We start from the raw sequence: 46,499 nt of genomic DNA on the forward strand, positions 1-46,499 counted from the left end.
CATATATATAGGCTAAGTTGTTAAAATCATCATAATATTAGAAATTCGCTTCGATTTCTGAGATTTCTGAATCTACGTGCATAGGTAGACAATAGTCAATAGGAAAGAAGGCTTTGTCAGTTGTACTGAGTTTTTTCAAATATCAAATATGAGTTCTACATAACATTTTTACTATTGAATTCACATTTAAATGTAATATTTTTTACTCCCATCAATTATTAGGGCTGTAATTCTGTGTTGCAAATTACATTGCAATAATAGTTAATTTTATGTAATATCACTTAATAATGCATATCAAATATATTTGATTTTAACTCAACTACCAAGACTGACCTCGGCTTTTTTTTAGTGAAGTGAAGCAGATACTGTTATATATGTCGTAAGCAGTTTTGCTACTAACGACCAATTTTCTGCTCAAATAAAAACCGACTGTATGTATAGCTTTATCAATCGGTAACTAGCTTTTTTAGGAGAAGGCAGTAAAACTGAAAATTATCTAATAACTTGCCTTATATTATAATTGCAGCAATTAGAATTAGGATTCTTAAATGAGCGAGGAATCTTAATCATTAGCTTATATTCCCTTAAAGAGGTCATCGTTTATTTACAGTACTTTTACTTATGTTTGGTAGACGTAATAACTGTATTGTTTAATATATGTATGGGTTTATGCAGAACCTAGATTGTTTATTAGTATACCTTTTGAGTCAAAATAATCAAGGTATTTGTCCCACTTCTGAAACTGGCTACAAATTTTTATGATTCCTCACGAAAGTGATGCAAAAGAAGAACGTGCGTCGTCAAAAGTATTGCGTAGTTGGCAAGAAAATCTGATTTTAATTGCGATCGCATTATGTTTAGCATTTCTGATCAGAACTTTTATCGCTGAACCTCGCTATATCCCTTCGGATTCGATGCTGCCAACCTTACATACTGGCGATCGCTTGGTAGTTGAAAAAATATCCTACCATTTTCACCCTCCCATAACTGGGGATATTATTGTTTTTCAGCCACCCGCAGAACTACAACGTCGGGGATATCCTAAAGACCAAGCTTTCATCAAGCGGGTTATTGGCCAGCCGGGTGAGGTAATTAGTGTTGATTCTGGCAAAGTCTATCTCAACGGTCAACCCTTAACAGAAGACTACATTGCTGAACCACCAAATCAGCCATATCAAGCAGTGAAAGTCCCAGAAGACGAATTTTTTGTCATGGGAGATAACCGCAATGATAGTAATGACTCTCGCTATTGGGGCTTTTTACCCAGAGAAAACGTCATTGGTCGGGCAACATTTCGTTTTTGGCCTCTTGATCGCATTGGGTTCATTTAATCAATTTTGGATTTTGGATTTTGGATTTTGGATTTTAGATTTTTCTTTCAATCCAAGTTGCACTGTAAGCGCACCAAAGGTTCGACTCAAAATCTAAGAATTAGCAGAGTTAGAAGTTTTAAAATAACTTCTAACTTAAAACTTTAAATAATACATCAGTTGAGCGATCGCATCACCAGGTAACTCCAGGCGTCGTTGGAAATCAGCTAGGTTACGGTAAGGCCCGGAGGATTGCCGATTTTGAACCACTGCTTGCGCTAAAGATAAATCTATAAATGGAATTTGTGCCAATTTTTCGACTGTTGCTGTATTCGGATTGACTAAATGGGTCGGATTTTCTAAAGATTCGTGGTCATAATAAATAAAATTCAGCAGAGGCTTTAATGGCTCCAGACGCGGTGCTGGTATAGCCAAAGCCGCAGCAATATCTTCAATACAGTAAAATTTAACACCAGAATGCGAAAGTTCTACAAGCGATCGTGCTTGGTGAATTGACAAACCTGGTAGGCGTAACCAATCGTCTACAGTAGCTTGATTAGCATCGATGCGAATACCTAATTTGGCTGCTATCTGAATTTCTTCCCCAGATTGTAAGCGATAGTAGGGATCGTTGAGGAGCTTGGCGCGGAGTTTTTGCAACCTGGGGTTCAAAGGTAGCCAGTTATTCATGATTGTCGCTTACCTTAAGAAATCTGGTCTAGTAATTGGCGGCGCTTTTGCTCAAACTCATACTCTGAAATCAGTCCATCCTGACGCAAAGCATCTAATTCTCGCATTGCGTCAGCCATCGCTCCAACCTGATTACTTACCTTTTGTGAGTTCCTTGTCGCTGACTTGCCTAGATTAAAATTACGATCAAAAGCTTCTTCGTCTTGGGCTAAATACCAAACTCCCTCAATGGCACTAGCTACCTTGGGGATAGGTGTCCAAGAAAGTAATACATACAAAACACCCCACAGAGGCTGTCCCAGATAAAATTTATGTAATCCTGAAATTGTCAGCGTGCCAGAAAAAGCTAAAACAGCAGCAACGCTTCTACTTTTGCGCTTAGTTAACATATTTCTAATAAATCTACCAATACCACAGTTCCTACAATCAGACAGTCAACTACCCTGGCTTGCTCTCCAGACTTTCGAAAGTTCCCACACAGTTTAGTATTTGAAGAAATTTGAGTAAGTTTCACATGACTGTGCATTGGGCTTTGATGCTAATTTTAAGTTTTTAACAGCTTTATTACTACTATGTCACAGACCTTACTACCGCCAGCATGGGCTGAAAAGCTTTGTGATCCTTACGCTGTGCTAGGAATTTCTGTAATTGCTGACGATCGCCAGATTTTCAAACGCTATCACACTTTAGCGAAGCTGCTACATCCCGATCGCCATGCCAAAAACTGCAATCCAGACCAAAAATTAGCAACGGCAATATTTAGCCATTTAATCAACCCAGCTTATCAACAACTGAAACATCGACAGAAGCGCTTGATTGCGATCGCTATGCTGCGATCAGATGCAAGAGTTTTGGAGCAGAAGCCTTTGTCTTCTCAAAGTGCCATAGCTCAGGAAATTATGAAAATGTCTACACCCGAAGCAGAATTGTTTTACGAAGAAGCGATCGCCTGTTATGCAGAAGCTCAATACAAATCACTAGATCAGTTTTATCAGGTGACGCAACAAATTACTATACTGAATTTAGTATACTTACGGTTGCATAAACCAGACCTCTTCTTACCGCAAAAAGCTGTTCCCATAATCTCTGAAGTAGAAGTCAACCAAGTTGAATTGACATTAACTGATGTCAAACCAGTTTTAACAAACTACTCTCAACGTCACTACCAGCGAGCTATTGAGTATGTCAGGCTAGGAAAATGGACTATAGCGGTTCAAGAACTGCGCGATGCCATCAAGTTAGAGCCAAATAACAGCGACTATTATGCCTTATTAGGTTTGGTGCATCTCAAACAAAAATTTATGGGGATGGCTAGGGTTTACATCTGTCAAGCATTAAAACTTAACCCGCAAAATTCACTAGCCTTAAAATACGCTCCCGAACTGAAAATTAAACTAGGTGAAAACACCAATCCTAAATCAATGGCTAAAGCTATGAGTATTGCGGCTTTATTAAGTCGGTTTACACAGCGAAAAGGTTCTCAAGTCAAGTGTTGAAATTTCGGTAACAAACCGTACTAAAACCGAAGCTTCGTCACTAGATTACTCACCTAGACTAAAATAATAAATAGAAGTAAAACTATTAAGCTACTGAGTCTGGGCACTCAGTTTAATATAAGCAATATGGGATTCTTCGATTCTGAGATAGTTCAGCAAGAAGCAAAACAACTTTTTGAAGATTATCAAGCGCTAATCAAGCTTGGTAACAACTACGGCAAATTTGACCGCGATGGCAAAAAGCTGTTTATTGAGCAAATGGAAGCCATGATGGATCGTTATCGCATCTTTATGAAGCGCTTCGAGCTATCAGAAGATTTTATGGCACAAATGACTGTAGAACAACTGAAAACGCAATTAGGTCAATTCGGTGTTACCCCGCAACAAATGTTTGACCAAATGCACCTGACTTTAGAACGGATGAAAGCCGAGCTAGAAAAACAGGCTTAGTTAATTTTAGATTTTGGATTAATTGCCAATCCAAAATTCAAAATCCAAAATCTAAAATCTAAAATCCAAAGTTATTGTGACTTGGGGCGAGAAAACTGGGAAGGTGGCTTAAAGTTTTCCACTGGTACATTCTTAAGTGCCTTCTCCATAAAATCTTTCCAGATGGGAGCGACCATACCACCGCCTGTAGCACGGCTAGCTAGTTGTCTGTTGTCGTCTCTTCCCACCCAGACAGCAGTTGTTAGTTGTGGCACAGTGCCCACATACCAGATATCCTTTTCTGAGGAAGTTGTACCCGTCTTCCCAGCGCTTGGACGAGCGATCGCAGCACCTTTACCTGTACCATTAGTAACTACTGTTCGCATCACATCGATAATGGCTGCCGATGCCCAAGGGTCTAAAACTAGCTGGGGTTTAGGGGTATTATCTAATAACACGTTACCACTACTATCGGTGACACGGGCAATTACAGTGGGTGGAGATTGCCAGCCATAATTAGCAAAGGTAGCATAAGCACTAGCCATTTCTAACGGAGTGACACCAATTGCACCAAGAGGCAGAGAGGTAACAGGTTCCATCGGACTCATGATCCCCAAGGTACGGCAAGTGTCAATCACTCGATTCATGCCAACAGCCTTACCAATCTTAATCACGGGAATGTTGCGTGATTGTGCTAAAGCTGTACGGATTGGCATAGGACCGCTAAAACCCCCATCATAATTTCTGGGAAAGTACCGGCCATTTCCATCTTGATAACTAACTGGAGAATCTACCACCGTTGAGTCTGGCCCATATTTACCAGTAGCGAAAGCAGTATAGTAGACAAACGGTTTAAAAGAAGATCCGGGCTGCCGTTGAGATTGAGTTGCACGATTAAATTCACTAATCTTAGGATCTACACCACCCACCAGTGCTTTGATAAAGTGCGTGCGCGGATCAATGGCTACCAAGGCGATTTGATTCTTAGATAATCCCTGCCCAAGAAGTGATTTATGCCACTTAACGACAGTTTCCTCTGCCATACTTTGGAAGTTGGCATCAACTGTAGTTTGCACCCGCATCCCACCTTTGAGTAGTGTCTCACGCCCAAACTTTTTAGCCAACTCCTGTGCTACGGTGTTGGTTATATAAGGTAGGGCACTACCTTGAAAAGATTTGATTCTACCAAGTTTGATTTCCTGCTTGAGGGCATCGTCATACTCAGACTGGTTGATCCAGTTTAATTCCAGCATCCGCCCCAGCACTTCTTTTTGTTTCTGTTTTGCCAGCTTCATGCTCACAAAGGGGCTGAATTCTTCTGGTGCTTGGATCAAACCCGCCATCATTGCTGACTCACCCAAGCTTAAATATTCTGATGACTTATTAAAGTAACTACGGGCTGCCGTTTGTACACCATAATTGTTATGACCCCAATAAACTTGATTGAGGTACATTTCTAAAATTTGGTCTTTGGTGAGAATTTGCTCTAACCTGATTGCCAGCACTGCCTCCGCCAACTTGCGGGTAAAGGCACGCTTTTGAGACAAAAACAGGTTTTTGACCAATTGCATAGTAACAGTAGAGCCACCCTCTTTGACTCCACCTGCTACAGCGTTAACTACGATAGCCCGGCCAACACCAGTGGGGTTAATACCGTGGTGATCGTAGAAGTGACTATCTTCACTTGCTAATACCGCCCGTTTTAAGTTTGGAGAAATTCTATCCAGGGGTACGACTTCCCGGTTGGCTTCCCCGTGGATACTCGTTAAAAGTTTACCCTTAACGTCATAGATGTAAGTTGTTTCTGAGGGAAAGAAGTTACGTAGCTGTCTTACATCTGGCAAATTACGGAAACTAATGGCTAAACCAACCAGTCCTCCGGCTACAATGGAACTTGCCAACATGGTAATTGAGAGCAGAGTACCCCCAGTTACCTGACCAACTCCTTTCAAAAACTCAAAACCTGATGAAGCCCGACGTTGTGGCTGTTTATCTTCAAAAGTCCTAGAAGACGACACGGCGATTTCACTTCCTCACTTATAAATTTAACTGTAATTGATTGGATGAAGCAAGGCGGTTAATTTTTTGCAATTATAGTAGTTTGGCAGATGAGAAAGTGGATAAATTGCAAGTGTTTATAACCAACTTAACTTCTAGTGGGCAAAACATAGCTAACAGTGGATTTTCTAGTATGACGCAAGATTTTGCTTGGCTGCGTCGTGGTGTTGTAGAAGTTTTTCCACAACCAGTAGATGTTAACAGTGAAAGTCTAGAAAAGCTTTTGGCAACTACAAACAAACCTTTGAGGATCAAGTTGGGGATTGACCCGACTGGTACTGATATTCATTTAGGTCATAGCATACCAGTACGAAAACTGCGAGCGTTTCAAGATGCAGGCCATATAGCAGTTCTAATTATTGGCGATTTTACAGCACGCATTGGCGATCCGACTGGTAAATCTGAGGTGCGCCGCCAGCTTACAGAAGCAGATGTCGCCCAAAATGCCCAGACTTATCTTGACCAAGTACGTCCTATCTTGGATTTTGACACACCAGGAAGGTTAGAGGTGCGCTATAACTCCGAATGGCTCTCTAAGCTCAACTTAGAGAAAATTTTGGAGTTACTTTCCACGATGACGGTGGGGCAGATGTTGGCTAAGGAAGGATTTGCCGATCGCTATAGAAAAGAGAATCCGATTTTTATCCATGAGTTCCTATACCCGTTAATGCAAGGTTTCGATTCCGTTGCCGTGGAAGCAGATGTGGAATTAGGAGGGACTGATCAGAAATTTAACATCGCTGTGGGCAGAGATTTACAGCGTCATTTTGGTCAAAAGCCCCAGTTTGGGATGCTGCTGCCAATTTTAATTGGCACGGATGGGGTGCAAAAAATGTCCAAGTCTTTAGGTAATTATATTGGGTTGTCAGAACATCCGGGGCAAAAATATCAGAAGTTGCAAGGGGTTCCAGATAATCTGCTGTCACAATATTTTGAACTGCTGACGGATTTACCTTTGGATAATCTGCCAGAAAATCCCCGCGATCGCCAAACACTCCTCGCATGGGAAGTTGTCAAGCAGTATCACGGCGAAACAGCCGCCCAAGAAGCGAGAGAAGCAGCCCAAAGTGGCGGAAAGGAAGGTGCAGTTCCCGAATTTTCTTTAGCTGAAGTATCACATCCCGCTAAGTTAGCGTATATTCTCAATGTCACTGGCTTATGCAAAAGTACAGGGGAAGGTAAGCGGAAAATCCAAGAAGGTGGAGTGCGCTTAGATGGCGATCGCATTACCGATGTTGATACTACTTTTGCTGATTCTGCCCAGTTACAAGGTAAGGTTTTACAAGTTGGGAAAAATAAGTTTGTGCGCCTAGTACCTTAGATGGGAACTAGAGACTGGGAAGTAGTTAGCAAGAAACCACGTATGAATGCAGAAGAAAAAATTATTGTCGCTTTGGATGTACCAGATGAGCAAGCTGCGATCGCTCTTATAGATCAACTCCCGCAAGTCGGTTTTTGGAAAGTCGGCTTAGAGTTGTTTACCAGCACTGGCCCCAAAATTCTGGAAGTCCTAAAGTCTAAGGAAAAGCGCATTTTCTTAGATTTAAAGTTTGATGATATCCCCAACACCGTTGCTGGTGCTTGCCGGAGTGCAGCTAGATACGGAGTGGATTTGCTGACAATTCATGCTACTGCTGGTAGAGATGCTCTAAAAGCCGCAATTGAAGCAGCACACGAAGGGGCAGCCCAAGCAGGTGTACAACCACCGAAGTTAATTGCTATTACCCTGCTGACGAGCATTTCTGCTAGGCAGTTGGCATTTGATTTAAAAATACCTCTGGAATTGCCAGAATATGCTCTAGAAATGGCCCTGCTGGCTCAAGAATGTGGTTTGGATGGGGTAGTTTGTTCGCCTCAAGAGGTGGCACAGCTACGAGAGACTTGTGGAGATCGCTTTTTGCTAGTTTGTCCCGGCGTTAGACCAACTTGGGCAGATAATGCAGATCAAAAGCGATCGCTCACTCCAGCACAAGCTATGAAAGCTGGTGCAGATTATTTAGTAATTGGCCGTCCCATTACTACTGCTACTGAGCCAGAGTTAGCCTGGAAGAGGATTTCTGAGGAGTTAACCACGGTGGCATGAAGCTAAGAGTCAGTGAGAAACTGGGAGACAGAGTGCAGGGTGTAGGGGAGAAAAATCTTGCCTCTTCACTCAAGAAGAAAAATTATAGTTGGCTTGTAGCTTGTGGCTTTTGGATTTTAGTATCAAATAGCTTTAATTACCCAGCGTTCTCGAAAAGCCTCACCCCTAACTCCTCGGCGCTAGCAGAAAGAGAAAATATCAACGACGGGGCGAAGTCTTTCTGTTCTGAGCAAAATTTAGAAACATTAACTATAAAGCTACTCCAAGATTTACCTAGTTATACTAATCGCGCCAGTCAACGCGCCCGTCGCCTCAGCAGAAGTAGTGATATTTACAGTTATATGTTAGTAGCAGGAAGACCTGAGTTTACTCCTCTGCCCCTTAACCTTGAAGAATATAGTGCAGATGCGTCTAAAAGCTCTGCATCAGGAGTTGAGCAAGTTTTCTTTACTACCTTGGAGCGGCAGTACATAGGAAAGAAAGCGATCGAATTGCAGCAATTTCACTGGCTGTTGTTGACTAAAACTACAACTGGTTGGCATTTAGTGATGATGTTTTCTCAAACTGGTTCCAATTCAGCACAGCAGCCATTATCCCCGCCACGCGATAGTAGTAATGGCACTGTTGCCCAAGCAGTGAATACTTGGTTACGCGATTGCCAAGCTGGAAGTGTCCGACGGATACGTGCCGTGAATGGTGGACAATAATCCTGCCCAGAACTGAAGTTATGAGCTGATAGCCAAAGTCCACTCAAGTGGACTAAATCGATCTGATCATTTATAGGACTTACGCACAAGTTACGGGATAACGAAATAACCTAGACGCGTAGCGGCTTCCCGCAGGCTAACGCAGAGAAGCCAGTGCGTTGGTGGGCTTCGTGACTTCTACCCTTGTGGGGATGAAAACGCAGTACGAGATTTACAAGGTATGGCTACGGTATTACTTGTATGTACACTGTAGCCTTTTAGCAGAGAGAGCAGAGTTTATTGCATACAAACGAAAAGCACTAAGAGTAGTTTTTGCAAGAGGGAGAAAGAGATTTTTATTACCCTTTTCCCTTTTCTCTACTTCTGCAAACAGTCGATTTTGCTCTCCATCTATTTCGGAGCTAGATACTTGTTTCAAACAAAATAAATGTACATCATCCAACTAGCTTGTATCAGTGTAATTGCGCCTATGCCTTTGGGAAGATTTTCAGCAAGTTTAGCCAATAAACAGCGAAAAAAAGCAGACATTATTTAAAAACAAAGGCTGGCTTGAATTTATGCGTTGTAACTCCCGTTTTTTGGCGATAACATAGAAATAAGTTTATTTCGAGCTTCTCAAACCGCCTTTGGCGTGAGTTTTTTTATGGAGATTCAATTAATCAACATCGGCTTTGGTAACATTGTGTCTGCTAACCGAGTAGTTGCAATTGTCAGTCCAGAGTCTGCCCCGATTAAGCGGATTATTACCGATGCGCGGGACAGAGGTCAACTGATTGATGCAACTTACGGTCGTCGGACTAGGGCTGTAATTATCACCGATTCCAGCCACGTAATTCTGTCAGCAATTCAGCCGGAAACGGTAGCGAATCGCTTTGTAATTTCCCGCGATCATCAAACTGTAGATAATTAACACTAGATTATTCCTACTCCTCTTTGTACCGTATCAGCAGTACGATGTGAATTAGATAAGTTTTCTGTCACCCTTGCTACAAATTCCTTAGTCACTAGTGGACTTGGCCAGGAACACAAGACTAATGAATAATATCTATTGATTGATTCACATGTTGAGGGGATAATGCCAGTTTTACCCATACAGAGTAGTGCTACCACAGAAGAATGCTTACATTTAGGCAGATTGATTGTTTTGACTGGCCCTAGTGGGGTTGGTAAAGGCACTTTAATGCGATCGCTCCTACAACGTCATCCAGAACTTTATTTTTCCGTATCCGCAACGACTCGTTCTGCCCGTCCAGGAGAAATCGATGGCAAAAATTATTACTTTGTCAGCCTTAGTAAATTTGAACAATTAGTGGCTGAAGGTGAGTTTTTAGAATGGGCAGAATTTGCTGGTAACTATTACGGCACTCCCCGTGAAGCTGTACTTAACCAAATTCAATCTGGCAAGTTGGTAGTGCTAGAAATTGAGTTAGAAGGTGCAAGACAAATTCGTGCTTCCTTCCCCAGTGCCCTCAGCATTTTTATCTTACCGCCTTCTTTTGATGAACTGGAGAAACGGATACGCTCTCGCGCCCAAGACTCTGAAGAAGCGATCGCCCGTCGTTTACTCCGCGCCCAAGAAGAAATTCAGGCCGCAGATGAATTTGATATTCAAATCGTTAATGACGATTTTGAAACTGCTTTAAATGACATTGAAACGGTTTTGTTTAAATAAGTTTGGAGAGACGCGATTAATCGCGTCTGTACGGGAGTTAGAAGTTATGAATTTTAACTCCCAACTCCTAACTCCTAACTCTTCATTTCTAAATTAACCAAATAAACCTTGAATTAGCCCTAGATTGCTAGTCAAAAAGTAAGCAACTACTGCACCACCAATACCACCAATTAAGAAAGAACTGGCAAAGTTGTTCCAGCTTTCTTTAGAGTTAAAAGCATCTACCGGGGGATTGGGTACGGTAACGCTAGGAAGTGCTTTGGGTGGATTGCTATTAGCATACAAGGATAGACAAGCGGTGAGCAAAACCACCAAGCCGATGGCTCCCAGTAACCCAGCCAAATTAGCGTTAGCTGTATCCCGCAGTGGGCCCAATTTTGCGAAGGGGCCAAATAGCAAGTAACCATGAGCCTGTCCAACTTCTAAACCGCGTCTGGCAGGAGATAGACCTGGGCGATAGGCAGGTAAGTTATTAATGAACCACTTGCTCAAGGGAGAAGAATTAACTGGGGTTTCTAGGTTTCCCAATTGCGGATCGCGGAATGCAGGGAAAACAACTTCCCGATTTCTGGGATCGCTGGGGAGATTCTTTGATGCGTCTACAGCTTGTGCCATATTTTATGTTCGCCTCTAAATTTAAAATGGTGGCATTTTTATATTAATAATAATTGTAGCTAAAGATGTCTTTTGGCTAAGAAGTTTAGAAAAATTAATTTAGCTAATTTTAAAGTGTGAAACTCGCGATCTGTAAACAGGATCACGAGTTTCAAAAAACTCTTTGTGCTGCCTATTTTGGTGATAATTCAGCTTAGTTAAGCAGAATTATCAACTACATAATTTTAGGAAAAACACAATAAATTCAACTGTGCTAAATTCCATTTTCTACCTATGGCAGTGGGTGGAAAAGTAAGTCTGGGAAAAAGCGGTTGAATTCAATCAAGATACCTGCTGTGATTGTCAGCCAGATGGTAGCTGCCACAGGTGCTGTGGAAATAAACTTAATCAAATATGATGATTGATCGCCTTTGTCTGCCATGAATTTATTCTCCAAAACGAATGAATTAGTTAAGCTGATTTAGCGTGGGGAAACAGTGATTTCTGAATCTTTGGCTGCTAATTTTCCAGAGAGAAACTCTTGCAGTGCTGCTACTGGCCAAGTAAAGCCTGATGCAATGATAGGGAGTGCCAAACCAAGATCGATTTGGATTTCTTTGAGTTCAGTATCAGATTCCTTTTTGATTGCTTGCAGATAGGTACGACCTACCCAGCCAATCCAACCAGCAATATATAGAAACAGAATGCTGGGGATCAAAAAGTCACCAGCCCGATCTAGGCGACCATCAACAATTAAGTGGGGATAACCTTCAGGACCGCACAGCGCTTGAGAATAACGCTCAAACCGCTTTTTCCCTGATTGGGGATCGGCGGTGGTATTACGGGCATTAGCTGCTAGCTCTTGAAAAGCGGGATTGTCCTTGCAAGGTGTCAAATTAGCCCCTAAAGCTTGTGCTGGGGAGGCAAAATTGAACCAAAGACAAATCGCTAACATCAAAGCAAACAATCGTCGCATAGAGTTGTTTCCTTTTATTACAAAACAAGAAGTTCTTTGTACAAAACGAAGCGGCTTGTACAGCTGTTTATTTGCATAACTAGGAAGTCATCATACTCTTGGGTGGGAACCGAGTAAAGTTTAAGTAAATAAAAGTTAAAGCTTCTCAACCAAAATGAGTGCTGAGTGCTGAGTATAAGAATTGTTGTTGTAGGGTAGTAAAGAAGCAAGATTTTCTCTCCACTATTCAGGACTCAGCACTCAGCACTCAGAACTCAAGAAATGACAACCGTTTTAGCAATAGAATCCAGTTGTGATGAAACTGCCGTCGCAATTGTTAACAATCGTAAAGTTTGTAGCAGTATTGTCGCCTCGCAAATTCCAGTCCATCAACAGTATGGTGGGGTAGTGCCGGAAGTCGCATCTCGCCAGCACTTGGAAATGATAAATGTTGCGATCGCACAAGCCCTAGAGCAAGCCCAGCTAGACTGGGGACAAATTGACGCAATTGCCGCCACTTGTGCCCCTGGACTCGTAGGAGCGCTCTTGGTGGGGTTAACTGCTGCCAAAACCCTAGCAATGGTACACAACAAGCCATTTTTGGGAGTTCATCACCTCGAAGGTCACATTTATGCAACTTACTTGAGCGAATCAAGTCTAAATCCCCCTTTCTTGAGTTTATTAGTTTCTGGCGGACATACAAGCTTGATTTTCGTCAAAGATTGTGGTAGTTACGAAACACTGGGGCAAACTCGTGATGATGCTGCGGGTGAAGCCTTTGATAAAGTGGCGCGATTATTAAAGCTAGGTTATCCCGGTGGTCCAGTAATTGACAAGTTGGCACAACAAGGAAATTCCCAAGCCTTTCCTCTCCCAGAAGGAAAAGTTTCTTTACCTGGTGGGGGGTTTCATCCTTATGATGCGAGTTTTAGTGGGTTAAAAACGGCTGTATTGCGTTTAGTGCAGCAACTAGAAAAAGATGGTGGACAAGTGCCAGTGGCAGATGTAGCAGCTAGCTTTCAGGAAACCGTAGCGCGATCGCTAACCAAAAGAGCGATCACCTGTGCCCTAGACTATGGTCTAGATACAATTGCCATTGGTGGCGGTGTAGCAGCTAATAGTGGGTTGAGAAAAAACCTCCAAGCTGCCGCCATTAAACATAACCTCCGCGTCCTATTCCCGCCTCTGAAATTCTGTACCGATAACGCCGCTATGATCGGCTGTGCCGCCGCCGATCATCTATCTCATGGTCATACATCGCCTCTTACACTAGGCGTTGAGTCTAGGTTAGCGCTGACCCAAGTGATGAAGTTATATCACCCTCTTGAGTAGTCATTTGTCCTTTGTCCTTTTCTAACCACCAATGACTAATGACTAATGACTAATAACTAATGACTAATAACTATCGACCGAATGCGATCGGCCACTTCATCCGGCTGTTCCAACATAGCCAGGTGTCCGCAATTAGGAATTTCCAGAACATTGTCACCACAGTATTGGAACAGTCTGTGAAAGCTAGCTAAATGGCGTACATACTTGGGTTCCATAACCTTATCCTCAGCACCAGCCAAAAAATAAACTGGCTGCTTCAGTTGGGATACTAGCTCAGGTAAACGATTGATTTCTTCCTCCGTTGTGGAATCTAACAGAGTTCCTAACGCTGCTTCTGGGTCAGCCACAACGAAATCAATCAGCCTTTGACGTGCCCAATGGCGGTCTAAAGGACGCACTACACTGGCTCTAGTAAACAGCAAATCAATCAAAGGCACTTGGGAGAGCCAACGTGGGCGGACTTGCAAAAATTTCTGACCCGCCGAGCGAAACTGCTCAAAAGCTTCTTTCAGGTAAATACCACCGCCAGCATTAATACAGATAACTCCCTTAACGCACTCAGGCATTTGATCTGCTCCCCAAAGCGCGATCGTACCTCCCAAGGAGTGACCAATTAGCCAAGCACTAGTAATATTCAGCTGTTTTAGGAGAATGGCTAAATCCTGAGCATAAGCAACAGGAGTATAAAGAGAATCGATTGGTGAACCAACCGCACTATTCGAGATGGGCATCAGACTTAGAGACGCTTGTGCCCGACTAAAATCGGTTTGTACCGGGGACTGGGATTCACCAAAACCCCGCAAATCATAGGAAAGGCACTGCAAATCATCTGATAGGCGGGAAATCACAGGTTGCCAATATCCACGGCTATTGAGCCAACCGTGGATAAATACTAAAGCGTGGGGGCAGGAAGTGGGAGCCGTTAGCTCGTATGCGTGTGGAACGCCCAAGATTTCGATAGTTGCCATGTTTATATCGTACCCCGAAGGGCGGGTGCGACTAAATACGGAATAGGAAGAGAGACGTGATTAATCTCGTCTTTACAGGAGTTAAGAGTTAGGAATTGTTAATTTTTAATTACGAATTACGAATTACGAATTACGAATTATTTAACTCATAACTCCTCACTTTTCTCATTTCCCCAGCAACCTCTGTCGCACTCCTTCGGCAATTTTGTGACCGAGATATTCAGGAATAAGGCTTTCATTTGGCCCCAATAAGTAGAGAATTAGCCGTGTACGTCCACGCCAAACCAATAAATTGGCATTGACTACCAGCAGGTCTTCCTGCCAGATGGCGTACATCACTTTGTAGAATAATCCTGGTTGATTATCGGCTTCAATCACCAAGGCAGGGAGATGAAAGACCGGATCGACATAGAACTCAGTTTGTACCTGCTCTAAGCCAGTATCAAGATTAAATTCTACAGCCAGCATCTCTTCTACCTCAAACCGACCTCCTAAAGCCTCGCGGATGGCACGACAGACATTTTCTGCGGTTTTCTCGGTCAAGGCTTTACTACCACGAGATACCAACAATTTGATAAAAACTAACATTGGCGGACGAATCTGACCGTATAGGCTCAGACCGTGAATAGTCAACCCATAAGCTGCTAGTACACCAAAAATATCGCTGAGGAGAAAAGACTGGTTACGGTAAGCAAAATGCAAAGCACTTTTACTACCTTCCGGTTTCAGTTCAATCACAGCGCGTCTAGTTTTATACAGACGGTAGGCTAGGCGCAAATTTTGCAGTTGAATCTCACTGCTGACGAATTGCTCATAAAACTGGGGAAACGCTCGGTTAAAGCGCTTTAGAAGTTCCAGTGTTGAAGATTTTAAACCAGAAGCCATTGTTAAGGGTAAGACTCGCTTGCTTTCATCACCTGGGGACTAGGGGCTGGATGTTGGGGACTAGGGAAGAATTTTCCCAAAGACTCAATCTCTTGTATACAATTCACTCCTAAGCTAACCTGCATTTAAGCTCTATACGAGCAATTATCAGGATTTGGTTTTCCATATTAAATTTTGATTCTAAGCAGAGACTTCTGACCATCATAACTTCGGTGTCCAATTCCTTTAGCCAATAAGAGGATGAGTGAATAGGGAGTGATTTTGAATTTTGAATTAGTTTATATCCTTACTTTTGGGGAATTTCTCCTAGCCTTTACAACAAAATGCTAAAGTTGAAAATGATTGGTGTGAAACACGCTCTAAATAGCTGTTACCATTGCAAATCCCGAAAACAACCGAAAAATTTTGAGTGTAAGGGGTAGCAAATGGAGGTAGCTATATTAAACGTGAATCAACACTCCTGAGAGTGGAAACCAATTTAGTTATACTACCCGAACCACGTTGGCATGGGTTTTTGGAAAACTTGGTTTAGTACTCCTGAATCTGTAGCGACAACTAGGACAAACCCTTTTGAAGAACGTGTGGATGCTGCGGGCAACTCCAACTCCAGCAGCATTAGCGAAGCTTCTTCAAAGGAAACTCGCATCGTCTTCAGTACGGAGCGAGATATTGACCTGTATGAGCTAGAAGAACTCTGTGATGCAGTTGGTTGGTCGCGTCGTCCTCTAAGAAAAGTGAAAAAAGCTATTGAGCATAGTTTTCTTGTCGCCTCAATGTGGCAGGTGAGAGGAAACCAAAAGCGGCTCATTGGTTTTGCCCGCGCTACCTCAGATCACGCGTTTAATGCCACTATTTGGGATGTCGTGGTTCACCCAGACTTTCAAAGTCAAGGACTGGGTAAAGCACTGATGAAATACGTTCTCAAAAAACTGAGAAGTGAAGAAATTAGTAATGTCACTCTCTTTGCAGATCCCCATGTTGTAGATTTCTACCGGACTATGGGGTTTATGGCTGATCCAGAAGGCATTAAAGGCATGTTCTGGTATCCTCACTAGCGCTCAATCAAAATAAAACCCGATTTGCATAAGAAAATCTATTATTTTGATGTAGTTTTGAAAGGTTCAGCCGACAAGGGCGCAAGTATATATCTTGTAGAACTAAGTCGGCAAAAAACCTTTATCGGTGTAAAAATCTAATCTATCTTGTTTTTGCTAAAGGAAAAAAGATTAGGCATAAGCCGTATGATGTGATATAGTGACCTTAATGCTTTTGGTAAAGCGCGAGCGCTTTAATGGGAAACTAAAACCAAACTTCCAAAAGTAGATGAGTATAACCGGGATGTAGCGCAGCTTGGTAGCGCGCCTGCTTTGGGAGCAGGATGCCGCAGGTTCAAATCCTGTCATCCCGATTTAAGTGATATTATTTAAAAGTTTACTTGCTAGGCGATGCAATTAAATTGTACATTTTTACGGATAATAGCAATTTGCCTGTTATGGTGTTGGGTTAAATGTTGAAGCCTAACAAGCAAATTTCACCCTGAAGCAGTAAGATATTGCTGATACTGGAATTTGTATCGATTTGAGAAGATATTAAAGCAAACACGATGGAACGATTGATTAAGTAATAGCGTCACCCGATCTTAGAGAAAGCCGATAGAATGGCATTTATCATATCTAAGGTCGAGAGACTAAGAGACTTTTCACCGTTTGAAAAGACATATACTAGGCATCTACAGCATTTCGTGGTGAATAGCAAAGCGAAATCGAGAAGAACACAACTTTAGTACTGTCGATTTGTGAAACCGATTATAGCAACCCTCAATAGCTGGGGAATATTGGATTTTGACCGTTGATGCTTAACACTAAACCTCAACGCGCACAATGAATTTTTCCCAACTGAAATAGATTGCTATATAACTAAAGCTAGTTGGTGCTGTGCAAATCCAACCATTTGTTTAATTTAATTAGATTATTGATGCGAGGAGCAGTCATGAAATCATTTATTCGCTTAGGCGCAACATTGGGTATAGCTGGCAGTGTATTTTTAGCGGGACTTTCAGGAATAGGCAATCTACCGGGAATAGGCAATCTAGAGGCGGTAGCGTTGCCACAAGATCAGATAGTGAAAAAGCTCCAAGAAGTACCTGTATTCACCTTGACTAATCCTAAAGGCGAATTTGTAGTTCTTTCGAGGAAAAACAACGCGTCCAAGCCGATCTCACAAGTAGGATTTTTTATTAGCAAGCAAGATGCTCAAAAATTCCTTGATAATCGGCTCAAAAAAGAAAATCCCCAATTGGCTAGCACTTTACAGGTGAGACCTTTATCCCTGGCAGACTACTATAAAATAGTCCAAGAAAGCAAAAAGAAATCAGACTCTGTAATTTATACTTTAGTCCCGACGCAAGCACAGGTAGCTTCAGCAACAAGTATGCTGAATCAAAATGGTAAAAAAGGGGAGCAATTCAATGGGATTCCCTTATTTGTACCCAAATTTAAGAAAGATAATAGCTATTTGACCATTCCCCTGGCAAAAGGCAACGAGCGATTCATCCCATTTTTCTTTGAAAAAGAGCAAGCAGTGGCTCTATTAGACCAATTCAAAAAAGCCGTACCCAAGGAAGCAGAGAACACTGAAATTCAGGTAGTGGATTTGTACGGTGTTATGGAGGCTCTTAATAGCAGCACCGATCCTAGTATCAATAAAATTGTTCTGTATCCATCACGGGAGTCCATCAATTTTATTCGCTCACTTGCGCCGAATCAATCGCCAGCTGCTGCGCCCGCTCCGAAAAAATAACGGTTATGTACTCCAAGGTTGAGGCATGGGGGAGAAGCATCTGATAGTTTCTGGTTTACAACTTTGGCAGTGGCGAAATACAGCCCTTGAAGCAGCGATCGCCACTGATGTGCCAACAATGGAGGTAGATTGGCTACTCTTAGAAGTTGCTGGGTTAGACCGCTTGGCACTGCGTTTGGAATCCTTTAAAAACTGGCCGCAAATTCAGCTGCAATTACCTCTAGAAAAGTTAGACCAGCTATGGCAGAGGCGATTAAACGATCGCTTACCAGTGCAGTATATTGCCGGAGTGACACCTTGGCGTAACTTTCAAATTGCGGTGTCAAGTGCCGTTTTGATTCCCAGACCAGAGACAGAGAGCTTAATTGATTTAGCTTTAGCAGCAGCAAGCGGTGTATCAGGACATTGGGCAGATTTAGGTACTGGCAGTGGAGCGATCGCCATCGGATTAGCAGATGTCTTGCCAACAGCAACAATTCATGCAGTTGATTACAGTTTAGAAGCTCTAGCGATCGCCAGAACCAACGCTGCTAATTTGGGTTTTGCTGACCGGATTAAATTTTATCAAGGTTCTTGGTGGGAGCCACTAGCATTTCTCAAAGGTCAGTTTAGTGGTATGGTGTCGAATCCTCCTTACATACCCACCAGCACCTTACCTACACTGCAACCAGAAGTAGTTAACCATGAACCACATCTAGCTTTGGATGGTGGCGGTGATGGCTTAGATTGCATTCGCCATTTGATAGAAATTTCTCCCAGTTATTTACAATCTGGCGGTGTATGGTTAATTGAGATGATGGCAGGACAGGCGGATGCAGTGCGAGAACTTTTGCAAAATCAAGGTAGCTATTGTAAGATTCAAATTCACGCTGATTTAGCTGGAATTGAACGCTTTGCCCTTGCCTACAAAAGTTAGGAAATAGGGTATGGGGTATGGAGCATGGGGCATAGCACATAGGGAAAATGCTCCATGCTCTATACCTGTACCCATAAAAATGACACAAGTTTCTTTAACAAATCTAATAGCTGGCGCACAGGCTGGTTTTTTGGTAAGCTTTCCCACTGATACTGTTCCTGCACTTGCAGCGATACCAGAAAAAGCCGGGTTAATTTTTACGGCGAAGCAACGCAGTCAAGACAAACCTTTGATTTTGATGGCTGCTAGTGCTGAAGATTTGTGGCTCTATGTTAAAGGTAGTGAAAACGAGTATAAAGTTTGGCAAGAACTAGTTGAGAAACATTGGCCAGGAGGGCTGACATTAGTTTTGCCAGCAAGTGAACGATTGCCAAAAGTCATGAACCCTGTTGATCCAACGACAATTGGTATTCGAGTCCCGAACAGTGCGATCGCTCGAACTATTTTGGCGCAAACAGGCCCCCTTGCTACCACTAGCGCTAATTTTTCTGGTCAGCCACCTTTGCAAAGGATGGCAGAAATTGAGACTCAGTTTCCCCAGGTTTTGACTCTAACAACAACAGAATGTCAGGGTGAAACAGCAGCAATGGGTATACCTTCCACCGTTGCTAAATGGACAGGCATAAATTGGCAGATTTTACGACAAGGTGCGATAAAGTTAGACATTTCGAGTGATAAATAGATATAGGTAGTTATAATGTTGTTTTCCTGATTTTCACAACAGAGAAATCTGGAACTTTAGTCTGCGCTGTTGTGGTCAATTAACAAGTTAATAATTGCCTAATTATGAATTGGATCAACTGGATATATCTAGGAGCAGGACTCGCACTAGGTATGATTTTCTATCGGTTATTTGTGCTATGGCTACGCCCGCCGCAGGCATCAGCAAATGTTTTATCTAGCTCATCTCTAATAGCGCCATTAGATCAAGAAGAGATGCCACCAATATCACAACAGCTACAGCAAACGCAGCTGGCATACTTTATGGCAAGGGAAATGAGCCAGTTTAAAGCTGGTTTTTTGGCACGAACTACCCATGAATTGCGATCGCCTCTCAATGGTTTGATTGGCTTGCATCAATTAATTTTGTCAGATTTATGTGAAGATCCGGCTGAAGAAAGAGAATTTATTGGTCAAGCTCACGAACGAACGCTGAAGCTACTCAAGCTGATAGATGAAATTCTCACCGTTGCGAGAACGGAACACGGTACTAATAAATTAGATATTCAGCCCCGACCGTTAGCGCAAATTTTGGAAGAGGTTCATAAATTAACTTATATGCTGGCGGCTAATCGCAATTTTCCTTTGCAATTGTTACCCGCCGATCCAGAAATTTATGTTTTAGCAGATTATCTCTGGCTCCGCCAAATATTGATCAGTTTAATAGACACTGCCATTACTCAAATGGAGGAAGGCAGTATTTGTATTTCTAGCAATATCTTACCTACAAATAATTTTGTAACCATTTGGCTGGATGTTCCAACTCATGCTATACCCTCAAGCGAGCCGATTGATTTGCTCAAATCTGATGAGCAGCAGCTCCAAATTGATCAAAAGGCTGCTCTTTCCCCAGGAATGAGGTTATTAATCAATCAGACTTTAGTGGAAGTTATGGGAGGAAAGTTAGAAATCCTGCCTTCGACCATTGCCAAGGAACCACATCAGGAGATTACCAGACTACAAATCTCTATCCCCCTAGTGATTCCTGAAGCTGAACTTCTGTAGCAGCAACAAAAACACGGTTAGCTAGGTTGTGTAGCACCATTGTAGTGGTGGTATTGGTTTGAAAACCCATCTTTTCGTAGAAGCCCTGCTGGTGAGTAGTCATCAGATAAACGCGCTCAACCCACCTCATGCGGGGATGACACAAAACGGTTTCTACTAACTTGCTTCCCAACCCACTACTTTGATAATCTGGATGAATGACAACATCCCAAATTGTGGCGCGATATATGCCATCAGATGTTGCTCTAGCAAAGCCAATGAGTCGATCGCTATCCGAGACAGAAATCACTGGTTCACTATTGGCAACGGCTATACCTAAATCTTCAATACTGCGTCCCTTTGCCCAGAAAGCTGAAACGTTTAACAGTTCTTGGAGTTGGTAAAGGTCAATTTCAGATTTGCGTTCGCTAAATTGAATCTGAGACTCGTTCATTTATGGCATCCACTTTTGGCAATATCTTTGTATATTTAAGTCATATTTTGCTAAAAATTGCTGTACGTGTATATGTATATGCAACGAGAAAAAAAAATTAATGACAAACCCACTTCCACAGAGGATGACTTGGCCCCTGCTGACGTATCCGATAAACTTGTTTTTCTAAACGTTGTTTTTCCGGCTTTGGGAGTCCAAATAAGATATTTCGACTTTGCCAAACTAAAACAGCAGCAGTCATCCCAATACAAAAGGCTAAACCGAAGGTAGACAGTGGATGGTAGAAGAGTCCATATCGCACCGCTACCCAGGTAAAATATTGTTGCCACAGAGAAATTTCTGCACGTAGACCCCACAAGCTAACAGGTGCAATGGTGAGCCACAAACCGCCGACAAACAGCCATCTACCGTATAATGTCAGCTTGTGTAGCCTTTGCACTTGTTGAATAAAGGATGCGTCAGAGTTCTCAAATTCTGGATTAGGGATTAATGGTTCTTCAGGTTGATCCATAGAAGAATAAAATTCCAAAGCATAGGTGAGCAATTTAAAATGCTTTAACCCAATTGTGAAATGCACACAAGTTTAACTATCCTGAGAACTGGTGGATGTATCAATCGGCTCTACGCTTTCTAACACTTGGGATTCATCCCTCTCTCGCCACCAAGTAAGGAGAGTACTAGCGATGAAAATACTTGAATAAGCTCCCATCGTGAACCCAATAATCAAAGCTAGAGCGAAATATCTCAGTGTTTCTCCACCAAATAGAAAGATGGAAGTTAATGTCAACAGCACGGTTAAGGTCGTGTTGATCGATCTTGTCAAAGTTTGGTTAACCGCATCATCGACAATTTCGGCAATTGGGTGTTCAGGATTGATTTTAATGGTTTCCCGAATGCGATCGTAAATCACCACTGTGTCGTTGACTGAGAAACCTGTGATGGTCAGTAAGGCGACGATAAAAAGGCTATCTACTTCGATGCCCGCTACCAAACCCAAAAGTGAAAAAGCCCCAACTGTGATCAAGATATCGTGAAATAGGGCAACGATCGCAAACACAGCATAATCTAACTGGAAGCGGAAGCTCATATAGATAGTAATACCAATGAAGGAAACTATCAGAGCTAAGATCCCAGACCTCAATAGTTCTTTTCCCAAGGTAGGGCCAACGGAGTCAATTTGATTTTTTTGCGGATCAAAAACCCCAATTTCTTCGCTTAAAGCATTTTGCAACTTGGTGCGCTGATCGACAGTCAAATCTTTTGTCCGAATTAGTACACCATTTTCTGCACCATTTTCGGAGATAAGTTGGATGCTGCTATCAGCTAGTCCCTGCGCTTTTGCTACTTCCCGGACAGCGTTGATATCAATTGGTTTGTCGCAATTGCCAGGTTTAGTGCAATCTCGGACAAACTGTAACCTTGTACCACCGATAAAATCTAAACCGGGGCGTAAGGGTGCGTGAATATTGGGTTGTTGCCAAGAAATCACCATTGAGATGATACCAGCAAGAATAATCGCAGTAGAAATAGTCCACCAAAGCGATCGCGATTTGTTAATACTCAGTTTCATGGAGTCACCTCTGCCTTATTCGATGTTGGCAGGTTTGGACAGAAAAGTTCTGTCTTCCGCAAGGAGGGAATTGAAATTGCCAAAAACAGCAATGTCCGACTACAAGTAATTGCGGTAAACATACTCACAGCCACCCCCAAGGCTAAGGTAAGAGCAAAGCCTTTGACTAAACCAGACCCCAGCCAAAACAGGGCAGCACAAGCAATCCATGTAGTGACGTTGCTATCTAAAATACTAGAAAATGCTCGGTAAAAACCAGATTCTACTGAACGATACAGGGATTTACCTGCTCGTAATTCTTCCCGTGTCCGTTCAAAAATTAGGACATTGGCATCAACCGCCATCCCAATACTGAGGATAAAACCAGCAATTCCCGGCAAAGTTAGGGTGACACCCAATAAAGCAAAGGTTGACCAAGTTAAGAGGGAATAGATCACTAGTGACACATCCGCAATCAATCCTGGTAGTCGATAGTAAACCACCATGAATATTAATACCAAAGTCAGACCACCAACTCCAGCATAAATACTACTTTGAATACTATCTTTACCTAATGTTGCCCCTACTGTCCGCCTTTCTGCGATTTCTACTGGTACGGGTAATGCGCCACCACGTAGCTGTACACCCAAGTTATTAGCTTCTTGTGCGGTAAATCTTCCTGTAATTACGGCAGAGCCACCAGTAATACCTGCGGCGGCAAATTCTATACCTACACTAGGAGCGCTGATCAGTTCATTGTCTAGAAAAACACCAATACTCCGCCCAGTACCGGCAAGATTCTTCGTCAAATTGGCAAACAGTTCACCACCCTTTTGGTCGAAGCGAATGGTAACGTGCCAGTTGTTACCTTGAGTTGGTTCACCATAAGCATCCTTGAGGTATTTGCCACCTAGTGGTGGATTAGTGCTTTCAAACAATTCTGCGATCGCTTGATTATTTTTTTGTAAATCTTCTTGATTCTTAGCTATTGCTGCTTTGTCACTACTCTTTCTCAACTCTTCTTGCTTGACTTTCAATTCGGCTCTAGATGTTTGGAAAGCACGCAGTGGGATTTCTGTATTTGGCTTTTGGGTACGAAATTCTAACTGCGCCGTCCCCCCTAACACTCGTTCGGCTTGCTCTGGATCGTTAACCCCTGGTAGTTGCACCAATATTTTATCTGCACCGACTGTTTGGATCAGTGGCTCAGAAACACCCAGACCATTAATCCGGCCTTCGACAACTTTCTTCACACCTTCCAATTCTCGTTCGGTGATTTTGGGAATTTCTGCTGATGGTTTCACCTGAATTGTTAGCTGTGAACCTCCCCGCAAGTCCAGTCCCAGGGGTATCGGAATTGTCGCAATCACCGTAAAAGCGGCGATTATCAGGACTAAAATCAAAATTAATAGCGATCGCTGTCTTTGCATACCATAACTCGCAACTGACAAACGCTATAATAGCGCTCTTTTGAGGAGTTATGAATGGGAAATAGGGAGTGGGAAGTTGGGAGTGGGAAGTCGTAGTTGAATTTCTTCCCCATTCCCTACTCCCTAAGTTATGAATGGGAAGTCAGAAGTAGTAGTTGAATCTCTTCTCTATTCCCTTAAACCCGCAACGCCACCATTTTTTCCACAGCTTCTACGATTTGCTCTGGTTGGATGATTGTTAGTCGTTCTAGATTGCCGTTGTAAGGCGTGGGGATATCTTGAGAAGAAAGCCGCAGTACTGGCGCATCTAATTCATCAAATAAGCGATCGTTTATTGAGGCGATGACTTCTGCTCCAATACCCGCAGTTCGCATGGATTCTTCCACAACAATGACTTTATGGGTTTTACGTACTGATGCACCAATTGTATCAAAATCTAATGGCTTGAGGGATATTAAATCGATAACTTCTGGATCGTAACCTTGTTTTTCAAGTGTTTTTACTGCTTGCAGCACATGATGCCGCATCCGAGAATAAGTGATAATTGTGACATCCTTTCCTTGGCGCACAACTTCGGCTTTATCTAAGGGTAGTAAATATTCTTCTTCTGGTAAATCTTCTTTCAAGTTGTAAAGCAAAACGTGTTCAAAGAACAACACGGGGTTATCATCGCGGATAGCTGATTTTAGTAGGCCTTTAGCGTTTCTTGGTGTCGAGCAGGCAACAATCTTCAAACCTGGTACAGCTTGGAAGTAAGTTTCTAATCGTTGGGAATGTTCTGCACCTAGCTGCCTTCCTACACCACCAGGGCCGCGAATTACCATCGGAATTTTAAAGTTACCGCCGGAAGTATAGCGCAGCATCCCAGCGTTGTTGGATATTTGGTTGAAGGCGAGCAATAAAAAGCCCATATTCATGCCTTCGATGATGGGACGTAAGCCAGTCATGGCTGCCCCTACTGCCATACCAGTGAAGCTATTTTCAGCGATGGGGGTGTCTAGAATGCGGAGTTCGCCATATTTTTGGTACAGGTCTTTGGTAACTTTGTAGGAACCGCCATAGTGTCCTACGTCTTCACCGAGAACGAATACGCTGGAGTCACGGGCCATTTCTTCATCAATGGCTTCGCGTAAGGCGTTGAAGAATAGTGTTTCTGCCATTTAGACCTTTTAGTACGATTATGGTTTTAGAATTTTATCGTGCTGTTGTCGCAAATACAGTGAGCGATCGCACTAGTTAGAGATTGGGTTTTTTAAACGAACTACCCCAAACATAGAGCGAGTAATTGCCATAACTATATCAAAGCTATTTAATTTAGATTTTAGAGGTTTTATGAGCGATCGCCTCTCACTCCGGCAAATCTGCTGATTTTTTTATGTAATAAGACTTAGATTAGCTGTATAAAATACATTCAATGCTTCTAGGCTGAAAGATACTAACTGACTGTAGGTCGAAACACAAAAGATAAACAAATGAGAACTTCATACTATTACAAAATCAAACCCACGCTAGAAGAAATTAGTGCAATTGTTAAGGATGTCAGACAAGAATTATGGTCTAATACATGAGAGTTATTCTTGATGTCAATGTTTGGATTTCAGCCTTGTTGTGGGGAGGTGTTCCTGGCAGAAAATTGCGTTTAGCAAAATATCAGCAAATTAATATATTTGCTTCTTAATTTTTATTATTAGAACTAGAAACAACTTTAAAACGTAATAAATTTCAACTACGACTATAGCAATCCTAAATAATTCGTGAAAATTACATCTCTCTTTCTTCTATCCTTCCTTTGTGCCCTTTGCGTCCTTCTCTAACGAGACGAAAATATCTCTCAAACTCCTATTTCTCCGTGTCCTCTGTGCCTCTGTGGTAGCCTACGGGAATATTCCTCCGTGTCTACGTTATTCCCTAACTCTTGCGTAAGTCCTAAAGAATCTCACGCCCAAACACCAAAACACAACTCTGCGTCTTCGCGCCTCTGCGTGAGATTTCCCACTAAATTAGTATTCAATATGCCTAGCCTACTTTAACCATCGCGCCGCATCTTTGGCATGGTAGGTCAAAATCAAGTCTGCACCAGCCCGTTTAAATCCAGTTAAAGTTTCCATAACCACGCGCTCTTCATCAATCCAACCATTGAGAGCCGCAGCTTTCACCATCGCATACTCGCCAGAAACATTGTAAGCCGCAACGGGTAAGTTACTCGCTTCCTTCACGCGCCAGATAATATCCATGTATGCCAAGGCTGGCTTAACCATGAGCATATCAGCACCTTCGGCGATATCCAAGTCAATCTCTTTAATTGCTTCGCGGGCGTTACCAGGGTCCATTTGGTAAGTTCGTCTGTCGCCAAATTGCGGTGTCGAGTCTGCGGCATCCCGAAATGGGCCATAATAACCCGAAGCATATTTAGCAGCATAAGACAAAATCGGCGTGTCTTGAAATCCTGCTTCATCCAAACCCTGACGAATTGCTTGCACAAACCCATCCATCATCCCAGAAGGCGCAATGATATCGGCACCAGCTCTGGCTTGAGAAACTGCTGTTTTCTTCAACAATTCCAAAGTTGGGTCATTTAAAACTCGTCCTGTTAAATCACCAACTTGTAGATAACCACAATGACCGTGGCTAGTGTACTCACACAAACAAGTATCAGCAATTACAATCAAATCTGGCACTGCTGCTTTTACCGCCGTCGCTGCTTTTTGGACGATACCACAATCATGCCAAGCACCAGTTGCATCTACATCTTTATCAGCCGGAATACCAAATAAAATAATAGAAGGAATTCCTAAGTCGTAAACTTCTTTTGCTTCTTCAACGATTTTATCTACCGAAAGTTGGTAGACTCCGGGCATGGATTTCACCTCATTAGCGATTCCCTCACCTGGTACGGCAAATAATGGGTAAATTAAATCGCTTGTTGTTAAAACAGTTTCACGAACCATCCGGCGCAGTTGAGGATGGGTACGCAGACGACGGGGGCGGTGTGTAGGAAACATAAAATTTTATGAAGAAAAACAACGCAAATGGACACAAAATAAAGCGTCACAAAAGCAGGCTAAAATTTTCCTGCCGTCAGACAGACTACAAACAGTGCTTAACTGTCCTTTGCCCTACTCTTAATCAAGTTGTGGGGCAATTTTGTATTCTACAGCTTGGTTGCACCTATCCAACGGACTGGGAAAAAAACGACATAATAAGCAATTCAAAATTCAAAATCGTCAGACCTTCTATTGGCAAAATCCTGGCGATTGGTTGTGTGCATCAAGGCACAACAGCTTAATAAAAATAACCAACAATTCCCAATGCCCAATGATAATTTCTTCTAAAGAAATCGGAAAATGTAGGGATAACGGAAGGGTATATCAGGATTGCTGAAAACTCCAATGAGCGCCCAAATTGTTAATCCCCAGTGTAATAGATATCCCAGACCAGCTAGTGGTCCCAATAATAATAGAGGTAACACTAACCAACCGAATAGAAAAAACAGCGCTCCTAGAATTGCACCATAAAACCAGACATTAAAGTGGAAATTGATAGATTCTTTGGCGTTTTCTTTAACAACAGGATCGTCAGATACAAGCAGTATGGCGATAGGTACACCGACAGATACCAATGTTGTGCTGAAAAAAATGGCTCCATGCGACAAGGCTGATAGAAGCTTTCGCTTGTCTGTGTCGTACATTGCTTTCTCCTCTTTAGTTAGATTGTTGTTTATACTACGACCCTATCACGAGCATCGTTGTCTTAAGATTAAAAGACTTGCCAGAGTTAAAAAAATTAAGCTAGCTAACAAACAAATACAATTATGTCTACTGAACTTCAGTCTGAACTTATTCAAGCAGTTGAACTGCGCCGCAACTTTGCGATTATATCTCACCCCGATGCGGGTAAAACGACACTAACAGAAAAGCTACTGCTGTACGGGGGTGCAATTCACGAAGCTGGGGCGGTTAAGGCGCGACGGGCACAGCGTAAGGCTACCTCTGACTGGATGGCGATGGAGCAACAACGGGGTATTTCCATTACCTCCACAGTGTTGCAATTTGAATACCAAAAGTGTCAAATCAATTTATTAGACACTCCCGGACACCAAGATTTCAGTGAAGATACTTATCGCACTCTCGCCGCTGCCGATAATGCAGTGATGTTAATTGATGCGGCAAAAGGCTTGGAACCCCAAACCCGCAAATTGTTTGAAGTGTGTAAGTTGCGCGGTATTCCGATTTTTACTTTTATCAACAAGCTCGATCGCCCCGGAAGAGAACCTCTGGAACTGTTGGATGAAATTGAGCAAGAATTGGGATTGCAAACCTATGCGGTCAATTGGCCGATTGGTATGGGCGATCGCTTTAAAGGTGTTTTTGACCGACACAAGCAACAAATTCACTTGTTTGAACGCAGTGCCCACGGTAGCCGAGAAGCCCGTGATACCATAGTCGAATTAGGCGATCCGAGAATAGAAGAGAAGCTAGAACAAAGCCTGTACTACCAACTGAAAAATGATTTAGAACTGCTAGATGGAGTTGGGCCAGAGCTAGATTTGCAGTTGGTACACGAAGGCAAAATGACACCTGTGTTCTTTGGTAGTGCCATGACGAACTTTGGGGTAGAGTTATTCCTCAAGTATTTCCTCGAATATGCCCTCAAACCCGGTTCTCACTACAGCAGTGTTGGCGAAGTTGCTCCTACATACCCGGAATTTTCGGGGTTTGTCTTTAAACTGCAAGCGAACATGGACCCGAAACACCGCGATCGCGTCGCATTTATCCGGGTCTGTACTGGTAAGTTTGAAAAAGATATGATGGTGAATCACGCTCGCATTGGTAAACTCATCCGTCTTTCTCGCCCGCAAAAACTCTTTGCTCAAGAGCGAGAATCGATTGATGTGGCTTATCCTGGCGATGTGATCGGTTTGAACAATCCCGGTGTTTTTGCGATCGGGGATACAATTTACACTGGACAAAAGCTCGAATATGAGGGGATTCCGTATTTTTCGCCGGAACTGTTTGCATCTCTGAGGAATCCCAACCCCTCGAAGTCTAAACAATTCCAAAAAGGCGTTGCGGAATTGCGCGAAGAAGGTGCTGTGCAAATTATGTATTCAACTGATGAAGCCAAGCGCGATCCAATTTTGGCGGCGGTGGGTCAGTTGCAATTTGAAGTAGTGCAGTTTCGCTTACAAAACGAGTATGGTGTAGAAACCATATTAGATTTATTGCCCTACAGTGTCGCCCGTTGGGTTGAGGGTGGTTGGGAAGCATTAGAAAAGGTGGGACGAATATTCAATACCACTACAGTTAAAGACAGTATGGGACGGCCAGTGTTGCTATTCCGCAATGAATGGAATTGTCAACAGTTACTGGGCGACCATCCAGAGTTAAAATTAAGCGCGATCGCTCCAGTATTTTCTAGTCAACAACCAGTGGAGGAATGAAGAAGAATACAGAATTCAGAATCCAGAATTCAGATGAAGACTCAACTGAATTCTGACCCCTGACTCCTGAATTCAATCTTTAATCATTCACTTGACAAGCAAAACTCGGGCGCGGTTGAGTTCCACGGCATCCGAGGTTCGCGCTTTTGCACAAACGTGGATCACCTAGAAGAGATTGGAGTGCCAGAATTTGTATGCCTTCACATGCCAAACCGTCTTTGGAGGCTGGTTTAATTGCCCTCAAGCAGGGAAATTACCAAACAGCGATCGCTCAACTAGAACCTATTGCTAGCAGCCAAAATAATGGTACTGCTAGCTTACAAGCCCAGGTTGGTTTAGTGATGGCTTATGCTCGCACTGGCGAAGTTCCCAAAGCGATCGCTATTTCCCAGAATCTCATTGAGAGTAACAATCCGCAAGTTCAAGAGTGGGCAACACGCGCTCTCGAACACCTGACAAAACGTAAGAAACGCGATCGAGAATCAAAAAATGTCGAAACTGGATTTGTAGCGTTTGATAACTCAACTCCAGATCCTCCTCCAGATTCTCCCCCAGTTACCCCCCCGGAAAATCCTACATTAGAGGAAAAGCCAGAAGAGCAAGTAATAGAAACTAAGAGCGACGACACCCCGCCGATGGTGCCACTACCTAGACTCAAAGCTACGGTAGCTACACCATTACCACCACCGGCTGCACCTTTAAACGGTTTTATGGGTTCTGTTACCCGCACCCAAGCTAAATTATTTGGTGTTATTTATTGGCGACAAGCACAACGCGCCAAAGCATGGCAACCTCTACGTAAACCAAAATTAATTCCCTTACGATTGCTAACAGCAGGAACATTCATTGCCCTATTTTGGGTGATGCGAGAAATCCTCAAGTTTGCAATGGGATTCATCAACCTGACTTTAGTCAAACTACCTTATCTGGAGCCGTTGCAGCTTTTATACAGCAACCCTACTAAATTGTTGCTAATAGTATTGGTGATTTTGATCGGTGTATCACCTTGGTTACTGGATCTGCTACTGGCGAACTTATATGGTCAGCGAGAATTTTCCAAAGATATATTGAATGCCCATAGCCGCGAAGCTGTGCGGGTGCTACAACGTTGTTGTCAACAGCGCCACTGGCCCTTACCCAAACTACGGATTTTACCAATGGCTGCACCAATTATCCTGACTTACGGTAGTTTACCACGTAATGCCAGGATTGTTGTGAGTCAAGGACTATTAGAGCAATTGGCAGATGATGAAATCGCGATTATTTATGCCACGCAGCTAGGGCACATTGCTCACTGGGATTTTTCTGTAATGTCTTTGTTGTTGCTGGTGACACTACCAATTTATAAGCTTTATCAGCAAATATCAGAGTTGGGAGACAAAATATCAAGGGAAATCTGGCGCTGGCCGGTGACAATTGTGGCTAGTCTCGTTTATGGACTTTGGGGTTTGCTAACTGGGACTGGATTGTGGTTGTCGCGGTTGCGGCTTTATTATAGCGATCGCGTCGCATCTGAAATCACCGGTAATCCCAACGCCCTGATTCGCGCTTTACTCAAAATTTCCATTGGTATTGCAGGTGATATTCAAAAAGAAGAACAGACCAGTTGGCAACTAGAAAGCTTAAATCTCTTGATACCAGTCGGCCATCAACAAAGCCTTTCTTTGGGCACCATTGCCAGCAATTTATCTTTTGAATCATTTTTGAAATGGGATACTGCCAATCCATACCGCCAATGGTTTACGATTAATAATAGTCATTCTTTGATGGGCGATCGCATCGAACGCCTCTGCAAAATAGCCCGTCACTGGCATCTAGACACCGAACTACATTTTGCTAGCGAACCATCAAGGGTTAAGCGTCAGTCTTTCTTATTACAAATCGCTCCCTGGCTGGGAATTCCTTTAGGGTTTCTGTTTGCAGCTTTGGTCTGGCTAACCTGGCAACTAGCATTCGTACTCAAGTTTTTAAATCTCAAGTGGATATATGAAGATTGGTCTTTCATTACAGGCTGCCTTCTAATTGGCTTTAGCATCGGTACAGTAATGCGGATTAATTCTTTTTTCCCTGACATCAAATCCGCCACTGTGCAAACTGATGACTACCTACCCAACCTATTAGCTGACCCTTGTGCCTTACCTATTGATAGCGTCAGTGTGCGCCTGGCCGGTAAACTATTAGGTCGTCAAGGTACTAGCAACTCCCTAGCACAAGATTTAATCCTCCAATCCAGCACGGGCTTGGTGAAATTACACCACATTTCTTGGCTAGGACAGTCAGTGAATCACCAGGATCTCATCGGTCGGCAAATTATCGTCACAGGTTGGTTCCGGCGAGGAGCAACACCTTGGATCGATGTCCACACCTTAGAAACTCAAAGTGGTAAAACTATTCATAGCCCTCATCCCATCTGGTCTACTTTTTTGGCAGTTGCAGCACAGGCTTTGGGCGCATACGTTTTTCTGACTGGTTAGTCATTGGTCATTTGTCATTGGTCATTGGTTATTTGCAAAGGACAAAGGACAAAGGACAACTGACAAATGGGAATGTAAACAAAAGTTGCAGATTATCTTTCAAAGTGTTACATTTATTTACACAAACAATAGCAGCCGACATAACTCAGCACTACAGCTTAGTCATGAATTCGGATGCTTTTCCCCCCTCCATACCTTTTTATCCTCCCAACACAGCAGGAAATCAACCAGCCACCGGCTGGTTTTTGTTTCAAATTATGCTCCCTTGAATAAAAAAATGTGTTTTATGTTACGATCCAGTAATACTAACGTTAGAAATGTATGCGCTAAACTAGCTACGTAGAAAATACCGTGGTAATGTAAGGAATGGTATTTGATTCTGCGAAAAAGGCATGGAAGAAAGCGTGTACTTTAGCAGGCAATAGGCTATTAAATTTACAATTCTTAGAATTAAGGTGTTATTAGCTCACCATTGTGTGGGCCTTTGGATTAAACAAGCTTGATCCCGACGAAAAACTGTATTGTATAGGTTGACAGTTTCGAGCAAAAAATTGGTTGATGGCAGTCTTGGTCAATAGCATCTATTTAAATTAAAAGCCAAAGCCAAGTGATTGTTTTCTCGCCTTGCCATGTTCATTTAACTCTGGAGGTATAGTTCATGTCCGTTCGCCTATATATAGGTAATTTGCCTAAAGAAGAAATCGATCGTCAAGATTTGCAAGCAGTTTTTGCAGCAGAAGGTGAAGCTGTAACTACTAAATTAATTAAAGACCGCAAAACTGGCAAATGCCGTGGTTTCGGTTTTCTTACCGTCAACAATGACGAACAAGCTGATGAAATCATTGAAAAGTATAATGGTCAGATGTTTAAAGACACTGCCATTAAGCTAGAAAAGGCATTACCTCGGACAAAGGGTGAAGAGGGCGACGAACAAGCTCCTAAACCAGTTACTCTGGCTGGTAGTAGTACGCCCACTCCTAGCGTTAATAGAGAAGGTAGAGAAGGTAGCCGTCGGGAGAAAAGCTCTAAAAAGCCCCGTCGTGGCGGCGGTGGCGGCGGTTCTCGCGACAACAGCACCACAACAACTACCGATTCAGACGCTATTCGTCCAGATCCTCGTTGGGCTTCGGAATTAGAAAAGCTGAAGCAGATGCTAGCTGCACAAACTACAAACTAATCCTTAAAGGAGAGAAATTAAAAATTAAAAGTCAGAATTTTTTTTGATTTTTAATTTTTAATTGTTGATTATCATCTGGCTGCTTAGTTAAAAGCTACTTGCAGCTATTTTTGTAAGTGCATATCGATACAACGTAACTTGTACAGAGTTGCTGTTAAAGCCTGCTTATAAAAAAATTAAGTTTTTGCGATTAGACGCATTAAAAAGGTAACTGAAGATAAGTGCGATGCTTACGGCGGGCTGCGCCTACGCAGGAATTATCTGGATTTGACAAGTTATAGTCAATTAATCGCTAGCTTCATAATGCCAAGAGAATTAGAGGCACGTAGGCGCAGCCCGCACTTCTCTACGAGACGCTGCGCGAATGACAAAGCTACTTCGGCTGCGCTCAGTAAAAGTCAGTGACCGCCGTAGGCATTGCTCTCCAGATAATTTACACTCAAGGTAAGACCGATCATTTGCAGCTTCTGTTATGTCCTCAACTCTAGATTCTTTGCCACCTGCGCTTGCTAAAATTGTCCAGCGCTTTCAACGCGCTTCTGAACCGAAGCGGCGTTACGAACAGCTAATCTGGTATGCTCAGAAGCTCAATGAGTTCCCAGAAGCTGATAAATTACCCGAAAATAAAGTTCCTGGTTGCGTGTCTCAAGTTTATATCACAGCAACTTTGAATGACGGTAAGGTTGTGTTTCAGGGCGAGTCTGATTCCCAGTTAACCAAAGGTTTAGTAGGGCTGCTAGTTGAAGGATTGCAGGGACTAACGCCAACTGAAATTGTCCAACTTACTCCAGATTTTATTCAAGAAACAGGCTTAAATGTTAGTCTGACACCCTCCCGTGCTAATGGGTTTTACAATATTTTTAAGACCATGCAGAAAAAAGCATTGGAATGTAAGTTAGATTTGCCTAGCTAAACTTGGTTATTGGTCATTGGTCATTAGTCATTGGTCATTTGCAAAGGACAAAGGACAAATGACCAATAAGGTACAACTACCAAAATTTAGTGTCATGTCAACCAATGTATTATCTACCTCTCCTGCTACTAGCTTTGGTGGAGTAGTTCAAGAATATCTCTGGAATTGGGAAAATCAGCAATTGCGCGTTGTTTATGAAACCCTTGGTAAAGGTTCACCGCTATTGCTACTACCATCTTTCAGCAGTGTTTCGACGCGTTTAGAAGTAGGCGAACTTGCCAAATTACTAGCTCCCAATTTTCAGGTTTTAGCCATAGATTGGCCTGGATTTGGCGAATCTTCTCGCCCTAGCTTGGATTACCGACCGGAAATATATCAGCAATTTCTGGAAGATTTTGTCAAAGCTGTTTTTAATACTCCCATTACTGTGGTGGCGGCTGGCCATGCTGCTAGTTACGTTTTACAATTAGCTGTCAAACAACAAGCTGCTTTCTCAAAGATTGTGTTGTTAGCTCCTACTTGGCGTGGGCCTTTGCCGACAATGGGCGCAAGTCAGCAAATAGCTGGCATGGTGAGAGGATTGGTGCGATCGCCTATACTTGGTCAAGCTCTCTACAAACTCAACACTACCCCATCCTTCTTAAGTTTCATGTATCGTCGTCATGTCTTTACTGACGCGGCTAAAGTTACACCCAGTTTTATTGAGAAGAAGTGGCACACAACTCAACAACCAGGAGCGCGATTTGCATCTGCTGCCTTTGTAACTGGTAATCTTGATGCTGTACACGAACAATCTGATTTTTTGGAACTTGTGCAGTCTTTAACTGTACCGCTCATGGTAGTAATAGGGGAATCCAGTCCTCCTAAATCACGAGAAGAAATGAACGCTTTGGTAGCTTTACCAGGAGTGAGAAGTGTTGTTATCCCTGGTTCTCTGGGATTGCATGAAGAATACCCAGCCGTTGTTTTAGAAGTAGTTCAAGATTTTTTATTATCTCCATAAAATTAAATCTTTGCACCAAGATCCAAAGAACAATTTTGCACCTTGGTGCAAAATTAAGATTATAGAACTTACGCAAAAAGGCAGTGAAAGCCTAGATTTACTGTAGTGGTAATTCATGTAGACGCAAAGCGACTACTCTACGAGAATCCAAAGGCGAATACCCAGAGTATTGCCCCTACAGCGTGTAATCTTGCGTAAGTCCTATATTTATTACTTATTACAGATGCATAAAAATAAAATGTTTCTTGATTAAATTATGTGATGATTTTGCTGAAACCCAAAGTAACAGCAAGTTCGCACAAAAATATAAAAAGATTTATGATATGTGATAATGATTATCCATAAGGTGAGATAAGGGGAATTTAGAGTATGGTGGCTGACGTAATCGACAATTCAGTTCCCGTTACTGTTCTTACAGGCTACTTGGGAGCAGGTAAAACGACTCTACTCAATCACATCCTCACCTACGAACACGGCAAAAAAGTTGCTGTGATTGTCAATGAATTTGGGGAAGTGGGTATTGATAATCAATTGATTATTGATGCCGATGAAGAAATATTTGAAATGAATAATGGCTGTATCTGTTGTACAGTGCGCGGCGATTTAATTCGCATCATTGGCAATTTGATGAAGCGGCGCGATAAATTTGATCATTTAGTAATTGAAACGACTGGATTAGCCGATCCTGCGCCAGTGATTCAGACATTTTTTGTTGATGAAGATTTGCAAAGCCAACTGTCTCTAGATGCGGTGGTGACAGTGGTAGATGCCAAGCATATTTGGCAGCATTGGGATGCAGACGAAGCCCAAGAACAGATTGCTTTTGCCGATGTAATTTTACTTAATAAAACAGATTTGGTAGCGCCAGAAGAGTTAGATGAATTAGAAACACGGATTCGGGCGATGAATGCGATCGCAAAAATTTACCGTACCCAAAATTCTGAACTAGGAATGGATGCTTTGTTGGGTGTAAAAGCCTTTGATTTAGAACGCGCATTAGAAATTGATCCAGATTTCTTGGGAGAAGATGCCCACGTACACGATGAAACCGTCTATTCTGTGGCTTTAGTAGAAGCAGGTGCTGTGGATGGAGAAAAATTAAACACTTGGCTTTCCGAGTTACTGCGTACCCAAGGGCCAGATATTTTTCGGATGAAAGGCATTTTAAATATTGCTGGAGAAGATAATCGATTTGTATTCCAAGGGGTACACATGATATTTGATGGCAAACCCGATCGCCCCTGGAAACCCAGCGAAACCCCCAAAAATGAACTAGTCTTTATCGGTCGCAACCTTGATGCAGCCAAACTCAAACAAGATTTTCTCGCTTGTCTAGCGTAAAAGGGGATTGGGGATTGGGGATTGAGGATTGGGAAAAGTTTACTCCCTAGTCCCCAGTCCCTAATCCCTATTCCCCACAGTCCCTAATCCCTATTCCCCAGTCCCTAGTCCCTAGTCCCCAGTCCCTAGTCCCTATTCCCCAGTACCCAATAACTATGAACTCCACAACCAAATCAAAGGAATTTGAACAACACTATTCGGGGACACTTTCAGATTATGTAACTGCGATCGCTTGGTCGCCAAAAGTTAAAACTTTAGCAGCAACTTCCGCCGCCGGTGAAGTGGTTCTGTGGAATGATGGCGAACTCACAACTTTACAAGCTGGTAACGGTAAATCAGTAGACTGTCTCGCCTTTTCCCCAGATGGAAAATTCTTAGCCGTTGGTGGACAAGATGGACAAGTAAAAATTTGGCGCGACACTGAATTAATCGCCACCTTAGAAAATGCCCCCGCATGGGTTGACAAACTAGCTTGGAATTACACCAGTAACCAACTGGCTTTTAGTTTGGGGCGGTACGTCCAAGTCTGGGATGCAGATACTCATGAAATTGTCGTGACGCTGAATTTTGACAACTCTTCAGTATTGGGTATAGATTGGCGCATTGACGGACAATACTTAGCCATTAGTGGTTATAAGGGAGTAAAGATTTGGCATAGTCAAAACTGGGATGAGGAACCATACAGCCTAGATATGACTACTGTCAGTTTAGCGATGGCTTGGTCGCCCGATGGTAAATTCCTCGCTTCTGGCAACATGGATCGTAGTGTCACCGTTTTAGAATGGAACAATCCCGACCCTTGGGTGATGCGTGGTTTCCCTGGAAAAATTCGCCAATTGGCATGGTCAGAAGCTATGACTAAAGTAGGTGCGCCAATCCTGGCATCTTCCAGTGTTGAAGGTATTGTGGTGTGGGAGAAACTAGAGGATGATACTTTAGGTTGGGAAGCACGAGTATTAACAAATCATGTGGGTGTGATCAATGCGATCGCCTTTGCACCTAAAAGCTTCCTTCTTGCTTCTGCTGCTGCTGACGGCTGGTTGTGTTTGTGGAACCAAGCCAAGGAAGTATCTCAAATTATCACAGGTGTCTCAGGAGGTTTTTCGACCTTAGCTTGGCATCCCCAAGGCAAATTACTGGCCGCAGGCGGTGAGCAAGGCGAATTGGTTATTTGGTCAAAGGTTTTACGAGGTCAAGGATTTGGGCGCAGTTAAATAATACTCAGTAATTAAAGTTGAACCTCTGCAATTTATTGGTTATGCTGTATGACCAAAGGTATTTTTGTGTAAATTATGAACATAGTGAAACTGATTTTACTTGCTTGTCCCGCATTTCTGGTATCCATGCTGCTGATAGTTAATCCAGTACACGCATCCAGCCTCAAATCTCTATATGCTACACAAATTGTTACTGTAGCGTCTACACAACAAATTTCTGATCTGGCAACCCCGAACTTGATTCAAACATCCAATCCGATTATTGATCAAGTTGGTTGCAATTGTGCAAACTGTGTTCAGTCTAAATTTCAATCGCTACAAGGCAAGCTGCCATCAGTCGGTTTTTAATAAAGTTAGAAGTTATAAATCTTGTAGGGGCACAGCAATTCTGTGCCCTTATTAATTATTAATTAGCTTTTTGTATATAGCGATCGCAGCTGCGGCATCATTATTTAATTAAGGTCATACCTTAAAACCAAGTAGGAAAGTATTTAGGCGAATCCCTAACTACTGAGAAACCTGCTGGTAAACTAGTGAAGTTGGTGCGAACGCGAACAGTATGCCGTAGGCGATCGCAATCTGCACCCAAGCTGTTAAGCTCTTGTTCAAAGAGCTAGTCCGGGGATTAGAAAACTTGCTAGAGTGAACAGAGTTAGCCTTAATGTCTAATCGCCAAAACCTATACATCTCATGGATTTTGCTAATATTGCATCCCAGTTGAACGCTGGAACGATTTTGCCAGAGGGGATTGTTATTCTCACCCTCTTGGGGGTTTTGATTGTTGATTTGATTTTGGGGCGTACATCAGCACGCTGGATTGGATATCTAGCGATCGCAGGTTTATTTGCTTCCATTGTCGCCCTATATTTTCAATGGGACAATCCTAATCCCATCTCTTTTACCGGTGGCTTTAATGGTGATGACTTAAGTATCGTCTTTCGCGGCATCATTGCCTTGTCTGCGGCTGTGACTATACTGATGTCAATTCGCTACGTCGATCAAAGCGGTACTCCTTTAGCCGAATTCATCGCTATTTTGCTGAGTGCTACTTTAGGAGGGATGTTTTTATCCGGGGCTAGTGAGTTGGTGATGATTTTCATCTCCCTAGAAACCCTGAGTATTTCATCTTACTTGTTGACAGGTTATACCAAGCGTGACCCCCGCTCCAATGAAGCGGCGCTGAAATACTTGTTAATTGGAGCTTCCAGTACAGCAGTATTTTTGTACGGTGTATCACTGCTGTATGGATTATCTGGAGGACAAACTGAATTAAGTGCGATCGCTAATGGCATTGCCACAGCGAAAGTGGGACAATCTTTAGGTTTAGTGATTGCTCTAGTTTTTGCGATCGCAGGTATTGGCTTTAAAATCTCCGCTGCACCTTTCCACCAGTGGACACCAGATGTTTACGAAGGCGCTCCCACCCCAGTCATCGCCTTTTTATCTGTTGGTTCCAAAGCAGCTGGGTTTGCCCTAGCCATCCGCTTGCTGACAACAGCCTTCCCTCTTGTTGCAGACGAATGGAGATTTGTCTTCACTGCTTTAGCTGTTCTCAGCATGATTTTGGGTAACGTAGTCGCCCTAGCCCAAACCAGCATGAAACGAATGCTAGCTTATTCATCCATTGCCCAAGCCGGGTTTGTGATGATTGGCTTGATTGCTGGTACACAAGCCGGGTATGCCAGTATGATATTTTACCTACTGGTTTACTTGTTCATGAACCTGTGCGGCTTTACCTGCATCATCCTGTTCTCACTGCGGACAGGAACCGACCAGATTGCCGAATACTCCGGCTTATATCAAAAAGACCCACTCCTAACATTGGGGTTGAGTATTGCTCTGCTTTCCTTGGGTGGTATTCCACCATTAGCTGGATTTTTCGGCAAGATTTACTTATTCTGGGCTGGTTGGCAAGCAGGACTTTATTGGTTAGTCTTACTGGGCTTAGTTACCACCGTCGTCTCCATCTACTACTACATTCGCGTAGTTAAGATGATGGTAGTTAAAGAACCCCATGAAATGTCCGACGCGGTGAAGAATTATCCACAAGTGCGTTGGGATTTACCTGGACTAAGACCTTTGCAAGTCGGGTTAGTGATAACATTAATTGCCACTTCCCTAGCAGGGATTTTGTCAAATCCACTGTTTACATTGGCTAACAATTCCATCTCCAATACCCCATTTTTGCAAGCAACAATCAACAGTCATGTAGAAGCACAAAATCTACTGCTTTTGCCAAAGTTAGATTCGGTTAGTCAGTCTCAACCCTCAGTTGATTCTACCGCTAAGATTTAACCGATTCTCAATATAACTTTCTACTCAAAGATACGTCTGTTTGCTAATTAGCAGACAGGCGTTTTTCATATCTATTAATACCAATTCTGTATCAATACTTGTCAGGTTTTGGGGAAAAGGGTAAGGTGGGGTAACCTCTAGGGATAAGGGGCGGGGGAAAGAAAAAACCTTTAATACCAATTTGACAAAAGAATGCAACAAATAGACCATCTGTAGAGACGCGATTCATCGCGTCTTTACCCAAGAATGTGTTGCTTCGAGCAGTATTGAATTCTGTATGAAGATGTACCTATAGAACTTACGCAAAATTGTAGGCGTAATTCTTTTACGTAAGTCCTAAAATTTTATGAGACTGAGTTAACAGGTATCTTGATAACAAATTCTGCACCTTTTCCTGGAACAGAAAAACAGCTCAGTTGTCCGCCATGTTTTTCAACTATAATTTGATAGCTTACAGATAGCCCTAGTCCTGTGCCTTTACCCACGGTTTTGGTAGTGAAAAATGGATCGAATACCTTTGAGCGAACTTGTTCATCTATTCCCAAACCATTATCAGCAATACTAACCGCAATCCATTTTTCATTGATTACCTCAGTTTTGATTTGAATTTGGGGATTATTATTTGTCAGCTTTTGATTGTCAGTTGTTTGTGAATTGACTGCCAGCGCTTCCAGTGCATCGATCGCATTAGCAAGAATATTCATAAACACTTGGTTAAGTTGACCAGGATAGCAAGTTACATTAGGTAGCTGACTATATTTTTTGATCACTTTGATTTCTGGATACTCATGCCTAGCTTGGAATCGATGCTCCAAAATCATTAAAGCACTATCAATTCCTTCATGTATATTGACTTGTTTAAGCTCTGCTTCATCCAGTCTGGAAAAGTTACGTAGTGATTTAACAATTTCCTGAATTCGCTCTGTTCCCACTGTCATTGACTGGAAGAGTTTAGTTATATCTTGAATCAGAAAATCTAAGTCTATTTCTTCTAGCTCCTGTTGGATTTCTAGAGGAGTATTGGGACAAAGTTGTTGATAGATTTGCACCAATTTCAGTAAATCATGAGTGTATTTATAGGCGTGGTGGAGGTTTCCATAAATAAAACTGACGGGGTTATTTATTTCATGAGCAATACCAGCAACCATCTGACCTAAACTAGACATTTTCTCAGCTTGGATAAGTTGAGTTTGGGTAAGTTGTAGTTCGTTTAGTGTTTCTTGTAAAGCAGTTGTACGTTCCTCAACCCGAATTTCTAACTCTTGATTAGCTTTCCACAGCGCTTCCTCCGCTTGTTTACGTCTCTGAACTTCTTTTGCTAACTCATCGATTTTCTGGTTTAGGAGAACGAAATTACTGCTAGCTAAAGTTCTATTTTCTAAGCGTAAGAGAATTAAACTTGAAGATTCAGGAGACCAAGGTTGAATAACGGCTCCTTGACTACGACATATTAAGGTTTGTCCATCATTCTTTCGCAAAGTCAAGGAGCCAATAACCATTGCTCTACTACTTGAACAAGCTTGCAGGTACTTGACAACATCGTCAACAGACTGAGTTACAAGTTCAATGAGCATTTTCCCCCGCAGTTCCTGACGACGTAACCCCAGCATATCTGCTACTGGTTGATTGGTCGCGAGCAACTGACCCTCTCCACTCACCAGGAGCAAAGGTTCTGGTAAAACTCTGGCAAATTCAAGAAATTGTTCGGGAGTCATGGGGCTTCCAATTTCAGGGTTCGATTCTAATTTACATATCTGCACTCAAGCTTGTATCCTATGGTTAGTTTAGTGAGGAAGAATTTACACGGATTCTATTCCCCTAAAGTATTCTCGACCTTCTGCATCTTCTGCCTCTTCTGTAAATTTTAAGTAAACAATAACTCTACATCCCGAAGCACCCTGTGCTATTGTCTGTTGCAATTCTACTTTCGCATATCCCAGATTATTAGCTGCGATCGTCCCAAAGACGTTTGAAGTCATCATACACATGGCAGGGCGATTAAGCACTTTTTCCCCAAATGGGCAGACGCGGTTGCCAAAGACAATTTTTTCATCATCCTGCTCAACAACATAAAAATCGCCCTGGATTCGTTTTTTTAAATCAATCAAGACATCAGCGACCTGCTTACGAGAGAGTTTAGAGACTTCCAGAGCAGATTTGTAATCTTGGTCAAGCTGCGTAGCCATCCTTTCACCAACTACACTAATAAATCCAGAAGCTTCTTCTAAGCCAACTACATCCTGCAAAGTGCCAGATAATTCTCTAATTAATGTACGTAAAAATATATCGCGTTCTAAAGAAACATTAAGCGTGGCTATCGAATGATTAAGTGCATTAGTCATAAATTTTGAGAACACAATCTTGGAACTACAGTTATAGAGTTCCCCAAAATGACCATAAAGTAACTGGTTGATACCTTTCTTTAAAGAATTTGGTGCTTGCTTGTGTTTCTAATAAATTGTGATAGCGATCGCAAATTCTAAATCTTGTCGTTGCGATAGTTCCCAGTTTTGCAAAGTCTCTTCTAGCTTCAAACCAATTCTCACTCTCAAATAAACCAGCTCACTGACAATCATGATAAAGCTTTTCTGTTTTAAATAAATGAATTTTGTTTTTCTAAAAGCGCATTTAATTACCAATTATGGGCCACAAATTATTAGTTCACGATCGCCTGATTCTAAATTAAATATTTATTTTAATTAATATTAATAATTGATAAATTTCCTGTTTTAAGATATAGGAATGCTGATGATAAACTCAGAACCTTTTCCTAAGATAGATTTTACTTCTAGAATTCCCCTATGTTTTTGAACAATTATTTGATAGGCAATTGATAATCCTAATCCTGTTCCTTTCCCCACAGGTTTTGTTGTGAACAAATGACCAAATATTTTTTGCTGAACATCCGACGACATTCCTACACCATTATCTTGGATCCTAATCAATGCGTGATTTTCATCTTTGTTTCGAGCAGTATGAATTATAATTTGATTGGGACTTTTATTAATTTCATCAAAACTCAATCCAGAATTCGACTCATCTAAAGCATCAATTGCATTTGCCAACAAATTCATAAATACCTGACTCAATTGTCCTGGAAAGCATGGTAAGGGAGGAAGCTCACCGTAATTTTTAATTACTTGAATAGCAGGACGAATCTTATTATCTTTCAAGCGATGCTTGAGAATAAAAAGAGTGTTATCAATACCTTTATTAAGGTTAAACAGAACTTTTTGTTCTGTATCTGCTCTAGAGAAACTTCGCAAGCTATTGCTAATACTAGAAATGCGATTAGTACCTTCTTTCATTGATGAAACTAGTTTAGGTAAATCCTCGCGCACATACTCTATATCCATTACTTGGATTATTTCTTGAATTTCTTGAGATGCTTGAGGATAGGTTTTTTGATATAGGTCGATCAGATGTAACAAATTCTGAATATACTCTTGAGCCGGAGCCAGATTACCTTCTATAAAGCCAACTGGATTGTTAATCTCATGAGCTACATCTGCAACTAGACTTCCCAAACTAGACATTTTATTCTGCATTATCTGAAGATTAAGAAGCATCATTTCTAGTTCATGGGTTCTTTCTTCTAGATTGTTTTGATATTCTTTTAATTCAGCAATTACTTTCCTGAGCAAATATTCTTTTTTTTCATTTGTCTCTTCTAGCTTTACCCGGTTTACTTCAGAACGCTCTAATTGCTTTTGGAGAATTCTATTCGCTTTTTTTAGTTCCTTATTTTCTTGTTGGTAATCCACAAATTCCATAAGCTTCTATCGAGTTCCCAAAATTAAAGTTACAAAAGTTTCATTGTGGAATTGTGTCTCGCTAATTCGATCTATAGGAGCAATTTCTCCATAAGAATAAAATCCACAAGCAGGTAAATGGTAAGTTAAACAGAGTTTTGTATTCTGGTACTCTTCTTTTGCTCTCGTACCAAGTATTTGCCGACGAGCTACACATGAAAAAAATAAAACAGCACTTGGTTCTGCACCTGGATAACTATTTAAAGCATTCATGAATGATGCTTTGGAAGCTACCAAAATATCTTCATAACCTGCTTCTGCAATTTGAATTACAGCTCGATCGGGAATATCTGCAAAAAAGGTGATGCTACCAGATTCCTGATTGTAAGCAATCGGCGCTCTTATATAAAAATTGTCTCCATTCCGATCAAATACTGCTAGAGGATATTCCATTGAAGGAGGAAGTAAACCTAGATAATGATGATAAAAATCTAAAGCTGGTTTACCATCTATTTCATAGAGTATGTTCTTATCTATTTTAGTCACTTGGCTTATTTGACCGATAGGATGCCAACCACTTGCAACACCATGAGAAAACAATATTGTGCCCGAAAAAAGCAGAATTGGTACAGAATCACTTAATACTTCTGTGTTAAAAAATTGATATGTATTTTGATATCTGGACTGATCGCCTGCTAAACCACCGAATATCGGCACATTTTGACCAAGAGCTAATTTTAAGCCATGCAATATAGATACACCACTAACTGTAAGACTCTCTGGATGAGTTAAACATAGCCTTGGAGTTTCAGTACTTTTTGCTTTGGCTTGCTCTATAGCTTGTTTAGTTACAGCAATTGGATCGCCTGAAACTTTGCGTCCAACTCCTGCATGAATTTCAACTTCGTCTGAGCAAAATAACATTAAGGTGATTGAGTCTTGCTGAAATTCTAAGACTGAAGAAATTTCTCCATCTGTTGTTCCACCAATCAACTCAATACCTGGAAAAACGTGACGAATTTGTTGCAAAATGAGACCATGTTCGAAGTCAATCGCAGAAAAAAGAATCCCAGCTTTTGGTATATCTCCTCCAAGGGAACTGATACATTGCTGAAGAACTTCTTCAATTGCTGACAGAGAATCTGGATCGTTACTGTGACCTACTGCTGTTTTAAACATAAAGATTCCGATAACGGCATTTAGTATGATTAGGAAAGGGGAAGCCTGATGATGAATTCTGAACCGTGTCCTAGTGCTGAATTTACCTCCAGAGTTCCTCCATGTTTTTCGACAACAATTTGATGAGCAATTGATAATCCTAATCCTGTACCTTGACCAACAGGCTTAGTGGTAAATAAATAGTCGAAGATTTTTTGCTGGACATCAGCCGACATTCCCACCCCATTATCTTTAATCCGAATTAGAATATAATTATTGTTTTCATTGAGAGTAGTCTGAATAAAAATTTGATTAGGATTTGCTTCAATTTCAATATAAGTTCGTCCTATATTAGACTCCTCTAAAGAATCAATAGCATTAGCTAATAAATTCATAAATACCTGATTAAGCTGTCCGATAAAGCATTCTAAATCTGGTAAATTCTTGTAATCTCTAATTATTTGAATATCAGGTCGATTCTCGGATGCTTTTAAACGGTGTTTAAGAATCATGATTGTACTGTCAATGCCATCATGAATGTTGCAAGAAACTTTGCGATCGCTATCTGCGCGAGAAAAAGTTCTCAAACTAGTACTAATATTACGAATGCGTTGAACACCCTCTTTCATTGAAGAAATTAAGTTAGGTAAATCGGAAAGCATATACTTCAAATCTATCCCTGCAATTTCCTCTTGAATTTCTGGTACCGGATTTGGATAGTACTGCTGATAGAGGTTAATAATATTAGCCATGTCTTGAAAATATACTGAAGCATGTCCGAGATTTCCATGAATGAAACTAACTGGATTATTAATTTCATGAGCAACTCCTGCTACTAACTGACCAAGAGCAGACATTTTTTCTGTCTGCACAAGCTGAAGTTGAGACTCTTGTAGGTCTTTTAATGCCCTAGACAATGCTGCTGTCCTTTCTGCAACTCGTTTCTCTAAAGTTTTTGTAAGATTTCGTAATTGCAGATGGGTTTTAATTCTAGCTAGTAATTCTTCTTCATTAAAGGGTTTAGTAATATAATCAACTGCCCCTATATTTAGACCCCTAACTTTACTATTAGTATCAGAGTTAGCTGTCATAAAAATTACTGGAATATCACAAGTAGCTGAATTTTCTTTCAGTCTTTTACAAGTTTCAAATCCATCTATTCCCGGCATCATTACATCTAATAAAATTAAATCAGGTAATTGCTCTTCAGCCTGCTTAATTGCCCTACTGCCATCATTTTCTGTAACGACTTTAAAACCAACATTAGTTAATATGTCAAAGACAATTCCTAAATTTGTAGTGGTATCATCCACCACTAAAATTAAACTATCTTCTGGGAGGTTAAGCATTTGTAGATATGGCTTATAATTCATGTATTTAAATTAATTTAACTCCTTATTTATTGTTTACTATTGCCTGCGATCGCAGCTAAGTCACATCTATTTTGCAGACTGACTGGCAAATTTATCCTCTGACAACCATATAGTTCCCAAAAACTCTGATAACAGCAACATTCTCAGGCTAAATTACTCTATGCAACTACAGGAGCGATCGCTCCAACATATCCATCAACTATAGGAATCATATTTGATTTCTGAAAAGGACTGCGAGATAATACGGGTATAGGACTAATATTTGATTTCTGAAAAAGCTCCGTACATTTGAAGGGTGGGGAAATCAAAGGTCGTGTGTCGGATA

46 protein-coding genes and 1 tRNA gene are annotated in these 46,499 nt (G+C 41.9%); 25 read left to right on the forward strand and 22 right to left on the reverse strand.

Annotation, left to right across the window (positions count from 1 at the left end; genetic code table 11):
• The first annotated feature begins 758 nt into the window (after nt 1-758).
• The gene (gene lepB / locus G1O98_RS13200; RefSeq protein ID WP_012410230.1) at nt 759-1,331 is read left to right on the forward strand and encodes a signal peptidase I; all 573 of its coding nucleotides are present in this window, start codon (nt 759-761) and stop codon (nt 1,329-1,331) included.
• Between the two features lie 135 nt (nt 1,332-1,466).
• Here the strand turns inward: lepB and G1O98_RS13205 are convergent, their stop codons facing one another.
• Nucleotides 1,467-2,000, reverse strand: a complete 534-nt coding sequence (locus G1O98_RS13205; protein WP_163929235.1) for a ComEA family DNA-binding protein — start codon at nt 1,998-2,000, stop codon at nt 1,467-1,469.
• 14 nt (nt 2,001-2,014) lie between these two features.
• Nucleotides 2,015-2,389, reverse strand: coding sequence for an NINE protein (locus G1O98_RS13210; RefSeq protein ID WP_012410228.1), 375 nt, complete (start codon nt 2,387-2,389; stop codon nt 2,015-2,017).
• A 183-nt stretch (nt 2,390-2,572) separates the two neighbouring features.
• Here G1O98_RS13210 and G1O98_RS13215 point away from each other — a divergent pair, with 183 nt between their 5' ends.
• Together G1O98_RS13215 and G1O98_RS13220 are read left to right on the forward strand one after the other, a co-directional pair.
• On the forward strand, nt 2,573-3,496 hold the full coding sequence (locus G1O98_RS13215; protein ID WP_163929236.1) for a DnaJ domain-containing protein: 924 nt from the start codon (nt 2,573-2,575) through the stop codon (nt 3,494-3,496).
• A 126-nt stretch (nt 3,497-3,622) separates the two neighbouring features.
• The gene (locus G1O98_RS13220) at nt 3,623-3,946 is read left to right on the forward strand and encodes a DUF1825 family protein (protein WP_012410226.1); all 324 of its coding nucleotides are present in this window, start codon (nt 3,623-3,625) and stop codon (nt 3,944-3,946) included.
• A 71-nt stretch (nt 3,947-4,017) separates the two neighbouring features.
• Here the strand turns inward: G1O98_RS13220 and G1O98_RS13225 are convergent, their stop codons facing one another.
• The gene (locus tag G1O98_RS13225) at nt 4,018-5,943 is read right to left on the reverse strand and encodes a transglycosylase domain-containing protein (protein ID WP_163929237.1); all 1,926 of its coding nucleotides are present in this window, start codon (nt 5,941-5,943) and stop codon (nt 4,018-4,020) included.
• 173 nt (nt 5,944-6,116) lie between these two features.
• On the opposite strand from G1O98_RS13225, the gene tyrS reads away from it, so the two are divergent.
• The 5 genes from tyrS (at nt 6,117) to gmk (ending at nt 10,445) form a co-directional block, all read left to right on the forward strand.
• Nucleotides 6,117-7,304 carry a tyrosine--tRNA ligase gene (gene tyrS, locus G1O98_RS13230; RefSeq protein ID WP_175586659.1) on the forward strand — a complete coding sequence of 396 codons (1,188 nt, stop codon included), beginning with the start codon at nt 6,117-6,119 and terminating at the stop codon, nt 7,302-7,304.
• A gap of 42 nt (nt 7,305-7,346) precedes the next feature.
• Entirely contained in the window at nt 7,347-8,066 is a 720-nt protein-coding gene (pyrF, locus tag G1O98_RS13235; RefSeq protein ID WP_163929238.1) for an orotidine-5'-phosphate decarboxylase, read from the forward strand.
• Nucleotides 8,063-8,773 (forward strand): hypothetical protein, encoded by a 711-nt coding sequence (locus G1O98_RS13240; protein ID WP_163929239.1) that lies wholly within the window; start codon nt 8,063-8,065, stop codon nt 8,771-8,773. Before pyrF ends, G1O98_RS13240 begins: the two co-directional genes overlap by 4 nt.
• 643 nt (nt 8,774-9,416) lie before the next feature.
• The gene (locus G1O98_RS13245; RefSeq protein WP_012410221.1) at nt 9,417-9,683 is read left to right on the forward strand and encodes a DUF370 domain-containing protein; all 267 of its coding nucleotides are present in this window, start codon (nt 9,417-9,419) and stop codon (nt 9,681-9,683) included.
• Nucleotides 9,684-9,848: 165 nt separating this feature from the next.
• Entirely contained in the window at nt 9,849-10,445 is a 597-nt protein-coding gene (gmk, locus tag G1O98_RS13255) for a guanylate kinase (RefSeq protein WP_175586660.1), read from the forward strand.
• A gap of 93 nt (nt 10,446-10,538) precedes the next feature.
• Here gmk and G1O98_RS13260 read toward each other — a convergent pair whose 3' ends face one another.
• From G1O98_RS13260 to G1O98_RS13270, 3 genes are all read right to left on the reverse strand, one after another.
• Nucleotides 10,539-11,060 carry a photosystem I reaction center protein subunit XI gene (locus tag G1O98_RS13260; protein WP_163929240.1) on the reverse strand — a complete coding sequence of 174 codons (522 nt, stop codon included), beginning with the start codon at nt 11,058-11,060 and terminating at the stop codon, nt 10,539-10,541.
• A 271-nt stretch (nt 11,061-11,331) separates the two neighbouring features.
• Nucleotides 11,332-11,481: a photosystem I reaction center subunit IX gene (gene psaJ, locus G1O98_RS13265; RefSeq protein WP_012410218.1), complete on the reverse strand. Its 150-nt coding sequence runs from the start codon at nt 11,479-11,481 to the stop codon at nt 11,332-11,334.
• Between the two features lie 39 nt (nt 11,482-11,520).
• Nucleotides 11,521-12,015, reverse strand: a complete 495-nt coding sequence (locus tag G1O98_RS13270; protein WP_114081157.1) for a Photosystem I reaction center subunit III — start codon at nt 12,013-12,015, stop codon at nt 11,521-11,523.
• Between the two features lie 261 nt (nt 12,016-12,276).
• Here G1O98_RS13270 and tsaD point away from each other — a divergent pair, with 261 nt between their 5' ends.
• The gene (gene tsaD / locus G1O98_RS13275) at nt 12,277-13,326 is read left to right on the forward strand and encodes a tRNA (adenosine(37)-N6)-threonylcarbamoyltransferase complex transferase subunit TsaD (RefSeq protein WP_163929241.1); all 1,050 of its coding nucleotides are present in this window, start codon (nt 12,277-12,279) and stop codon (nt 13,324-13,326) included.
• 56 nt (nt 13,327-13,382) lie between these two features.
• Here the strand turns inward: tsaD and G1O98_RS13280 are convergent, their stop codons facing one another.
• A complete protein-coding gene (locus G1O98_RS13280; RefSeq protein WP_163929242.1) occupies nt 13,383-14,294 on the reverse strand; it encodes an alpha/beta hydrolase in 912 nt (303 codons plus the stop codon).
• Between the two features lie 165 nt (nt 14,295-14,459).
• Entirely contained in the window at nt 14,460-15,179 is a 720-nt protein-coding gene (locus G1O98_RS13285; protein ID WP_012410214.1) for a hypothetical protein, read from the reverse strand.
• Between the two features lie 506 nt (nt 15,180-15,685).
• Between G1O98_RS13285 and G1O98_RS13290 the strand changes: the two genes are divergently transcribed.
• From G1O98_RS13290 to G1O98_RS13315, 6 genes are all read left to right on the forward strand, one after another.
• The gene (locus G1O98_RS13290; RefSeq protein ID WP_163929243.1) at nt 15,686-16,234 is read left to right on the forward strand and encodes a GNAT family N-acetyltransferase; all 549 of its coding nucleotides are present in this window, start codon (nt 15,686-15,688) and stop codon (nt 16,232-16,234) included.
• A gap of 279 nt (nt 16,235-16,513) precedes the next feature.
• Nucleotides 16,514-16,587 (forward strand) — tRNA-Pro (locus G1O98_RS13295).
• Between the two features lie 581 nt (nt 16,588-17,168).
• Nucleotides 17,169-17,978, forward strand: coding sequence for a Tic22 family protein (locus G1O98_RS13300; RefSeq protein WP_163929244.1), 810 nt, complete (start codon nt 17,169-17,171; stop codon nt 17,976-17,978).
• A gap of 25 nt (nt 17,979-18,003) precedes the next feature.
• Nucleotides 18,004-18,894, forward strand: coding sequence for a peptide chain release factor N(5)-glutamine methyltransferase (prmC, locus tag G1O98_RS13305; protein ID WP_163929245.1), 891 nt, complete (start codon nt 18,004-18,006; stop codon nt 18,892-18,894).
• 79 nt (nt 18,895-18,973) lie between these two features.
• Complete coding sequence (locus tag G1O98_RS13310) at nt 18,974-19,576, forward strand: L-threonylcarbamoyladenylate synthase (protein WP_163929246.1); 603 nt, start codon at nt 18,974-18,976, stop codon at nt 19,574-19,576.
• A gap of 104 nt (nt 19,577-19,680) precedes the next feature.
• Nucleotides 19,681-20,619 carry a HAMP domain-containing sensor histidine kinase gene (locus tag G1O98_RS13315; protein WP_163929247.1) on the forward strand — a complete coding sequence of 313 codons (939 nt, stop codon included), beginning with the start codon at nt 19,681-19,683 and terminating at the stop codon, nt 20,617-20,619.
• Here the strand turns inward: G1O98_RS13315 and G1O98_RS13320 are convergent.
• From G1O98_RS13320 to hemB, 6 genes are all read right to left on the reverse strand, one after another.
• Nucleotides 20,582-21,052: a GNAT family N-acetyltransferase gene (locus tag G1O98_RS13320; RefSeq protein ID WP_163929248.1), complete on the reverse strand. Its 471-nt coding sequence runs from the start codon at nt 21,050-21,052 to the stop codon at nt 20,582-20,584. The genes G1O98_RS13315 and G1O98_RS13320 overlap by 38 nt on opposite strands.
• Nucleotides 21,053-21,149: 97 nt before the next feature.
• On the reverse strand, nt 21,150-21,563 hold the full coding sequence (locus G1O98_RS13325) for a hypothetical protein (RefSeq protein ID WP_163929249.1): 414 nt from the start codon (nt 21,561-21,563) through the stop codon (nt 21,150-21,152).
• Between the two features lie 72 nt (nt 21,564-21,635).
• A complete protein-coding gene (gene secF, locus G1O98_RS13330; protein ID WP_163929250.1) occupies nt 21,636-22,622 on the reverse strand; it encodes a protein translocase subunit SecF in 987 nt (328 codons plus the stop codon).
• Nucleotides 22,619-24,031 (reverse strand): protein translocase subunit SecD, encoded by a 1,413-nt coding sequence (secD, locus tag G1O98_RS13335; protein WP_163929265.1) that lies wholly within the window; start codon nt 24,029-24,031, stop codon nt 22,619-22,621. The genes secF and secD overlap by 4 nt, the downstream gene beginning before the upstream one ends.
• A gap of 176 nt (nt 24,032-24,207) precedes the next feature.
• Nucleotides 24,208-25,191, reverse strand: a complete 984-nt coding sequence (locus tag G1O98_RS13340) for an alpha-ketoacid dehydrogenase subunit beta (protein WP_012410204.1) — start codon at nt 25,189-25,191, stop codon at nt 24,208-24,210.
• An 861-nt stretch (nt 25,192-26,052) separates the two neighbouring features.
• Nucleotides 26,053-27,033 carry a porphobilinogen synthase gene (hemB, locus tag G1O98_RS13345; RefSeq protein ID WP_163929251.1) on the reverse strand — a complete coding sequence of 327 codons (981 nt, stop codon included), beginning with the start codon at nt 27,031-27,033 and terminating at the stop codon, nt 26,053-26,055.
• Nucleotides 27,034-27,041: 8 nt separating this feature from the next.
• Here hemB and G1O98_RS13350 point away from each other — a divergent pair, with 8 nt between their 5' ends.
• The gene (locus G1O98_RS13350) at nt 27,042-27,317 is read left to right on the forward strand and encodes a hypothetical protein (RefSeq protein ID WP_163929252.1); all 276 of its coding nucleotides are present in this window, start codon (nt 27,042-27,044) and stop codon (nt 27,315-27,317) included.
• 42 nt (nt 27,318-27,359) lie between these two features.
• Here G1O98_RS13350 and G1O98_RS13355 read toward each other — a convergent pair whose 3' ends face one another.
• Nucleotides 27,360-27,719 carry a DUF4870 domain-containing protein gene (locus tag G1O98_RS13355; protein WP_012410202.1) on the reverse strand — a complete coding sequence of 120 codons (360 nt, stop codon included), beginning with the start codon at nt 27,717-27,719 and terminating at the stop codon, nt 27,360-27,362.
• A 123-nt stretch (nt 27,720-27,842) separates the two neighbouring features.
• Between G1O98_RS13355 and prfC the strand changes: the two genes are divergently transcribed.
• From prfC to G1O98_RS13395, 8 genes are all read left to right on the forward strand, one after another.
• Nucleotides 27,843-29,471, forward strand: coding sequence for a peptide chain release factor 3 (prfC, locus tag G1O98_RS13360; protein WP_114081170.1), 1,629 nt, complete (start codon nt 27,843-27,845; stop codon nt 29,469-29,471).
• Nucleotides 29,472-29,665: 194 nt separating this feature from the next.
• The gene (locus G1O98_RS13365; protein ID WP_163929253.1) at nt 29,666-31,945 is read left to right on the forward strand and encodes a M48 family metalloprotease; all 2,280 of its coding nucleotides are present in this window, start codon (nt 29,666-29,668) and stop codon (nt 31,943-31,945) included.
• A gap of 658 nt (nt 31,946-32,603) precedes the next feature.
• The gene (locus G1O98_RS13370; RefSeq protein WP_114081172.1) at nt 32,604-33,122 is read left to right on the forward strand and encodes an RNA-binding protein; all 519 of its coding nucleotides are present in this window, start codon (nt 32,604-32,606) and stop codon (nt 33,120-33,122) included.
• Nucleotides 33,123-33,594: 472 nt separating this feature from the next.
• Nucleotides 33,595-34,035, forward strand: coding sequence for a SufE family protein (locus G1O98_RS13375; protein WP_012410198.1), 441 nt, complete (start codon nt 33,595-33,597; stop codon nt 34,033-34,035).
• Between the two features lie 94 nt (nt 34,036-34,129).
• On the forward strand, nt 34,130-35,038 hold the full coding sequence (locus G1O98_RS13380) for an alpha/beta hydrolase (RefSeq protein WP_163929266.1): 909 nt from the start codon (nt 34,130-34,132) through the stop codon (nt 35,036-35,038).
• A 369-nt stretch (nt 35,039-35,407) separates the two neighbouring features.
• Nucleotides 35,408-36,379: a GTP-binding protein gene (locus G1O98_RS13385; protein WP_163929254.1), complete on the forward strand. Its 972-nt coding sequence runs from the start codon at nt 35,408-35,410 to the stop codon at nt 36,377-36,379.
• 155 nt (nt 36,380-36,534) lie between these two features.
• On the forward strand, nt 36,535-37,593 hold the full coding sequence (locus G1O98_RS13390; RefSeq protein WP_163929255.1) for a hypothetical protein: 1,059 nt from the start codon (nt 36,535-36,537) through the stop codon (nt 37,591-37,593).
• Nucleotides 37,594-37,671: 78 nt separating this feature from the next.
• On the forward strand, nt 37,672-37,944 hold the full coding sequence (locus G1O98_RS13395; protein WP_163929256.1) for a hypothetical protein: 273 nt from the start codon (nt 37,672-37,674) through the stop codon (nt 37,942-37,944).
• Between the two features lie 159 nt (nt 37,945-38,103).
• On the opposite strand, the gene G1O98_RS13400 is transcribed toward G1O98_RS13395, so the two are convergent.
• The gene (locus G1O98_RS13400) at nt 38,104-38,283 is read right to left on the reverse strand and encodes a hypothetical protein (RefSeq protein WP_163929257.1); all 180 of its coding nucleotides are present in this window, start codon (nt 38,281-38,283) and stop codon (nt 38,104-38,106) included.
• A 3-nt stretch (nt 38,284-38,286) separates the two neighbouring features.
• On the opposite strand from G1O98_RS13400, the gene G1O98_RS13405 reads away from it, so the two are divergent.
• A complete protein-coding gene (locus tag G1O98_RS13405) occupies nt 38,287-39,891 on the forward strand; it encodes an NAD(P)H-quinone oxidoreductase subunit N (protein WP_163929258.1) in 1,605 nt (534 codons plus the stop codon).
• Nucleotides 39,892-40,235: 344 nt separating this feature from the next.
• On the opposite strand, the gene G1O98_RS13410 is transcribed toward G1O98_RS13405, so the two are convergent.
• The 6 genes from G1O98_RS13410 to G1O98_RS13430 form a co-directional block, all read right to left on the reverse strand.
• A complete protein-coding gene (locus tag G1O98_RS13410; RefSeq protein WP_163929259.1) occupies nt 40,236-41,606 on the reverse strand; it encodes an ATP-binding protein in 1,371 nt (456 codons plus the stop codon).
• Nucleotides 41,607-41,690: 84 nt separating this feature from the next.
• Nucleotides 41,691-42,233, reverse strand: coding sequence for a methanogen output domain 1-containing protein (locus G1O98_RS13415; RefSeq protein ID WP_163929260.1), 543 nt, complete (start codon nt 42,231-42,233; stop codon nt 41,691-41,693).
• A gap of 108 nt (nt 42,234-42,341) precedes the next feature.
• A complete protein-coding gene (locus G1O98_RS40695) occupies nt 42,342-42,467 on the reverse strand; it encodes a hypothetical protein (protein WP_265578548.1) in 126 nt (41 codons plus the stop codon).
• Between the two features lie 153 nt (nt 42,468-42,620).
• On the reverse strand, nt 42,621-43,664 hold the full coding sequence (locus G1O98_RS13420) for an ATP-binding protein (RefSeq protein ID WP_163929261.1): 1,044 nt from the start codon (nt 43,662-43,664) through the stop codon (nt 42,621-42,623).
• Nucleotides 43,665-43,670: 6 nt separating this feature from the next.
• The gene (locus G1O98_RS13425) at nt 43,671-44,822 is read right to left on the reverse strand and encodes an FIST N-terminal domain-containing protein (RefSeq protein ID WP_163929262.1); all 1,152 of its coding nucleotides are present in this window, start codon (nt 44,820-44,822) and stop codon (nt 43,671-43,673) included.
• A 29-nt stretch (nt 44,823-44,851) separates the two neighbouring features.
• Nucleotides 44,852-46,174, reverse strand: coding sequence for a response regulator (locus G1O98_RS13430; RefSeq protein ID WP_243458432.1), 1,323 nt, complete (start codon nt 46,172-46,174; stop codon nt 44,852-44,854).
• Nucleotides 46,175-46,499 lie beyond the last annotated feature (325 nt).

The organism is Nostoc sp. UIC 10630, assembly GCF_010747425.1.
GTDB lineage: Bacteria > Cyanobacteriota > Cyanobacteriia > Cyanobacteriales > Nostocaceae > Nostoc.

Excerpts from the sequence above, each read along its gene's own strand:
- tyrS (WP_175586659.1), top strand. The coding sequence starts at position 6,117 with ATGACGCAAGATTTTGCTTGGCTGCGTCGTGGTGTTGTAGAAGTTTTT.
- G1O98_RS13365 (WP_163929253.1), top strand. The coding sequence starts at position 29,666 with ATGCCTTCACATGCCAAACCGTCTTTGGAGGCTGGTTTAATTGCCCTC.
- G1O98_RS13285 (WP_012410214.1), bottom strand. The coding sequence starts at position 15,179 with ATGGCTTCTGGTTTAAAATCTTCAACACTGGAACTTCTAAAGCGCTTT.
- G1O98_RS13420 (WP_163929261.1), bottom strand. The coding sequence starts at position 43,664 with ATGGAATTTGTGGATTACCAACAAGAAAATAAGGAACTAAAAAAAGCG.
- pyrF (WP_163929238.1), top strand. The coding sequence starts at position 7,347 with ATGAATGCAGAAGAAAAAATTATTGTCGCTTTGGATGTACCAGATGAG.
- G1O98_RS40695 (WP_265578548.1), bottom strand. The coding sequence starts at position 42,467 with ATGATTGTCAGTGAGCTGGTTTATTTGAGAGTGAGAATTGGTTTGAAG.
- G1O98_RS13260 (WP_163929240.1), bottom strand. The coding sequence starts at position 11,060 with ATGGCACAAGCTGTAGACGCATCAAAGAATCTCCCCAGCGATCCCAGA.
- G1O98_RS13320 (WP_163929248.1), bottom strand. The coding sequence starts at position 21,052 with ATGAACGAGTCTCAGATTCAATTTAGCGAACGCAAATCTGAAATTGAC.
- G1O98_RS13325 (WP_163929249.1), bottom strand. The coding sequence starts at position 21,563 with ATGGATCAACCTGAAGAACCATTAATCCCTAATCCAGAATTTGAGAAC.
- G1O98_RS13280 (WP_163929242.1), bottom strand. The coding sequence starts at position 14,294 with ATGGCAACTATCGAAATCTTGGGCGTTCCACACGCATACGAGCTAACG.
- psaJ (WP_012410218.1), bottom strand. The coding sequence starts at position 11,481 with ATGGCAGACAAAGGCGATCAATCATCATATTTGATTAAGTTTATTTCC.
- G1O98_RS13300 (WP_163929244.1), top strand. The coding sequence starts at position 17,169 with ATGAAATCATTTATTCGCTTAGGCGCAACATTGGGTATAGCTGGCAGT.
- G1O98_RS13385 (WP_163929254.1), top strand. The coding sequence starts at position 35,408 with ATGGTGGCTGACGTAATCGACAATTCAGTTCCCGTTACTGTTCTTACA.
- G1O98_RS13375 (WP_012410198.1), top strand. The coding sequence starts at position 33,595 with ATGTCCTCAACTCTAGATTCTTTGCCACCTGCGCTTGCTAAAATTGTC.
- G1O98_RS13205 (WP_163929235.1), bottom strand. The coding sequence starts at position 2,000 with ATGAATAACTGGCTACCTTTGAACCCCAGGTTGCAAAAACTCCGCGCC.
- G1O98_RS13240 (WP_163929239.1), top strand. The coding sequence starts at position 8,063 with ATGAAGCTAAGAGTCAGTGAGAAACTGGGAGACAGAGTGCAGGGTGTA.
- G1O98_RS13270 (WP_114081157.1), bottom strand. The coding sequence starts at position 12,015 with ATGCGACGATTGTTTGCTTTGATGTTAGCGATTTGTCTTTGGTTCAAT.
- prfC (WP_114081170.1), top strand. The coding sequence starts at position 27,843 with ATGTCTACTGAACTTCAGTCTGAACTTATTCAAGCAGTTGAACTGCGC.
- G1O98_RS13220 (WP_012410226.1), top strand. The coding sequence starts at position 3,623 with ATGGGATTCTTCGATTCTGAGATAGTTCAGCAAGAAGCAAAACAACTT.
- G1O98_RS13380 (WP_163929266.1), top strand. The coding sequence starts at position 34,130 with ATGTCAACCAATGTATTATCTACCTCTCCTGCTACTAGCTTTGGTGGA.
- secD (WP_163929265.1), bottom strand. The coding sequence starts at position 24,031 with ATGCAAAGACAGCGATCGCTATTAATTTTGATTTTAGTCCTGATAATC.
- lepB (WP_012410230.1), top strand. The coding sequence starts at position 759 with ATGATTCCTCACGAAAGTGATGCAAAAGAAGAACGTGCGTCGTCAAAA.
- G1O98_RS13245 (WP_012410221.1), top strand. The coding sequence starts at position 9,417 with ATGGAGATTCAATTAATCAACATCGGCTTTGGTAACATTGTGTCTGCT.
- G1O98_RS13395 (WP_163929256.1), top strand. The coding sequence starts at position 37,672 with ATGAACATAGTGAAACTGATTTTACTTGCTTGTCCCGCATTTCTGGTA.
- G1O98_RS13355 (WP_012410202.1), bottom strand. The coding sequence starts at position 27,719 with ATGTACGACACAGACAAGCGAAAGCTTCTATCAGCCTTGTCGCATGGA.
- tsaD (WP_163929241.1), top strand. The coding sequence starts at position 12,277 with ATGACAACCGTTTTAGCAATAGAATCCAGTTGTGATGAAACTGCCGTC.
- G1O98_RS13370 (WP_114081172.1), top strand. The coding sequence starts at position 32,604 with ATGTCCGTTCGCCTATATATAGGTAATTTGCCTAAAGAAGAAATCGAT.
- G1O98_RS13210 (WP_012410228.1), bottom strand. The coding sequence starts at position 2,389 with ATGTTAACTAAGCGCAAAAGTAGAAGCGTTGCTGCTGTTTTAGCTTTT.
- G1O98_RS13315 (WP_163929247.1), top strand. The coding sequence starts at position 19,681 with ATGAATTGGATCAACTGGATATATCTAGGAGCAGGACTCGCACTAGGT.
- G1O98_RS13425 (WP_163929262.1), bottom strand. The coding sequence starts at position 44,822 with ATGTTTAAAACAGCAGTAGGTCACAGTAACGATCCAGATTCTCTGTCA.
- gmk (WP_175586660.1), top strand. The coding sequence starts at position 9,849 with ATGCCAGTTTTACCCATACAGAGTAGTGCTACCACAGAAGAATGCTTA.
- G1O98_RS13290 (WP_163929243.1), top strand. The coding sequence starts at position 15,686 with ATGGGTTTTTGGAAAACTTGGTTTAGTACTCCTGAATCTGTAGCGACA.
- secF (WP_163929250.1), bottom strand. The coding sequence starts at position 22,622 with ATGAAACTGAGTATTAACAAATCGCGATCGCTTTGGTGGACTATTTCT.
- G1O98_RS13350 (WP_163929252.1), top strand. The coding sequence starts at position 27,042 with ATGAAGAAAAACAACGCAAATGGACACAAAATAAAGCGTCACAAAAGC.
- G1O98_RS13410 (WP_163929259.1), bottom strand. The coding sequence starts at position 41,606 with ATGACTCCCGAACAATTTCTTGAATTTGCCAGAGTTTTACCAGAACCT.
- G1O98_RS13405 (WP_163929258.1), top strand. The coding sequence starts at position 38,287 with ATGGATTTTGCTAATATTGCATCCCAGTTGAACGCTGGAACGATTTTG.
- G1O98_RS13415 (WP_163929260.1), bottom strand. The coding sequence starts at position 42,233 with ATGACTAATGCACTTAATCATTCGATAGCCACGCTTAATGTTTCTTTA.
- G1O98_RS13215 (WP_163929236.1), top strand. The coding sequence starts at position 2,573 with ATGTCACAGACCTTACTACCGCCAGCATGGGCTGAAAAGCTTTGTGAT.
- G1O98_RS13310 (WP_163929246.1), top strand. The coding sequence starts at position 18,974 with ATGACACAAGTTTCTTTAACAAATCTAATAGCTGGCGCACAGGCTGGT.
- G1O98_RS13430 (WP_243458432.1), bottom strand. The coding sequence starts at position 46,174 with ATGAATTATAAGCCATATCTACAAATGCTTAACCTCCCAGAAGATAGT.
- hemB (WP_163929251.1), bottom strand. The coding sequence starts at position 27,033 with ATGTTTCCTACACACCGCCCCCGTCGTCTGCGTACCCATCCTCAACTG.
- prmC (WP_163929245.1), top strand. The coding sequence starts at position 18,004 with ATGGGGGAGAAGCATCTGATAGTTTCTGGTTTACAACTTTGGCAGTGG.
- G1O98_RS13340 (WP_012410204.1), bottom strand. The coding sequence starts at position 25,191 with ATGGCAGAAACACTATTCTTCAACGCCTTACGCGAAGCCATTGATGAA.
- G1O98_RS13390 (WP_163929255.1), top strand. The coding sequence starts at position 36,535 with ATGAACTCCACAACCAAATCAAAGGAATTTGAACAACACTATTCGGGG.
- G1O98_RS13400 (WP_163929257.1), bottom strand. The coding sequence starts at position 38,283 with ATGTATAGGTTTTGGCGATTAGACATTAAGGCTAACTCTGTTCACTCT.